Here is a 54,951-nt window from a genome sequence, read left to right as displayed (position 1 = left end):
GGCTCGGGCAGCGCGCCGTGTTCCAGCTGGTCCACGCAGATGTGCGAGGCGAGGTGGTTCACGCCGTAGAGGGGCTTGCCGAGCGCGTAGGCGTACGCCTTCGCCGCCGAGACGCCGACCAGCAGGGCGCCGGCGAGACCCGGACCGGCCGTGACCGCGATGCCGTCGAGGTCCTTCGGACTCACCCCCGCTTCCTTCAGCGCCCGGTCGATGGTCGGGACCATCGCCTCCAGGTGGGCCCGGGACGCCACCTCCGGGACGACACCGCCGAAGCGGGCGTGCTCGTCGACGCTGGAGGCGATCGCGTCCGCCAGCAGGGTCGTGCCGCGCACGACGCCGACGCCGGTCTCGTCGCAGGAGGTCTCGATCCCCAGAACCAGGGGTTCGTCAGCCATTGTTCCCGTTTTCCTGTGTCCCTTGTACCGGAGTCGGTACGGATGTCGATGGATCGGTCAGCCGCATCACCAGGGCGTCCACGTTCCCCGGCTGGTAGTAGCCGCGCCGGAAGCCGATGGCCTCGAAGCCGAAGCGTTCGTAGAGCTTCTGGGCGCGCACGTTGTCGATCCGGCACTCCAGCATGACCTCGGCGCACTCGAAGGCGGTGGCCGCGCGCAGGAGTTCCGTCAGCAGCCGGCCGCCGAGGCCGGTGCCCTGGTGGTCGCGGGCGACGGCGATGGTCTGGACGTCGCCGAGGTCACCGGCGGCGGCCAGGCCCGCGTACCCGACGATCCGCTCCTCGTCGCCCGTCGTGTCGACCGCGACGAGATAGCGCCGGGTCGCCTCGGGGCCGCGCGCGTGGGCGAGGTCCGACCAGAACATGCCCCGCGACCACGCGTCCTCGGGGAAGAGGTCCTTCTCCAGCTCCAGCACCGGCTCGATGTCCCACCAGCGCATCTCGCGCAGCACGGGCCGGCCGGGCGGGTTGACGGCATCGGTCACTTGGGGGTGACCACCTTGTAGTTCTTGGGCACCTGGGCGTCCGGCCGGCGCAGGTACAGCGGGCGCGGGGCGGAGAGCTCCTCGCCCGCGGCCAGCTTCTCGGCGGCCAGGCCCGCCAGCGCCGCCGCCGAGACGTGCTCGGGTCCGTGCGCGTGCCGGAAGGTGTCGGGGTACAGCAGCGCGCCCGCGCCGACGGCCGGCAGGGCGGCCACCTCGTCGGCGAGGTCGGCAGGCCGGTCCACGGCGGGGTCCGAGAGCCGGGTGCGGGGGTCGGCGTAGCGCGCCCAGTAGACCTCCTTGCGGCGGGCGTCGGTCGCCACCACGAAGGGGCCCTGCACATCGCAGGCGTAGGCGAGGCCGTCGAGCGTGCACAGACCGTGCACCGGGACGCCGAGCACGAGCCCGAAGGTGTCGGCGGTCATCAGGCCGACCCTCAGCCCCGTGTACGGGCCGGGGCCCACGCCGACGACGATCCCGGTGACGGCGTCGAGACCGAGGCCGGCCTCGTCGAGCAGCCTGTCGACGGCCGGCAGCAGCAGCTCGCCGTGCCGGCGCGCGTCCACCTGACTCGAGGAGGCGATGACGTCCGTGCCGTCGTGGAGCGCGACGGTGACGGCGGGGGTGGCGGTATCCAGAGCGAGCAAGAGCACGCAAACAGCCTACGGCTCCCGTGCCCCCGACACGGCCGTACCGGTCGGAGGCGTGACGACTGCTAACGTCGCCGCGAAACGTGACGTAAGGGACAGATGGGGTGGTCTCCGGTGCCAAGCAGCAGCTCGACCTTCGTGGCCGGACTGACCTCGGCGGCCCTCGCGGTGGTCGGCCTCCTGACCTTCCAGGCTTCGGCGAACGCGCCGGCCGACCCCGCCGAGCCCCTGCGCGGCAGCCTCCCCGCGAGGACGGCCGACGGCTCACCCGGCGGTCCGGCGCACCACACAGGGCTCCCGGCCGGCTCCGGCGCGGGCGAGCGGGTCGTCTACTCGCTCCGCGCGGACCGGGTGTGGCTCGTCGGCCGGCACGGCAGGGCGCTGCGCACGTTCCGGGTCGCCCCCGGCAGCGTGGACCCGCCCCCGGGCAGTTACGCCGTCACCTCCCGCTCGGACGCCGTCACGGGCACCGACGGCACTCCCATCGAGCACGTGGTGCGCTTCACCTCCGTGGACGACGTGCCGATCGGCTTCAGCGCGGCACTGGACGGCGAACTGCCCGAACCCGACCCGAAGGTGCGGACGGGCGGCATCCGCGAGACCGTCGCCGACGGCGCGGCCCTGTGGGACTTCGCGGCGATCGGCTGCGGGGTGGTGGTCGTCCCGTAGGGGAGCCCGGCCGCGACCCGCCCCCCGGGGCCGCCAGGCGTTCCGGTGGGCCTTGGGCGGCCGCCCGGCAGGTGTTCCGACAAGGCGTCGGCAAAATGTTGCGTTACCCGTCCCGTACGTGGTCACATGGTATCAACTTCGTACTTAGGTCTGCCTAACTACGTCCGCCCCCGAACCCCAGGAGGCGTCCATGTCGGTCACCGAGCCCAGGAACCGGCCGCCCCGGCCGCACCCGCTCGCCGGTGTGTCCATGCGCGATCTGCTGGCCTCCTGCGCGGCCGCCGAAGCCGTCTCGACACCTCCTCGGCTGCCCGACCCGTCGCTGAAGGACCGGCCGGCCCGGCATCCCAAGGCGGCCTGAGGGCCCGGCCGGCCACCGGCCCGCGCGCGGCCCGGCGCCCGCCCGCCACCGCCGGAGCACGGCGCCGCCCCGCGAAGACCCGAGCCCGGCGCCCGCCCATGGGGGCCGGGCGGCGGTGCACCCTCACGGCCGGCCGCGGCCCCGGCTCCCGCCACGGGCCGGGGGCGGCTCAGACCGACAGCGCGCCGAGGTCCGTCCCGGCCCACCGCGCCCCGAGGCCGGTCACCGTCACGTGCCGCACCTCGTCGGCGGTGTCGCCGACGGCCCGGTGGATACGCACCTGGAGCCGCTCGTCGGTCAGTTCCTCGACCTTGCCCTCGCCCCACTCCACGACGACCACCGACGCCGGCAGCGACACGTCGAGATCGAGGTCCTCCATCTCGTCGAGCCCGCCGCCCAGGCGGTACGCGTCCACGTGGACGAGCGGCGGACCGTCGCCCAGGGAGGGGTGCACGCGGGCGATCACGAACGTCGGGGAGGTCACGGCGCCCCGGACGCCGAGCCCCGCACCGAGGCCGCGGGTGAGCGTCGTCTTGCCCGCGCCGAGCTCCCCGCTCAGCATCACGAGGTCGCCCGCCCGCAGCAGGGCCGCCAGACGACGGCCCAGCTCGCCCATCCGCTCGGGCGAGTCGACGACGATCTCCGTACTGTTCCCCGCCGGTCCCGGCTCAGCCGGGCTGTGCGGTGCTGCTGGTGCTTCCATAGCCGTTCACGGTAGCCCCTGCGGGCACGGCACCCGCACGGGTCAGGAGGTCGGCGAGGCGGTCGGTGACGACTTCCGGGTGTTCCAGCATCACCAGGTGTCCGGCGTCCGGCACGAGCACCAGCTCCGCGTCCGGCAGCAGGTCGGCGATCGCCTCGCTGTGCTCGCTCGGCGTGACCAGGTCCCCGATGCCGGCCAGGACCAGCACCGGTATCCCGGTGAAGCAGGCGAGCGCCTCCGTCTTGTCGTGGTCGGTGAACGCCGGGTAGAACTCGGCGACCACGTCGATCGGCGTGCCCTCGATCATCCGCTCGGCGAACCGCGCCACCGCCGGATCCACGTCCCGCGACGCGAACGAGTACCGCTTGATGACCCCGGCGAAGAGATCCGCGGTGGCCCGGCGGCCCTTCTCCACCAGGGCCGCCTGCTGCCCGAGCGCCCTGAGGACCCCCGGCAGCACCCGGCGCACCGCGTTCACGCCCGCCACCGGCAGCCCGAAGTTGACCTCGCCTAGCCGGCCGGACGAGGTGCCGACGAAGGCGGTGGCGACGACCCGGTCCCGGATCAGCTCGGGGTGCAGGGCGGCCAGCGCCATCACGGTCATGCCGCCCATGGAGTGCCCGACGAGCACGATCGGCCCCTCCGGCACGGCCGCGTCGACGACGGCCTTCAGATCGCGCCCCAGCTGGTCGATGGTGACCGGCACGCCGTCCCGGGTCTGGGCGTTCCCGCGCCCGGAACGGCCGTGGCTGCGCTGGTCCCAGTGCACGGTCCGCACGACACCGCGCAGGGCCGCCCGCTGGAAGTGCCAGGAGTCCTGGTTGAGGCAGTAGCCGTGGCTGAAGACCACGGTGACGGGGAGCGGGGCCTTGCGCCCGAAGAGCCTGCGCCGCCGGTTCGCCGGCCCGCCCTGCGGCTCGACGTCGTCGACCTCGTAGTACAGCTCGGTGCCGTCGTCGGCGTAGGCCTTGCCGGGAGTACCGCGCAGCCCGCCGTACGGCCCCGTCGAGTCGAGGGCGAGCCGGGCCTTGGCCCGCATGCCCCGCCCCACGGTCATCCGCTCCAGGGCGACACCCGCCGCGGCACCCGCGGCGATCACGCCTATCGCGGTGCCGGCGATACCGGTCGCCCGGCGCCAGCCTCCCGCCGCCCCCGTGGCGGAGGCGGCGACGACCGCCGAAGCCGCGTTCGCCACGGTCCCGGCACCGCTCACCACCACCTCCGCGCCGCTCTCGCTCACGTACCGCTCCTCTTCCGGCCGATGTCCGTGCTCTTGTTGCGGAGTACCCGTCCGGTCACCCGTTCACCTGGACGGGCCGAATGACACGGCTCTCATGGACGGACACCGGTCTCGCCGGCGCGGGTCCCGCCGGCCGGGGTCTCACCCACATAGACGCGGGGAACGCGTGCTCCGATGCGCGTGACGATCTCGTATCCGATGGTTCCGGCCGCCAGGGCCCAGTCCTGCGCAGTCGGTTCACCGCGGTCGCCGGGGCCGAAGAGGACCGCCTCCGCCCCGGGCCCGGGCTCGTCACCGCCGAGGTCGACGACGAACTGGTCCATCGCGATGCGTCCGGCGGCCGTGCGCCACTTGCCGCCGACCAGCACCGGCCCGCTGCCGGAGGCGTGCCGGGGCACACCGTCGGCGTACCCCAGCGGGACGAGGCCGAGGGTGGTCGCGCCCGGGGTGACGTAGTGGTGCCCGTAGCTCACGCCATGGCCGCCCGGGACGTGCTTCACCAGGGCCAGCGAGGCCGTGAGGGTCATCACCGGACGCAGCCCGAAGTCGGCGGCGGCGCCCAGTTCGGGGCTGGGCGACAGGCCGTACATCGCGATGCCGGGGCGGACCAGGTCGAAGTGGGTGTCCGGGAGCGTCAGCGTGGCCGGGGAGTTGGCGATGTGCCGCACCTCGGGCCGCACGCCCCGCTGTTCGGCGTACGAGACCATGTCCCGGAAGCGGTCGAGCTGGAGCGCGGTGGAGGGGTGACCGGGCTCGTCGGCGCAGGCGAAGTGCGACCACAGTCCGGTGACGCGGACCAGCCCCTCGCTCTCGGCGCGCAGCGCCTCGGCCACCAGTTCGGGCCAGTCGGCGGGCTGGCAGCCGTTGCGTCCGAGGCCGGTGTCCGCCTTGAGCTGCACCCTGGCCGTCCGGCCCGCGGCCCGCGCGCCCTCGACGGCCTCGCGCAGGGCCCACAGCCCGCCGACGGAGACGTCGACACCGGCCTCGACGGCCTCGCGCCAGGGCCCGCCGGGCGTCCACAGCCAGCACATGATCCTGACGTGGTCCGGCAGGCCGGCCGAGGCGCGCAGCGCCAGCGCCTCCTCGGGCGTGGCGGTGCCCACCCAGGTGGCGCCGGCCTCGACGGCCGCGCGGGCGCAGGGGACGGCCCCGTGCCCGTACCCGTCGGCCTTGACCACGGCCATGAAGGCCGCGCCCGGCGCCTTGGCGCGCAGGGTGCGCACGTTGGCCCGCAGCGCGGCCAGGTCGATCTCGGCGTGGGCGCGCGCCGGGGCGGCGGGCGGCTTGGCAGTGTCACTCATCGCGCCCAGTGTCTCAGAGGGCTCCGACGGCCCCTAGGTACCGGGCCGGTGCCCCCACACGTAGACCCGGTCGCCGTTCCTCAGCACCCCCCACAGCCTGCGGGCGTCACCCAGGGTGAGGTTGACGCAGCCCATGGACCCGATCGTGGTGTGGATGCTGCCGTAGACGGCGTGGAAGGCCTGTCCGCCGTCGAAGAACTGGGCGTAGGGCATGGGATTGCCGTAGAGCGTGGACACGTGGTTCTTGTGCCGCCAGTAGACGGTGTGCCACCCGGTGCGGGTGGGATGGACGACCCGTCCGCTGCGCATCGACACGGGCCCGAAGACCACCTTCGTCCCCTTGCGCACCCAGGTCAGCTGGCGGTCCAGGTCGACGCAGGCGACCCGCCCGGTGCGCACCGGGCACTTCTTGCGGGGGTCGAGGTTCTTCCGCGCGGCGATGAGCTGCATCCGCGCCCAGGTGACGGGTCCCGCGAACCCGATGGCGGGTCTGATCCCCTGCTGCTGCTGGAAGGCCCGGATCGCCATGCAGTCCGCGGCGGACTGCCGCCCGTCCGTCCTCAGCTTCAGCCAGCGCTCGACCCCGCGCTGATAGGGCCCGGTCCGCGTGCTGCACAGGACGCGGGTCACGGCGTCGTCCAGCGGCACGTACTCGACGAGCGCGTACGTCCCCGGCAGCGCGTCGCGCGGTTCGAAGGCGTCCTCGGCGGCGGTGGGCCGGTACACCTTCGGCGCGAGCGCCTGGTCGGGCGTGTCGATCTGCCAGGGCTGCTCGGGCCCGAGCGGCACACCCGGCACGAGCTGCCCCTCGGCCCCGGCGGGCGACGGCACGACGGGCACAGGCCCGCTGCCTGCGGGCGCGGGAGCGGGCACGGTCCGGCCGGAAGGGGCCACGGGTGCGGCGGGCGCGGGCACGGACGCGGTGGTTGCGGACGCGGGCGCGGCCCGGGCGGGAGGGGGCACGGCGCGGGCGGATCCGCCCAGGGGGACGAGGGCGACGGCGGCGAGGACGAGGGCCACGGTTCGTGTGCTGAACATCCGGTCAGACAAACGCGGCCCTCCGGGAGCCCGGAGTTGCCGCGCGGCGCATTCACCCGACCGGACGCCCCCCGACACCCCGTCCGGAGCCCGCCCCCTCCCCCTGCCGGGGCCCACGCCCCCGCGCCCGACCACACCCACCGCCGGGACCCACCCCACCACCCCGTCACAGACCGCCCCCGCCCCGCCCGCGGCAGCCCCGTCCCGCCACCCCGTCCGAGGGCACGTCCCGCTGCGCGCCGCGGGCAGGCACCCGCCCGCGCAGCCCCGCCAGGAGCCCGCCCCGCCACCCGACAGGGACCCGCCCCGCTCAACCCCGCCAGGGGCCCGCCCACTACCCGTCCAGAGCCCCGCCCCCCTCACCCCCCGTCAGGGGCGCACCCCGTCACTCCCCGACCGAGCGCCAGGCCTGTTGGATCGCGCCCGCGACCTCGTGTGCTCCCACCGGGGCGCCGTCCGCTGCGAAGCGGCCTGCCAGGCCGTGCAGGTAGGCGCCCGCGCTCCCCGCGTCCAGCGCGTCGAGTCCCGCCGCGAGCAGCGACCCCGCGAGCCCCGACAGCACGTCGCCGCTCCCGGCCGTGGCGAGCCACGCGGTCCCGGTGGCGTTCACCCGCACCGCGCCCTCGCCTCCCGCGTCCGCGACCAGCGTCGTCGACCCCTTCAGCAGCACCGTGGCCCGGTAACGCGCCGCCAGTTCCCTTACGCAGCGCAGCCGGGCCCCCTCGACCTCCTCGCGCGCCACACCCAGCAGGGCCGCCGCCTCCCCCGCGTGAGGAGTCATCAGCGTCGGCGCCTTGCGCGCCCGCACCGCGTCGGCGTCCGCGAGCCGCAGCCCGTCGGCGTCGATCAGCACCGGCACGTCGGCGGTCAGCACCTCCGCCACCGTCTTCGCGTCGTCACCGGCGCCCGGTCCGACGACCCAGGCCTGCACCCGCCCGGCCTGCCGGGGGCCGCGGTCGGACACCAGCGTCCCGGGGAACCGCGCGATGACGGCGTCCCCCGCGGGGCCGACGTAACGCACCGCCCCGGCCCCGCCGCGCAGGGCCCCCGCGACGGCCAGCACCGCCGCCCCCGGATAGCGGGCGGACCCGGCGGCGATCCCGACGACACCCCGCCGGTACTTGTCGCTCGCGCCGCCCGGCACGGGCAACAGGGCGGCCACGTCCGCGTGCTGGAGCGCCGTCAGTTCGGGTCCGGCGGGCAGCACCTCCCCGAGCCCGATGTCGACGAGCCGCACCGACCCGGCGTACTCCCGCGCCGGATCGACGAGCAGCCCCGGCTTGTGCGTGCCGAAGGTGACGGTGAGGTCGGCGCGGACCGCGCTCCCGTGCACCTCGCCGGTGTCCGCGTCGACACCGCTGGGCAGGTCGACGGCGACGACGGCGGCCCGCGCGTCGGCGACGACGGCGGCCAGCGCGGCCGCGTCCGGCCTCAGCCCGCTCTTTCCGCCGATCCCGACGATGCCGTCGAGCACGAGGTCGGCGCCGCGCAGGACACCCTCCGCGCCCTCGGGCGCGACCGTGCGCCCGCCGGCCCGGCGCAGGGCCGCGAGCCCGCCGGCATGGGCCCGCCCGGGCGCGAGCAGCACCGCCGTGACCCCGGCCCCGCGCCGGGCGAGCCGGGCCCCGGCGTACAGGGCGTCACCTCCGTTGTCGCCGCTGCCGACCAGCAGCGCGACCCGCCGTCCGTAGACCCGCCCCAGCAGATCGGCGCAGGCGGCGGCCAGCCCGGCGGCGGCCCGCTGCATGAGGGCCCCTTCGGGGAGCCGGGCCATCAGTTCCCGCTCGGCGCGGCGGACGGTCTCGACACGGTACGCAGTACGCATACAGCCGAGTCTGCCCCGGACTCCCCCGTCCCCGCACGCGCGGACCGTCCCCGCAGGCGCGGCCGCTCACCCCTCGGCCACCACCACCGCCGAGGCCACCCCCGCGTCGTGACTCAGTGACACATGCCAGCCCGTGACGCCCAGTTCGGCCGCCCGCGCGGCGACACTGCCCCGCACCCGCAGCCGGGGCCGCCCGCTCTCCTCGACGTAGACCTCGGCGTCGGTCCACAGCAGCCCGGGCGGTGCCCCCAGCGCCTTGGCCAGGGCCTCCTTCGCGGCGAACCGTGCCGCCAGCGAGGCCGCGCCCCTGCGCTCCCCGCTCGGCAGCAGCAACTCGCTCTCCAGGAACAACCGCCGGGCCAGCCCGGGCGTCCTCTCCAACGACGCCGCGAACCGGTCGATCTCCGCCACGTCGATACCGACCCCGATGATGCTCATGCCGAGCACCCTAAGGCCGTGCTGTCACAGCCTGCTGCTAGCCTGCGGCGACTTGATCACGCAGGACATCACGCACAACATCCGCAGGACATCACACAGAACACCACGGGGAAGAACCCGCCGCGCGCCCTGGGGGGCCAGCCCGCGCGCCGCGGGCAGCGACGCCAGGGGGCGGAGGAATGACCAGCACCACCGACGGCACCACCAGCGGCGGATCCGGGAACACCTGGGGGCCGACGTTCGACCCGTACGACAACACACCCGAGCTGATCCCGCTGCGCGAGGCCGCGCGGGCCGGTGACTGGCCGGCCGTCCGGGCCTACTGCGAGGGTCTCGGCTCCGCCGCCCGGCTCACCACGGCCTCGAGCATGCTCGCGGACGTGCCCGGCGTGGAGAACTTCCTGGAGCGGGCGGCCGCCGAACGGCCCGCCGACCCGCTCGCGCGCACCCTGCTCGCCGAGCGGTACATCCACATCGGCTGGGACATCCGCAGCAGCGCCCGCGCCCAGCACGTCTCGCGGGACCAGTTCGTCCAGTTCCACGACTGGCTGCGCAGGGCCGAGCAGATCCTCATCGAGGTGTGCGCCGAGCACCCCTCGTACGCCCCCGCCTGGACGGCCCGGCTGAAGACCGTCCGCGGGCTCCAGCTCGGCCAGGCCGAGGCTCGCCGCCGCTACGACCGGCTCCGCGCGCACCACCCCCACCACTACCGCGCCCAGACCCAGCTGCTCCAGCAGCTGTGCCCCAAGTGGAGCGGTTCCTGGGAAGCGGCGCACGCCTTCGCCCGCGAGTGCGCGACCGCGGCCCCCGACGGCTCGGTCTCCGGCGCCCTGGTGGCCATCGTCCACATCGAGCACGCGCTGGACCTGGACGGCGGCCACAAGGCGGCCTACATGCGGAGCCCGTCCGTCCACCACGACCTGCGCAACGCCGCCCAGGTCTCGGTCCTGCACCCGGCCCACCGGCCCGACTGGGACTCGGTCGGCGCGCACAACGCGTTCGCGTTCGCCTTCTCGTTCGGCGGTCACCTCGCCGACGCGGCCGCGCACTTCGCCGCCCTCGGCGACCGGGCGACCGATGACCCGTGGGACTGCATGCCCGACAAGAAGGCCGCGTTCCTCAGGTACCGCAAGGCCGCGCTGGACACCCGAGGAGGAGGCATCCGATGACCACCGACCTGCACGAGCACGACCGCCGCGACGGCGCCGACGACAACGGACTCGGTGCCCTCTCCGGCCTCGTCTCGCACACCCTCACCGACCACGTCCCCACGCTCTACGCGCCCGCCTCGGGCAACGAGATCACCGCCGGTCTCTTCTTCCGGGTGGGCCGCGCCGACGAGACCCTGGCCACCGCGGGCGTCACCCACCTCGTCGAACACCTCGCACTGCACCGCCTGGGCCTGTCCGACCTGCACTACAACGGCGCCACGGCGAACGCCTACACCCTCTTCCACGTCACCGGCAGCGAGGAGGAGGTGGTCAGGTACCTCAACAGCGTGTGCGCGGGTCTGCGGGACCTGCCGATGGAGCGGCTGGAGACGGAGAAGGAGATCCTGCGCACCGAGGCGGCCGGCCGCGGCTCCGGCCCCCAGCACCGGATGCCGCTGTGGCGGTACGGCGCCCGCGGCTACGGCCTGTCCAGCTACACCGAGCTCGGCACCTGGAGCCTGACGCCCGACCAGGTGCGGCACTGGGCCGAGACCCGCTTCACCAGGGACAACGCGGTGCTGTGGATCACCAGCGACCATGTCCCCGACGGCCTGGACCTCACCCTCCCGCAGGGCTCCCGCCTGCCCGCGCCGGCCGCGACCAGCGCCCTGCCCGTCACGCCCGCGTACATCAGCGGTGACGACGGCCATGTCGTCCTCACGTCGGTGCTGCGCCGCTCCACCGCGGCCAGTGTCTTCGCGGACGTCCTCGGCCGGGCCCTCTTCCAGGACCTGCGCCAGGAGGGCGGCTACTCCTACACCGCGGAGGCCGACTACAGCCCGCGCGACGCCGGCTCCGCCACCCTCACCGCGTACGCCGACTCCCTCCCGCAGAAGCAGGACGCGGTCGTCGGCGGCTTCGTCGACACCCTCGCCCGGCTGCGGGCGGGCCGGATCGAGCAGTCCGAGCTGGACGCCGTCCGCAGCAAGCTCCTCAAGATGTACGACTCCCCCGATCTCGCCGCCGCCGCACTGCCCTCGTACGCGCTGAGCCTGCTCCTCGGGCACCGGATCCTCACCCCCGAGCAGCACCGGGACGAGCTGAACGCGGTGACGACGGACGACCTGCGCGAGGTGGCTCGGGAGGCGTGGGCCGGAGCGCTCCTCCAGGTGCCGGGCCGTGACGTCGACTGGGCGGGGCTCACCCTCGCCCCGCAGTACTCGGAGTCCGCCGTCACCGGCACCCGTCACCAGTCGCTGGAGGACGACGAGGTCACGCTGGTCATCGGCGCGGAGGGGGTGAGCCTGCTGACGCCGAGGGGCCCGGTCACCGTCCGCTACGACGCCTGCTCGGCGATGACCACCCGTCCCGACGGCGCCCGCGTCCTGACCGGCCACGACGGCTTCTCGGTCACCGTGGAACCCACCCTGTACCGGGGGGTGACGCCGGAGCGGATCGCGGCGGTGGACGCGGCCGTGCCGCCACAGGCCGTGGTGCCGATGCCGGCCCGCGACCCCGAGCGCGTCCCGCAGCCGCGCAGACGGGACCCCGCAGCGCGGTCCTCGCGCAGCGGCGGCTCCCTGTGGGCCTGGACCACCGCCCTGTGGCTGGTGGGCCTGCTCGCCGCGGTGTGGGGCCTGCTGTGCGCGGTCATCACCGCCGACGAGGCATCCGCCGCCGCTCCGGAGTGGGACGCGGTGACGGGCGTCTGGATCCTGGAACTCCCGCTGCTCTTCGCGACCTGGAAGATCTTCGCGGCCCGCAGACACCGCACCCGAGCCTGAACAACGCCCCGGGGGAGGGGCCGGGAACGCCCGGGGCGTTCCCGGCCCCTCCCCCGGGGGCGCGGGGAACTGCGCGCCCAGCCCCGAACACCCCCGCACCCGCCCACGCACAGCCCCCTCCTCCCCCTCAGGCGCCCCTGCAACCGCCCGCCGCAGGCCCCCTCACTCCACCGTCACCGACTTCGCCAGGTTCCGCGGCTGGTCCACCTCGTTGCCCCGCGCCGTCGCCAGCTCGCACGCGAACACCTGCAACGGCACCGTGGCGACGAGCGGCGACAGCAGCACCGGCGTGACCGGGATCCGTACGAGATGGTCGGCGTACGGCACCACCGCCTCGTCCCCCTCCTCCGCGATCACGATGGTCCGCGCCCCCCGGGCCCGGATCTCCTGGATGTTGGAGACGATCTTGTCGTGCAGGACGGACCGCCCCCGCGGCGAGGGCACCACCACCACGACCGGCAGGTCCTCCTCGATGAGCGCGATCGGCCCGTGCTTCAGCTCCCCCGCGGCGAAGCCCTCCGCGTGCATGTACGCGAGCTCCTTCAGCTTCAGGGCGCCCTCCAGCGCGACGGGGTACCCCACGTGCCGTCCCAGGAACAGCACGGTGTCCTTGCCGGCGAGGGAGCGGGCCAGCTCCCGCACCGGCTCCATGGTCTCCAGCACCCGCTCGACCGCGCCGGAGATCTGCGCGAGGTCCCGGATGACGGCCCGGATCTCGTCGCCCCACTTGGTGCCGCGCACCTGACCGAGGTACAGGGCGACGAGATAGCAGGCCACCAGCTGCGTCAGGAACGCCTTCGTCGAGGCGACGGCCACCTCCGGCCCGGCGTGGGTGTACAGCACCGCGTCCGACTCGCGCGGGATCGTCGACCCGTTGGTGTTGCAGATCGCCAGCACCTTGGACCCCTGCTCGCGCGCGTGCCGCAGCGCCATCAGGGTGTCCATCGTCTCCCCGGACTGCGAGATGGCGATGACCAGGGACCGGGCCCCGAGGATCGGGTCCCGGTAGCGGAACTCGCTGGCCAGCTCCACCTCGCACGGGATCCGCGTCCAGTGCTCGATGGCGTACTTGGCGATGAGGCCCGCGTGGAAGGCCGTACCGCACGCGACGATGACGACCTTGTCGACCTCCCGCAGCTCGGAGGCGGGGATGCGCACCTCGTCCAGGGTCAGCGCCCCCGAGACGTCGATACGGCCGAGCAGGGTGTCGGCGACCGCCTTGGGCTGCTCGGCGATCTCCTTGAGCATGAAGTAGTCGTAGCCCCCCTTCTCCGCGGCCGACGCGTCCCAGTCGACGTGGTACGACCGCACGTCGGCGGGAGAGCCGTCGAACCCGGTCACCGTCACGCCGTCCCGCCGCAGCTCGACGACCTGGTCCTGCCCGAGCTCGATCGCCGAGCGCGTGTGCGCGATGAACGCGGCGACGTCCGAGGCGAGGAACGCCTCACCCTCCCCGACACCGACCACGAGCGGCGAGTTGCGCCGGGCCCCGACCACCACGTCCGGCTCGTCCGCGTGCGCCGCGACCAGGGTGAACGCCCCCTCCAGCCGCCGGCACACCAGCCGCATGGCCTCGGCCAGGTCGGCCGTCGCCGAGAACTCCTCGGCGAGCAGATGGGCCACCACCTCGGTGTCGGTCTCGGAGAGGAGTTCGTGGCCCCGCTCGGCCAGTTCGGCCCGCAGCCCGGCGAAGTTCTCGATGATCCCGTTGTGCACGACCGCGACCCGGCCGGCGTTGTCGAGGTGCGGATGCGCGTTGGCATCCGTGGGCCCGCCGTGCGTGGCCCACCGCGTGTGCCCGATGGCCGTCGTCCCGGCCGGCAGCGGCCGGGCCCCGAGCTCCTTCTCCAGATTGACGAGCTTGCCCGCCTTCCTCGCGGCGGCGAGCCCGCCGTCCGCCAGCACGGCGACACCCGCCGAGTCGTAGCCCCGGTACTCCAGCCGCCTCAGCCCGGCCATCACGACCTCGAGCGCCGACTGCGACCCCACGTATCCCACGATTCCGCACATGCGCGGCAGCCTACGCACGAATCCCGCACCGAAAGAGCCTCCGCGTGCCCGATTTCGGAAATTCCCACGCCCGTACGAGCCCTTCGCCCGGCGTGACGGACCCCACCCGCCAAGCTGTTCAAACTCCGTTAACAATGGACTGTGATCTCTCCGGTCCCCCCGATGCCCCGGAGCGCCCACCGGCACAGGCCGGAGGCGACTCCCTACGTCGACCTCACCCGCTCCGAGTGGAGCGCGCTGCGCGAGAAGACCCCGCTGCCGCTGACCGCGGAGGAGGTCGAGAAGCTGCGCGGTCTCGGTGACGTCATCGACCTCGACGAGGTCCGCGACATCTACCTCCCGCTGTCCCGCCTGCTCAACCTGTACGTGGGCGCCACCGACGGACTGCGCGGCGCCCTGAACACCTTCCTCGGCGAGCAGGGCTCGCAGTCCGGCACCCCGTTCGTGATAGGCGTCGCGGGCTCGGTGGCGGTGGGCAAGTCGACGGTCGCCCGGCTCCTCCAGGCGCTGCTGTCCCGCTGGCCGGAACACCCCCGCGTGGAGCTGGTCACCACCGACGGCTTCCTGCTGCCCACCGCGGAGCTGGAGGCGCGCGGCCTGATGTCCCGCAAGGGCTTCCCCGAGTCCTACGACCGCCGTGCCCTGACCCGCTTCGTCGCGGACATCAAGGCGGGCAAGGGCGAGGTCACCGCGCCCGTCTACTCCCACCTGATCTACGACATCGTCCCGGACCGCAGGCTCACCGTCCGCCGGCCCGACATCCTCATCGTGGAGGGCCTGAACGTCCTCCAGCCCGCGCTGCCCGGCAAGGACGGCCGTACGCGCGTCGGTCTCGCCGACTACTTCGACTTCAGCGTGTACGTCGACGCGAGCGGCGACGACATCGAACGCTGGTACCTCAACCGGTTCCGGAAACTGCGTCAGACGGCCTTCCAGAACCCGGACTCGTACTTCAGGAAGTACACCCAGGTCTCCGAGGAGGAGGCCGTCGACTACGCCCGCACCCTCTGGCGCACCATCAACAAGCCGAACCTGGTGGAGAACATCGCCCCCACCCGCGGCCGGGCCACCCTCGTGGTGCGCAAGGGCCCGGACCACAAGGTGCAGCGCCTGAGTCTGCGCAAACTCTGACGGCTACCCTGCCTGCATGCTGCACCTGCGTCTGATCACCCCGCCGGACCGGACCGACGACGTGGTCCGTCTGATCGGGAACACCGTCGGCACCACCCACCTCGTCGTGCTGCCGGGGGCGGCCCGCAACCCGGCGGGCGATGTCGTGATGTGCGACGTGGCGCGCGAGGCGGGCGACGGACTCCTCAGCGCGCTCCAGGAGTTGGGCCTGGACCGCAACGGCTCCATCGCCGTGGAGAACATCGACCTCTCGCTCTCCCGGCGCGCCGACAAGGCGGAGGCCGAGGCGCCGGGCGAGGGCGCCGACGCGGTGCTGTGGGAGCACCTCACGGACGCCACCCACGAGGAGTCGACGCTCTCCGTCACGTACCTCGCGTTCATCACGCTCGCCACGATGATCGCGGCCTGCGGCGTGGTGCTCGACAACGCGGTCCTGATCGTGGGCGCGATGGCGGTGGGACCGGAGTTCGGCCCCCTGGCCGGCATCTCGACGTCGATCGTGCAGCGGGCCCCCCGCCTCGCCCTGCGCTCGCTGATCGCCCTGCTGGTCGGCTTCGCGGTGGCGATGGCGGCGACGGTGGGCTTCAGCCTCTTCATGGACGCGATCGACCTGTTCAGCAAGGCGCAACTGGAGGCCGACCGCCCGCAGACGGCCTTCGTCTACGCCCCCGACTGGTTCTCCTTCATCGTGGCCGTCCTGGCGGGCGCCGCCGGCACCCTCTCCCTGACCTCGGCGAAGTCCGGCGCCCTGGTGGGCGTGGCCATCTCGGTCACCACGGTCCCCGCGGCCGCCAACGCGGCCGTCGCCCTCAGCTACGGCGACATGAACCAGACCTGGGGCTCGACCACCCAGCTCCTGCTGAACCTGCTGGGCATCATCCTGGCCGGCACCCTGACCCTGCTGGCCCAGAAGTACTTCTGGACCAGAGGACGCCGGACTAGGGAGCCCGCATAGGGGCGCGGGGAACTGCGCGACAAGCCACGACGGACCCGCGGCCCGCGACGCACAGCACCCCCACCCCGAACCCGCCCCGGAGCAACCCCGAAGGGGCCCGCCGGCTAACCCAGCGCCGACTTCACGACATCCGCGAGCCGCCCGGCGACAGACCGCGCCTGCTCGATATCGGCCGCCTCGACCATCACCCGCACCAGCGGCTCGGTCCCGGAGGGCCGCAGCAGCACCCGCCCGGTGGACCCGAGCTCCCGCTCCGCCTCGGCCACGGCGGCGGCCAGCTCGGCCGAGTTCCCGACCCGCGAGCGGTCGACGTCGGGCACGTTGATCAGCACCTGCGGCAGCCGCTCCATCACGGAGGCCAGCTCCCGCAGCGACCGCCCGCTCTGCGCGACACGAGCCGCCAGCATCAGCCCGGTCAGCGTGCCGTCGCCGGTCGTCGCGTGGTCGAGGATGATGACGTGCCCGGACTGCTCGCCGCCGAGCGCGTAGCCGTGCTGCTTCATCTCCTCCAGCACGTACCGGTCGCCGACGGCGGCCTGCACGAGCTGGATGCCCTCCCGCTCCATGGCCAGCTTGAAGCCGAGGTTGGACATGACGGTCGCGACAACGGTGTCGGACCGCAGCACACCCCGCTCCCGCATGGACAGCGCGAGAACCGCGAGGATCTGGTCCCCGTCGATCTCCTCACCCGTGTGGTCGACGGCCAGGCAGCGGTCGGCGTCCCCGTCGTGCGCGATGCCGAAGTCGGCGCCGTGCTCGATGACCGCGGCCTTCAGCTTGTCCAGGTGCGTGGAACCGCACCCGTCGTTGATGTTGAGCCCGTCCGGCTCGGCCCCGATGGTCACGATCTCCGCGCCGGCCCGTGCGAAGGCCTCCGGGGAGACCCGGGCGGCGGCGCCGTGCGCCTCGTCGAGGACGATCCGCAGACCGTCCAGCCGGTTGGGCAGCACCGCGATGAGGTGCGCGACGTAGCGGTCGAAGCCCTCGTCGTACGACCGCACACGGCCGACGCCGCTGCCGGTCGGGCGGGCCCAGGGCGCGCCGGTGCGGTGCTCCTCGAAGACGGACTCGATCCGGTCCTCCAGCTCGTCGGCGAGCTTGTGACCGCCGCGGGCGAAGAACTTGATGCCGTTGTCGGGCATGGCGTTGTGGCTGGCGGAGAGCATCACGCCGAGGTCGGCGCCGAGCACGCCGGTCAGGTAGGCCACGGCGGGCGTGGGCAGCACGCCGACGGTCAGCACGTCGACCCCGGCGCTCGCCAGGCCGGCCACCACTGCGGCCTCCAGGAACTCTCCGGACGCACGCGGGTCCCGTCCGACCACGGCCACCGGGCGGTGACCCTCGAAGGTGCCCGCCTCGGCCAGCACGTGCGCCGCGGCGACGGACAGGCCGAGCGCCATCTCCGCCGTCAGATCCGCGTTGGCGACACCGCGCACGCCGTCCGTGCCGAAGAGTCGTCCCACTTGTCCTCCTGAGGAAGCGTCAGATTCAAAAGCGTGCGGGTGCGTCGGTCGATCGACCGGCCGACCGGTCGGCAGCGGCTCCGCATCCAGGCATTTGATGCCCTGAACATCCGATCACACAAGCCTTTGAGCACCTTGTGCCGTTATACGCCCACGGCTGCGAGAAAACGAACGCCCCGGCGACACTGTGGCGTGCCGCCGGGGCGTTCGGAGTACGTGCGGGCGGACCGCAGCGGTCCGACCCGGGATACGTACGAGCAGGCAGCGAAGCTTAACGCTTGCTGTACTGCGGGGCCTTGCGGGCCTTCTTGAGACCGGCCTTCTTGCGCTCGACCGCGCGGTCGTCACGCGTGAGGAAGCCGGCCTTCTTGAGGGCGCCACGGTTGTTGTCGACGTCGGCCTCGTTCAGCGCGCGGGCGACACCGAGACGGAGCGCACCGGCCTGACCGGAGACACCGCCACCCGCGATGCGGGCGATGACGTCGTAGCGGCCTTCGAGCTCGAGCACCTTGAAGGGCTCGTTGACTTCCTGCTGGTGCACCTTGTTCGGGAAGTAGTCCTCGAGGGTGCGACCGTTGATCTTCCACTTGCCGGTGCCCGGGACGATCCGGACGCGGGCGATGGCGTTCTTACGGCGACCCAGGCCGGCGGCCGGCTGGGCCTCGCCGAAGCGGGACGCGAGGGACTCCGAGGTGTACTCACCCTCGACGGGGACCTCGGACTCGGTGGTGTAGCTCTCGATGTCGACGAGCTCGGTCTCTTCGAGCGGCTGCTCGGCAGTGGTCTCGGCCACGGTTCTCCTCAGTTCTTTTCAGCTAGGGGTGTGGCCGGAATTACTGCGCGACCTGGGTGATCTCGAACGGCACGGGCTGCTGCGCCGCGTGCGGGTGCACGTCACCCTTGTAGACCTTCAGCTTCGAGAGCATCTGACGGCCCAGCGTGTTCTTGGGGAGCATGCCCTTGACGGCCTTCTCGACGGCCTTCTCGGGGTTGTTCGCGAGCAGGTCGTCGTAGCGCACGGAGCGCAGACCGCCCGGGTACCCGGAGTGGCGGTACGCCATCTTCTGGGTCCGCTTGTTGCCGGAGAGGTGCACCTTGTCGGCGTTGATGATGATGACGAAGTCACCGGTGTCGACGTGGGGCGCGTAGATCGGCTTGTGCTTGCCCCGGAGGAGGGACGCGGCAGTGGTGGCGAGACGGCCCAGGACAATGTCCTGAGCGTCGATGACGTGCCACTGGCGCGTCACATCGCCGGGCTTGGGGCTGTACGTACGCACGGTTCGTAGCCTTCGCTTCTTCAGTGAATTGGTCCTGACAAGGTCACCGAAGACGATCACGACAGCCGAGACCGCACTGCGGTGACGCAAACCGCGTGCTGGTCGCTGGTCATCGGCCCGGTGGACCGGTGTAAGGGCCCGTCCCGTGAGAAGAGCAAGCCAATACACAACGAAGATGCAGGATACCCGGGTCTCGGGGGTGGGGTCAAAACGGGGCCTGTCACCCGATCGCGCGAGGGCGGACCCGCCCTCGCCCGGGACCACGGCGGCCCCGCCCGGGGCGCACGGCGCGGCCCCCACCGCGCGCCCCGCCCGGAAACCCGCATCCGGAGTGGTCTGCGCCACACCCTCGGCACCGGCCTGCGGGAACGCCGCACCAACCACCCGGAGATGTCACCTTTGCCCTCACTCGCGCCCGAAACCCGGGGGGCTGCGGCGCAGGTCGGGGCGGAACAGCATCCCCCGCACCCCGTCTAAGATGCGCCCCATGAGCTATGGGCAGGGGGGACCTCAGTCCCAGTGGGATCCGTGGAAACCGAACTCCCAGCAGCCGTGGACCAGCGCCGATGACGGCCGGACTCCGGACTGGGCCGCGCTCGCGGAGGCGTCGGAGACGCGCAACAGGCGCCGTCGGCTGTTCTTCATAGGCGGCGGCGCGCTCGCCACCGTCGCCGTCGGCACCGCCGTGGCCATGGCGGTGGTCTCGGCGAACGGCAGTGACGGGGCGAACCGTCCGACCTCCTCGCTGCCCGCCTCCGGCGGCCTGCCGAGCACGTCCGCCGACCCCTCCTTCGCGCCGACCAGCGCCCCGCCTCCGCTGGACCCGAAGGAGTTCATCGCCTCCAAGGCCAAGGACACCGCGCCCAACGGGCCGGACCTGCTCTTCCCCGGCACCCAGCTGACCATGGGCTCGGCCGTGTACAAGAAGGGCCCCAAGGCCGACAGCACCACCTGCACCTCGGGCGTCCAGGGCACCCTGCCCCAGGTGCTCACCGCGAACGACTGCACCCGCCTCATGCGCATCACCTACACCAAGGACAACATCGCGGTGACGGTCGGTGTGGCGGTCTTCGACACCGAGGCACAGGCCCTCAAGGTCAAGAGCCAGGCCGACAACAAGAGCATCGTGAAGGCCCTCACCGGCGGCGGCGTCAAGCAGTTCTGCGCCGGCGCGATCTGCCGCTCCACGACCAACTCCTACGGCCGGTACGCCTACTTCACGATCACCGGCTTCACCGACGCCAAGGACGTGACGACGAAGGACACGGCGGTCTTCAAGGCCGGCGACGACCTCGCGGAGTTCACCTTCCAGCGGATCCGCCAGCGCGGCGAGGCCCAGGCGTCGGCGGCCGCGAACAACTGACCGCGGCCGCCGGGCCGTCCGCACCGCACGGTCGGCACCGCACGGTCACTACCGGACGGTCGTCGGCACGTCAGCAGCACCCGGCCCCGGGCAGCGTCCGCCGGTTGCGCGCCTCCTTGTTGCGCGCGGCGAGCAGCTCGTCGGCCGGGTAGCCGACCTCCTCCAGCGTCAGCCCGTGGGGCCGTACGACATGGACGGCCGAGTCCCGCACCCCCGCGGCCAGCACCTTCCCCGGCCACTCCGCACCCCGGTGGCCGTCGCCCACGAACAGCAGCGCCCCGATCAGGGAACGCACCATGTTGTGGCAGAAGGCGTCGGCCCGCACGGTCGCGGTGATCACACCGTCCTCGCCGCGGACCAGGCTCAGCTCCTGGAGCGTACGGATGGTCGTCGCCCCCTCGCGCCGCTTGCAGTAGGCGGCGAAGTCGTGCTCGCCGAGCAGCCGGCGGGCGGCCTCGTTCATGGCGTCGACGTCGAGGGGCCAGTCGTGCCAGAGGACGTGGCTGCGCAGCAGCGGGTCGACACCCCCCGGGTTGTCCGTGACCCGGTACGCGTACCGCCGCCAGACGGCCGAGAACCGCGCGTTGAAGCCGGCCGGAGCCTCGTCGAGGGACCAGATCCGCACGTCCTTGGCGAGCCGCCCGGCGAGCCGCTTGAGCAGCTTCTCGCGGTGCTCCGCCCAGAGCTCCCCGGGCAGATCGACGTGGGCCACCTGCCCCCGCGCGTGCACCCCGGCGTCGGTGCGCCCGGCCACCGTCAGCTCGTACGTGGTGTCCTTGGACCGGGTCACGGTCCGCAGCGCGTCCTCGATCTCGCCCTGCACGGTCCGCCGGCCGCCGGCCTGCTTGGCCCACCCGGAGAAGCCGCTCCCGTCGTACGAGAGATCCATCCGCACCCGTACGAACCCGGGCTGTACTTCGTCACTCACCCCTAGATCCTCTCAGGCCGGCGTCCCGCGCAGAACGCCGGGGAACAGCGCGGGACGACACCGTCGGAAAACGCGGAACGGGCCCGCCCCGAAGGGCGGACCCGTCCACTGCCAGGCAGAGCCTCAGGCGTCCTTGGACTCCTCGGCGGGAGCCTCGTCGGCCGCGGCCTCGTCGGCGGGCTTGGCGTCCTCGACGGCCTCGTCCTTCTTGAGGGCGTCTTCCTTGACCGCGCGCTTGGTGGCGGCCTCGGCCTCGCCGGTGGCCTGCTGCGCGACGGTCAGCGCCTCGACCAGCTCGATGACGGCCATGGGCGCGTTGTCGCCACGACGGTTACCGATCTTGGTGATGCGCGTGTAACCACCCGGGCGGTTCTCGTAGCGCGGGCCGATCTCGGTGAAGAGCGTGTGCACGACGCTCTTGTCCGTGATCACCTGGAGCACCTGACGGCGGTTGTGAAGGTCGCCCTTCTTCGCCTTGGTGACCAGACGCTCGGCGTACGGACGCAGCTTGCGCGCCTTCGCCTCGGTGGTGGTGATACGGCCGTGCTCGAAGAGCGACTTCGCGAGGTTCGCGAGGAGCAGCTTCTCGTGCGCGGCGCTGCCGCCCAGACGGGCACCCTTGGTGGGCTTCGGCATGGTGTCTCTCCTAGGTGTCTGCCCCGGCCGTACCAGGTACCGGGGTCAGTATCCGAGCAGACGGCTGTCTGTCGAAGATCCGGGCGCGATTCAGGCGCACCCGGAGTGTCCGCGCCCCCAGAGGGGCGCGGGGAACTGCGCGACCGGTCACGACGGATCCGCAGTCACGAACCGGCCGGTTCGCGGAGAGCTCAGTACTGCTCGGTCTCGACGAAGCCGGCGTCGGCGTCGTCGTCCGCGCCGAACGCGTCGGCCGCGGCGGTCGGGTCGAATCCGGGCGGGCTGTCCTTCAGGGCCAGGCCCATGCCGGCCAGCTTCGCCTTGACCTCGTCGATGGACTTCGCACCGAAGTTGCGGATGTCCAGGAGGTCGGCCTCCGAGCGGGCGACGAGCTCACCCACGGAGTGGATGCCCTCACGCTTGAGGCAGTTGTACGACCGGACGGTGAGCTCGAGCTCCTCGATCGGCAGCGCGAGGTCGGCGGCGAGGGCGGCGTCCGTGGGGGACGGGCCCATGTCGATGCCCTCGGCGTCGATGTTCAGCTCGCGGGCGAGACCGAACAGCTCGACCAGCGTCTTACCGGCGGAGGCCATGGCGTCACGGGGACGCATCGCCTGCTTGGTCTCGACGTCGACGATCAGCTTGTCGAAGTCGGTGCGCTGCTCGACACGCGTGGCCTCGACCTTGTACGTGACCTTGAGGACCGGCGAGTAGATCGAGTCGACCGGGACGCGCCCGATCTCCTGACCGACCTGCTTGTTCTGCACGGCGGAGACGTAACCGCGACCGCGCTCGACGGTCAGCTCCATCTCCAGCTTGCCCTTGCCGTTGAGCGTGGCGAGGACGAGGTCGGGGTTGTGCACCTCGACACCGGCCGGGGGCGCGATGTCGGCGGCGGTGACCAGACCCGGGCCCTGCTTGCGCAGGTACATCACGACCGGCTCGTCGTGCTCCGAGGAGACGACCAGCTGCTTGATGTTGAGGATCAGGTCGGTGACGTCCTCCTTGACGCCCGGCACGGTGGTGAACTCGTGCAGCACGCCGTCGATGCGGATGGACGTGACCGCCGCACCCGGGATCGAGGACAGGAGGGTACGGCGGAGGGAGTTGCCGAGGGTGTAACCGAAGCCCGGCTCCAGCGGCTCGATCACGAACCGGGAGCGGAACTCGTCGACGACCTCTTCGGTCAACGAGGGACGCTGAGCGATCAGCATGTGGCGATCAGATCCTTCTCTCGTGGACGCCCGCTATTTGACGCCCGACGGAACCGTGCGTACTCACCGCACGGGTACTGCAAGGGTACGGGCGGTACGGCCCTTTTACGGAGCCGTACCGCCCGAAAGCCTCAGAACCGGCACCCGGCCGTTCCCGGCCGAGATGAGCCGGCACCCGGCCGACGTGAGCCGTGCGTCAGACGCGGCGGCGCTTAGGCGGACGGCAGCCGTTGTGCGGGGTCGGGGTGACGTCCTGGATGGAGCCGACCTCGAGGCCCGTCGCCTGGAGCGAGCGGATGGCGGTCTCACGACCGGCGCCCGGGCCCTTGACGAAGACGTCGACCTTGCGCATGCCGTGCTCCTGGGCGCGACGGGCAGCCGACTCGGCGGCCATCTGCGCGGCGAACGGCGTGGACTTGCGCGAGCCCTTGAAACCGACGTGGCCGGCGGAGGCCCACGAGATCACGTTTCCGGCCGGGTCCGTGATGGACACGATCGTGTTGTTGAACGTGCTCTTGATGTGCGCCTGGCCGTGCGCGACGTTCTTCTTTTCCTTGCGGCGCACCTTCTTGGCAGCGCCCTGACGACCCTTGGGGGGCATCTACAAACTCCTACGGGGAGGTGGTCGGTCCTACAGCGAAGACCGCTGATGAAGCGTGGTCCGCTGAGGACTACTTCTTGCCCGGCTTCTTCTTGCCGGCGATGGCGCGACGCGGGCCCTTGCGGGTACGAGCGTTCGTGCTGGTGCGCTGACCGCGGACAGGCAGACCGCGACGGTGACGGAGACCCTGGTAGCAGCCGATCTCGACCTTGCGGCGGATGTCGGCCTGGATCTCGCGACGGAGGTCACCCTCGGTCTTGATGTTGGCGTCCACGTACTCGCGGATCGCGACGAGCTGCTCCTCGGAGAGGTCGCGAACGCGGGTGTTCGGGTCGACGCCGGTCGCTGCCAGCGTCTCCTGGGAGAGGGTCCGGCCGATGCCGAACACGTAGGTGAGGGCGACCTCCACACGCTTTTCGCGCGGGATGTCGACACCGGAAACGCGTGCCATTCAATGGCTCCAGTTGATCTTCGGAGGTCTTCCACAGATCCGGATCCCAGCCGCCGGCCTCCTCGCGAGAGGATTTGGTACGGATGGGTCCCCGGCCTCCGAGCCGGGGGTGTCAGGAGGGCGCACCCGCCTGGGATCTGCGTATGAACGAATACTGCTCGCGTCGCGCGAAGTCTCTGCGATGTCGATGCAGAGGGTGTGATCTCTGAGCGATCAGCCCTGGCGCTGCTTGTGGCGCGGGTTCTCGCAAATGACCATGACCCGACCGTGACGGCGGATCACCCTGCACTTGTCGCAGATCTTCTTGACGCTCGGCTTGACCTTCATGGGATGTGAGGTTCTCCGGGTCAGTTGCCGGCAGCCCCGCACGCGGAAGCGCGTACGGAGCCTGGGCAAGATCTACTTGTAGCGGTAGACGATCCGGCCACGCGTCAGGTCGTACGGAGACAGCTCCACCACGACCCGGTCGTCAGGGAGGATACGGATGTAGTGCATACGCATCTTGCCGCTGATGTGTGCCAGGACCTGGTGGCCGTTCTGGAGCTCGACCTTGAACATGGCGTTCGGAAGAGACTCGACGACAGTGCCCTCGATCTCGATGGCACCTTGCTTCTTGGCCACGCTTCGCCCTTCGAATCGACTACCTTGATCGACTCCCCCGCGTTTCCCTTGCGGGTGCATGCAGACATGCGGGTGCACGAGAGCCGACGAGTCAGTCTACGTCAGGCCCCGCCGAAAGACGAATCGAGAAGTCTGCCCCACGAAGGAGATCCCTAAGCCAAGGGCGGCCCGTCCGGCACTCGGGCACGAGGCCGTCCGGACCGGCAGCGGGGCCCCCGGGGGCGCGGCCCCCGGGGGCGGGACGGGAAGAGGCGGCGGAGGCGGGGAACCTCCGGTCGGCGGGGGGCGAGGAAGCCTCAGGCCAGCGGGTCGGGCGCCGCGACGACCCCGTGCTCCGCGAGCTTCGCCTTGCCCCCGTCGGGAGACGTCAGCACCAGCGGGCCCTCCTCAGTCAGCGCGACCGAGTGCTCCCAGTGGGAGGACCAGGTGCCGTCCGTCGTGATGACCGTCCAGTCGTCCTCGAGGACCTCGGTGCGCGGGGTCCCGAGGGAGACCATCGGCTCGATGGCGAGGCACAGGCCGGGCACCAGCTTCGGTCCCTTGCCGCGCCGGCGGTCGACGTAGTTCAGCAGGTGCGGGTCCATGTGCATCTCGGTGCCGATGCCGTGGCCGCCGTAATCCTCGATGATCCCGTAGCGGCCGCCGCCGGGCTTGGGCTGGCGGCGGATGTACGTCTCGATCGCCCGGGAGACGTCGACCAGGCGGTTGCCCTGCTTCATGGCGGCGATGCCGGCCCACATCGACTCCTCGGTCACCCGGGAGAGCTCGATCAGCTCCGGGGCGTGGCCCGAGCCGACGAAGGCCGTGTAGGCGGCGTCGCCGTGCCAGCCGTCCACGATCGCGCCGCAGTCGATGGAGATGACGTCGCCGTCCTTGAGGACGACCTCCTCGGAGGGGATGCCGTGCACCACCACGTCGTTCACCGAGGTGCAGATCGTCGCCGGGAAGCCGCCGTAGCCCAGGAAGTTCGACTTCGCGCCGTTCTCCGCGAGAACCTTGCGGGCCACGTCGTCGAGGTCCTTCGTCGTCGCCCCCGGTACCGCCGCTTCCCGGGTGGCCGCGTGGATGGCGGCGACGACCAGTCCCGCCTCACGCATCTTGGCGATCTGCTCGGGGCTCTTGATCTGCACCATGGGGGGCCTGCGCTCTCCGTCACTCAGGGGGACCGGTTACGTATGTACACAACAGTACGGCCGTGGAGTCCGACAGGACTCCACGGCCGTACTGGGAGCGACGACTACTGGTCGTCGCCCTCGCGCTTCAGGGCGGCCAGCGCGCGTGCGGTGACCTCTTCCACCGGGCCCATGGCCTCGATGGTCACGACCAGGCCCTGGGCCTTGTAGTAGTCGATGATCGGCTCGGTCTGCGTGTGGTAGACCTCGAGCCGCGTGCGGACGGTGTCCTCGGAGTCGTCGTCACGCTGGTACAGCTCGCCGCCGCAGACGTCGCAGACGCCCTCGACCGCGGCCTTCTTGTACGTCACGTGGAAGACGTGCGAGGAGTCGTTGCGGCAGATGCGCCGGCCGGCGATCCGCTTGACGACCTCCTCCTCCGGGGCCTCCAGGTCCAGTACCGCGTCCAGCTTGATGCCCTCGGTGGTGAGGAGCTCGTCGAGCGCCTCGGCCTGCGAGACGTTGCGCGGGAAACCGTCCAGCAGGAAGCCGCGCTCGGCGTCCGGCTGCTCCATGCGGTCCTTGGCCATGGCGATGGTGACCTCGTCGGGGACGAGGTTGCCGGCGTCCATGTAGGACTTCGCGAGCTTCCCGAGTTCCGTCTGCTGGCTGATGTTGGCGCGGAACAGGTCGCCCGTGGAGATGTGCGGAACGCGCAGCTTCTCGGCCAGCCGTGTGGCCTGCGTTCCCTTTCCGGCGCCCGGCGGCCCGACGAGGACGATACGCATCAGCGGAGGAACCCTTCGTAATTGCGCTGCTGGAGCTGGCTCTCGATTTGCTTCACCGTCTCGAGACCGACACCCACGATGATCAGGATGCTGGTACCACCGAACGGGAAGTTCTGGCTTGCCCCGAAGCCAACCAACGCCATCGTCGGTACAAGAGCGATCAGACCCAGATACAGCGAACCCGGCCAGGTGATCCGGTTGAGCACGTACGAGAGGTACTCAGCGGTCGGTCGGCCAGCCCGGATGCCCGGGATGAAGCCACCATACTTCTTCATGTTGTCGGCTACTTCCTCGGGGTTGAAGGAGATAGCCACGTAGAAGAACGCGAAGAAAACGATCAGCAGGAAGTACATGCTGATGTAGATCGGGTGGTCACCCTTGGTCAGGTTCGTCTCGATCCAGGTCTTCCAGCCGGAGGTCCCGCTGGAGAACTGGGCGACGAGAGCCGGGATGTAGAGCAGCGACGAGGCGAAGATGACCGGGATCACACCGGCCTGGTTCACCTTCAGCGGGATGTACGTCGAGGTACCGCCGTAGGACCGGCGGCCGATCATGCGCTTCGCGTACTGCACGGGGATACGGCGCTGGGCCTGCTCGACGAAGACCACGAGGCCGACCATGACGAGGCCGACGAGGATGACGGTGCCGAACTCGATCCAGCCGCCCGCGAGCGTGCCCTGCTTCTTGATGGCCCACAGGGCCGAGGGGAAGGTCGCGGCGATCGAGATGAACATCAGGATCGACATGCCGTTGCCGATACCGCGGTCGGTGATGAGCTCACCGAGCCACATGACCATGGCCGTACCGGCGGTCATGCAGATGACCATGGTGATGGTCGTGAAGATGGCCTGGTCCGGGACGATGCTCGACGCGACCGAGCAGCCGGAGAACAGGGCGCCGCTGCGGGCGGTGGCCACCAGGCCGGTGCCCTGGAGGATGGCGAGCGCCACCGTGAGGTACCGGGTGTACTGCGTGATCTTCGCGGTGCCGGCCTGGCCCTCCTTCTTGAGGGCTTCGAGACGCGGGATGACCACGGTCAGCAGCTGAAGGATGATGCTCGCCGTGATGTACGGCATGATGCCCAGCGCGAAGATGGTGATCTGCAGCAGCGCGCCGCCGCTGAACATGTTCACCAGACCGAAGAGGCCCTGGTTGCCGGACGCCTCGTCCACACACCGCTGAACGGACGTGTAGTCGACACCGGGGATCGGGATGTGCGTGCCGACCCGGTAGATGACGATGATGGCGAGCGTGAAGAGCAGCTTCTTGCGCAGGTCGGGCGTCCTGAACGCCCGGGCGAACGCGGTGAGCACGGTGCCTCCTGCGACCCCCGCGCATCTGCGTCAAGGGTGACGGTCTTGAGGGTCCAATAAGAACAACGACAACGACAACGACATGTGTAACGGTCGACTGCCGTTCAAGGTGCCCCATGGGAAGCATCTTGTGAAAGTAGGCAGTGGAGGTCACCTTACCGGCGAAGGTACCGCCCTAGGAACGACCGACCGGGGATACCCCATATGTGGGATATCCCCGGTCGGGATCGCTCAAGTCATCGAGGCGCCTGTGGTGTTCAGACGAGCTCGGTGACGGTACCGCCGGCGGCGGTGATCTTCTCCTTGGCGGAGCCGGAGACGGCGTCGACCGTCACCTGGAGCGCCACGGAGATCTCGCCCTGGCCGAGGACCTTGACGAGGCTGTTCTTGCGAACGGCACCCTTGGCGACGAGACCCTCGACGGTGACCTCGCCACCCTCCGGGTACAGCGCCGCCAGCTTGTCGAGGTTCACGACCTGGAACTCGGTCTTGAACGGGTTCTTGAAGCCCTTGAGCTTCGGGAGACGCATGTGGAGGGGCATCTGCCCACCCTCGAAGCGCTCCGGAACCTGGTAACGGGCCTTCGTGCCCTTGGTACCACGACCGGCCGTCTTACCCTTCGACGCCTCACCACGACCGACACGGGTCTTGGCGGTCTTGGCGCCCGGGGCGGGACGGAGGTTGTGGATCTTGAGCGGGTTGTTCTCCGCCATGATCAGTCGACCTCCTCAACCGTCACGAGGTGGCGGACGGTGTGCACCATTCCGCGGAACTCGGGGCGGTCCTCCTTGACGACCACGTCGTTCAGGCGCTTGAGCCCGAGCGAACGCAGGGTGTCACGGTGGTTCTGCTTGCTGCCGATGTACGACTTCGTCTGCGTGATCTTGAGGCGGGCCATTACGCACCAGCCCCGGCACGCGCACGGAGCAGAGCCGCGGGAGCGACGTCCTCGAGGGGCAGACCGCGGCGGGCCGCGATCTCCTCGGGACGCTGCAGGCCCTTGAGGGCCTCCACGGTCGCGTGCACGATGTTGATCGCGTTCGACGAACCGAGCGACTTCGACAGGATGTCGTGCACGCCGGCGCACTCGAGCACGGCACGCACCGGGCCACCGGCGATGACGCCGGTACCGGGGGAAGCAGGCTTGAGCAGGACGACGCCCGCGGCCTTCTCGCCCGTGATCGGGTGCGGGATGGTGCCCTGGATACGCGGGACCTTGAAGAAGTGCTTCTTGGCCTCCTCAACGCCCTTGGCGATGGCGGCCGGCACCTCCTTGGCCTTGCCGTAACCGACACCCACGGTGCCGTCACCGTCGCCCACCACGACCAGCGCGGTGAAGCTGAAGCGACGACCACCCTTCACAACCTTGGCGACACGGTTGATCGCGACAACGCGCTCAACGTACGCGGTCTTCTCGGCGGCAGCAGCGCCGCCGTCACGGCCCTTCCGGTCCCGCCGCTCGCCGCCACCGGCACCGCTTCCGCGGCGCTGGGGTCCAGCCATTGGATTACCTCTCTCTTTTTCCGCTAGCTACGCAGCGACCTAGGTCGCTAGCGCGACGGGCGACTCAGAACTTGAGTCCGGCTTCGCGGGCGGCGTCCGCCAGGGCGGCGATGCGCCCGGCGTACTGGTTACCACCACGGTCGAACACGACAGCCTCGACACCGGCGGCCTTGGCGCGCTCGGCGACCAGGGCGCCGACCGACTTGGCCTGCGCGGACTTGTCGCCCTCGCCGCCGCGGATCGACGTGTCCAGGGTCGACGCCGACGCCAGGGTGTGACCCTTGATGTCGTCGATGACCTGGGCCACGATGTGGCGGTTCGAGCGCGTCACGACGAGACGCGGACGCTCAGCCGTACCCGAGATGTGCTTACGGATCCGGATGTGGCGACGCTTGATCGCGGCACGCTTGTAAGCGTCGCCCTTGAGGATCTTCTGTCCGTATGCCATGGCTTACTTACCCGCCTTTCCGACCTTGCGGCGGATGACTTCGCCCTCGTACTTGACGCCCTTGGCCTTGTACGGGTCGGGCTTGCGCAGCTTGCGGATGTTGGCCGCAACCTCGCCGACCTTCTGCTTGTCGATGCCCTCGACCGAGAACCGGGTGGGGTTCTCGACCTTGAAGGAGATTCCCTCGGGGGCCTCGACGGTGATCGGGTGGCTGTAACCGAGCGCGAACTCGAGGTTCGAGCCCTTCGCGGTCACGCGGTAACCGACACCACTGATCTCGAGCTTCTTCACGTAACCCTGGGTCACGCCGGTGATCATGTTCGCCACCAGCGTGCGGGACAGGCCGTGCAGGGCCTTGCTCTGACGCTCGTCGTTGGGGCGGGTGACGTTCAGGACGCCGTCCTCACCCTTGGCGATCTCGATCGGCGCGACGACGGTGTGGGTCAGCGAGCCCTTGGGACCCTTGACCGAGACCGTCTGGCCGTCGATGGTGACGTCCACGCCGGCGGGAACCGTGATAGGGAGCTTGCCAATACGCGACATAGCTTTTTCCGTTCCCTTCCGCTACCAGACGTAGGCGAGGACTTCTCCGCCTACGCCCTTCTTGCCGGCCTGCTTGTCGGTGAGGAGACCGTGCGACGTGGAGATGATCGCCACGCCGAGGCCGCCCAGCACCTTGGGCAGGGAGGTGGACTTCGCGTAAACCCGGAGACCGGGCTTGGAGATCCGCTTGATGCCCGCAATGGAGCGCTCGCGGTTCGGGCCGAACTTGAGCTCGAGGGTGAGGTTCTTGCCGACCTCGGCGTCCTCGACCTTCCAGCCCGTGATGAAGCCCTCCTGCTGGAGGATCTCCGCGATGTGAGACTTGATCTTGGACGCCGGCATCGTCACGGAATCGTGGTACGCCGAGTTCGCGTTCCGCAGACGCGTCAACATGTCTGCGATCGGATCAGTCATGGTCATGAATTGGCCTGTGGCCTCTCTCGCCGGGGTTTCCTGGTGCGCCATCCCTCTCCCCGATCCGAGACGGGACGGGTGCGGCGCGGTGGACCTACGGCGTAGTAAGTCGTACGGGCGACTGTCAGGCGCCCAACCCTCCAAGCCTAAGCCATGGAGAGGGGGGCGCCTGACACGCCCATTGCTTACCGAGAGCCTCTGGAACCCCTAAAAAGGGGGTTTACCAGGAGCTCTTGGTCACGCCCGGCAGCTCGCCACGGTGAGCCATCTCACGAAGGCACACACGGCAGAGGCCGAACTTGCGGTACACGGAGTGGGGACGGCCGCAACGCTGGCAGCGGTTGTACGCGCGCACAGCGAACTTGGGCTTGCGAGCAGCCTTCGCGATCAGAGCCTTCTTCGCCATCTCGCTCACGCCTCCTTGAAGGGGAAGCCGAGGTGACGAAGGAGCGCACGGCCCTCAGCGTCGTTGGTCGCCGTGGTGACCACGGTGATGTCCATACCCCGGACACGGTCGATCTTGTCCTGGTCGATCTCGTGGAACATGACCTGCTCCGTGAGACCGAAGGTGTAGTTGCCACGTCCGTCGAACTGCTTGGGGGACAGACCGCGGAAGTCGCGGATGCGCGGGAGCGCGAGCGACAGGGTGCGGTCCAGGAACTCCCACATGCGGTCGCCACGGAGGGTGACGTGGGCACCGATCGGCTGGCCCTCACGCAGCTTGAACTGCGCGATGGACTTGCGGGCCTTGGTGACGGCCGGCTTCTGACCGGTGATCGTGGTGAGGTCGCGGATGGCGCCCTCGATCAGCTTGGAGTCGCGGGCGGCGTCGCCCACACCCATGTTGACCACGATCTTGACGAGGCCGGGGATCTGCATGACGTTCTCGTACGAGAACTCCTCACGCAGCTTGCCCGCGATCTCCTCGCGGTACTTCGTCTTGAGACGCGGAGTGGTGGTGGTAGCCATCAGATGTCCTCACCCGTCCGCTTGGCAACGCGGATCTTGTTGCCCTCGTCGTCGAAGCGGTAACCGACGCGCGTGACGACCTTGTTGCCGTCCTTCTCCACGACCAGCTGAACGTTGGACACGTGGATCGGGGCCTCGGTGGTCACGATGCCGCCGGCCTGGGAGCCGCTGGCGGTCGGACCGGCCTTCGTGTGCTTCTTGACCCGGTTGACACCCTCGACCAGGACGCGGTCCTCGCGGGGGAAGGCCGCGATGACCTTGCCCTGCTTGCCCTTGTCCTTACCGGTGATGACCTGGACCAGGTCGCCCTTCTTGATCTTCATGCTTACAGCACCTCCGGAGCCAGCGAGATGATCTTCATGAACTTCTTCTCGCGCAGCTCCCGGCCGACCGGGCCGAAGATGCGGGTGCCACGAGGGTCGCCGTCGTTCTTCAGAATGACGGCGGCGTTCTCGTCGAAGCGGATGTACGAGCCGTCCGGACGGCGGCGCTCCTTGACGGTGCGAACGATGACCGCCTTGATGACGTCACCCTTCTTCACGTTGCCGCCGGGGATCGCGTCCTTGACGGTGGCGACGATGACGTCACCGATGCCCGCGTAGCGGCGACCGGAGCCACCGAGCACACGGATGCAAAGGATCTCCTTCGCACCAGTGTTGTCGGCGACCCGAAGTCGCGACTCCTGCTGGATCACGTCTATCTCCTGTGTGTCTGCCGGTTCCCCGCAGGGGCCTCATACGAGGACCCCTGCGGAGCCTGGCGGAACTGTCCTGCGAGGGATGCCCCGCAGGAGGATTACTTGGCCTTCTCGAGGATCTCGACGACGCGCCAGCGCTTCGTCGCGGACAGCGGCCGGGTCTCCGCGAGGAGGACACGGTCGCCGACGCCCGCGGCGTTCTGCTCGTCGTGAGCCTTGAGCTTGTTCGTACGGCGGATGACCTTGCCGTACAGCGCGTGCTTCACACGGTCCTCGACGGCGACGACGACGGTCTTGTCCATCTTGTCGCTGACGACGAGACCCTCACGGGTCTTGCGGAAACCGCGCGCCTCGGGGGTGTTCTCAGTCACGTTGCTCTCGCTCATCAGGCGCTCTCCACCGTCTCGATGCCCAGCTCGCGCTCACGCATCAGGGTGTAGATCCGCGCGATGTCCTTACGGACGGCCTTGAGCCGACCGTGGTTCTCGAGCTGACCCGTCGCCGCCTGGAAGCGGAGGTTGAACAGCTCTTCCTTGGCTTCGCGGAGCTTGTTGAGCAGCTCCTCGTCACCCAGTTCGCGCAGCTCGGACGCCTTGGTACCGGCCGACATCACGCTTCACCTGCCTCGCGCTTGACGATCCGGCACTTCATCGGCAGCTTGTGGGCTGCGCGAGTGAGGGCCTCACGGGCGATCTTCTCGTTGGGGTAGGACAGCTCGAACATGACCCGGCCCGGGTGCACGTTCGCGATCCACCACTCGGGAGAACCCTTACCGGAACCCATGCGGGTCTCGGCGGGCTTCTTCGTGAGCGGGCGGTCCGGGTAGATGTTGATCCAGACCTTGCCGCCACGCTTGATGTGGCGGGTCATCGCGATACGGGCCGCCTCGATCTGGCGGTTGGTCACGTACGCCGGCGTGAGGGCCTGAATGCCGTACTCGCCGAACGCAACCGTCGTACCGCCCTTGGCCATACCACGGCGCTTCGGGTGGTGCTGCTTGCGGTGCTTGACCCTACGGGGGATCAGCATGTCGGTCAGGCCTCCGTTCCGGTGCTCTCAGCCGGAGCGGCAGCCGCCGGAGCCTCGGCCTTGGGGGCCTCGGCGGCGGGAGCCTGCTGCGGCTTGCGACCGCGACCGCCACGCTCGCCACCGCGGCCACCGCGGCCGGCCGGGCGGTCAGCGCCGCCACGAGCCGGACGGTTGCCTGCGCGGGCGGCGGCGTTCTCGGCGCGGACCTCGGCGATGTTCTTGACGTCGCCCTTGTAGATCCAGACCTTCACGCCGATGCGGCCGAAGGTCGTCTTGGCCTCGAAGAAGCCGTAGTCCACGTTCGCGCGGAGCGTGTGCAGGGGCACACGGCCCTCGCGGTAGAACTCCGAGCGGGACATCTCGGCGCCACCGAGGCGGCCACCGCACTGGATCTTGATGCCCTTGGCGCCCGCCTTCATCGCCGACTGCATGCTCTTGCGCATGGCACGACGGAAGGAGACGCGGGAGGAGAGCTGCTCGGCGACGGCCTGGGCCACCAGCTGAGCGTCGACCTCGGGGTTCTTGACCTCGAGGATGTTCAGCTGGACCTGCTTCTTGGTCAGCTTCTCCAGGTCGCCGCGGATACGGTCGGCCTCGGCGCCGCGGCGGCCGATGACGATGCCCGGACGCGCGGTGTGGATGTCGACGCGGACGCGGTCACGCGTACGCTCGATCTCCACCTTCGAGATGCCGGCGCGCTCCATGCCGGACGTCATCATCCGACGGATGGCGACGTCCTCGCCGACGTACTCCTTGTACGACTTGTCGGCGTACCACCGGGACTTGAAGTCCGTGGTGATGCCGAGCCGGAACCCGTGCGGGTTAACCTTCTGGCCCATTACCGGGTCCCTTCCTTGCTGCTGACGACCACGGTGATGTGGCTGGTCCGCTTGCGGATCCGGTAGGCGCGGCCCTGGGCGCGCGGACGGAACCGCTTCAGGGTCGGGCCCTCGTCGACGTACGCCTCGGAGATGAAGAGGCTGTCGGCGTCAGTGTGGTCGTAGTTGTGCGCGGCGTTGGCGATGGCGCTGTCAAGCACCTTGCCGACCGGCACGCTCGCGGCCTGCGGGGCGAAACGCAGGACCGCCTGAGCCTCCGTGGCGTCCATGCCACGGATAAGGTCCACCACCCGGCGGGCCTTCATGGGCGTGACGCGGATGTACCGCGCCTGGGCCCTGGCTTCCATGGTTGTCCTTCCAGTGTCTGTCATGGTCATTCCACCCCGCGTTAGCGGCGCTTCGACTTCCGGTCGTCCTTGACGTGACCCCGGAAGGTGCGCGTCGGCGAGAACTCGCCGAGCTTGTGGCCGACCATCGACTCGGTGACAAACACCGGAATGTGGGTCTTGCCGTTGTGCACCGCGATCGTGTGACCCAGCATGGCCGGGATGATCATCGAGCGACGGGACCAGGTCTTGATGACGTTCTTGGAACCGGCTTCGTTCTGGGCGTCCACCTTCTTCACGAGGTGTCCGTCGACGAAGGGCCCCTTCTTGAGACTGCGCGGCATCTAAACCCGCTCCTAGCGCTTCTTGTTCGTCTTGCGGCGGCGGACGATGTACTTGTTCGAAGCCTTCTTCGGCGAACGAGTACGACCCTCCTTCTGACCCCAGGGGCTGACCGGGTGGCGACCACCGGAGGTCTTGCCCTCACCACCACCGTGGGGGTGGTCAACCGGGTTCATCGCCACACCGCGAACGGTCGGGCGGACGCCCAGCCAGCGCTTGCGGCCGGCCTTGCCCCAGTTGATGTTGCTCTGCTCGGCGTTGCCGACCTCGCCGACCGTGGCGCGGCAGCGCTGGTCGACCAGGCGGATCTCACCGGACGGCATGCGGAGGTGGGCCATGGTGCCCTCCTTCGCGAGCAGCTGCACCGAGGCGCCGGCGGAGCGGGCGAACTTGGCGCCGCCACCGGGACGGATCTCGATCGCGTGGATCGTGGTACCGACCGGGATGTTGCGGAGCGCCAGGTTGTTGCCCGGCTTGATGTCGGCCCCGGGACCGTTCTCGACGCGGTCACCCTGCTGCAGGTTGCGCGGGGCGAGGATGTAGCGCTTCTCGCCGTCGGCGTAGTGCAGCAGCGCGATGCGCGCGGTGCGGTTGGGGTCGTACTCGATGTGCGCGACCTTCGCCGGCACGCCGTCCTTGTCGTGACGACGGAAGTCGATCACTCGGTAGGCGCGCTTGTGTCCGCCACCCTGGTGGCGAACGGTCACACGACCGGCGTTGTTACGGCCGCCCTTGCTGTGCAGCGGGCGGACCAGCGACTTCTCCGGCGTGGACCGCGTGACCTCGACGAAGTCGGCGACGCTGGAGCCACGACGGCCCGGCGTAGTCGGCTTGTACTTGCGGATTCCCATTATTCAGTCCTCGTCCGATATCGGACGATCCGGACCGCCCTCAGGCGGTCGGACCGCCGAAGATGTCGATACGGTCGCCCTCAGCAAGGGTCACGATCGCTCGCTTCGTGCCGGCGCGCTGACCGAAACCGGTCTTGGTGCGCTTGCGCTTGCCGATGCGGTTGATCGTGTTGACCCCGGTGACCTTGACCGAGAAGACCGCCTGGACGGCCTGCTTGATCTGGGTCTTGTTGGCGTTCGGGTCGACGATGAACGTGTACTTGTTCTCGTCGAGGAGCGCGTAGCTCTTCTCCGACACGACCGGCTTCAGCAGCACGTCACGGGGGTCCGTGTACGCCTTGCTGGGCGCGGTGACGACGGTGTTCTTGCCTTCGGTGGCGTGGCGCTTCGCCTTGGCGACGCGCGCGGCCTTGGCGACCTTGGCCGCCTTGGAGGCGATGCTCGGGTGACGCGTAGCCATCAGGCGTCACTCCCTTCGGTGTCGTTGGCCTTCGGGCCGGCGACGAAGGACTCGAGAGCGGCCTGGGTGAAGACCACGTCGTCCGAGACGATCACGTCGTACGTGTTCAGCTGGCCCGGCTCCAGGATGTGCACCTGGGGCAGGTTGCGGGCGGACAGCCACGCGGCCTCGTCGGCGCGGTCGACGACCAGGAGCAGGTTCTTGCGCTCCGAGATCTTGCCGAACAGCGTGCGAGCGGCCTTCGTGGAGGGAGCCTCGCCCTCGATCACGCCGGTGACGACGTGGATGCGGTTGTGGCGGGCCCGGTCGGTGAGGGCGTGACGCAGAGCGGCAGCCTTCATCTTCTTCGGGGTCCGCTGCGAGTAGTCGCGCGGCACGGGACCGTGCACGACGCCACCACCGGCGAACTGCGGCGCGCGGGTAGAGCCCTGGCGCGCACGGCCGGTGCCCTTCTGACGGTAAGGCTTCTTACCGCCACCACGAACCTCGCCGCGGGTCTTGGTCTTGTGCGTGCCCTGACGGGCAGCCGCGTTCTGCGCGACGACGACCTGGTGGATCAGCGGGATGCTGACCTTCTCCACGCCGAAGATCTCCGCGGGGAGCTCGACGCTTCCGGTCTTCTCGCCGGCAGGCGAAAGGATGTCAACAGTGCTCATCGGTTACCTCAGGCCCCCTTGGCCGCGGTGCGGACCAGGACGAGGCCGCCGTTCGGACCGGGGACGGCGCCCTTGATGAGCAGCAGACCCTTCTCCGCGTCAACGGCGTGGACGGTCAGGTTCTGGGTGGTGACACGCTCGTTGCCCATGCGACCCGCCATGCGGAGGCCCTTGAACACGCGGCCCGGGGTGGCGCAGCCACCGATGGAACCGGGAGAGCGGTGCTTGCGCTGGGTGCCGTGTCCGGCGCCGAGGCCCTTGAAGTTGTGACGCTTCATGACACCGGCGAAGCCCTTGCCCTTGCTCTTGCCGGTCACGTCGACCTTCACGCCGGCCTCGAAGACCTCGGCGGTGATTTCCTGACCGAGCGTGTACTCGGCGGCATCGGCCGTCCGGATCTCGACGAGGTGGCGACGGGGCGTGACGTCGGCCTTGGCGAAGTGGCCCTTGAGGGGCTTGTTCACCTTGCGCGGGTCGATCTCGCCGAAGGCGATCTGGACCGACTCGTAGCCGTCACTGTCGTTCGTACGGACCTGGGTCACGACGTTGGGGCCGGCCTTGACGACGGTGACCGGAACAACACGGTTGTTCTCGTCCCACACCTGCGTCATGCCGAGCTTCTCGCCCAGGATGCCCTTGATCTGCTTAGCCATTCTCAGATCACCAGCCCTCAGAGCTTGATCTCGATGTCGACACCGGCCGGGAGGTCGAGTCGCATCAGAGAGTCAACGGTCTTGGGGGTCGGGTCGAGGATGTCGATCAGGCGCTTGTGCGTGCGCATCTCGAAGTGCTCGCGCGAGTCCTTGTACTTGTGCGGCGACTTGATGACGCAGTACACGTTCTTCTCAGTGGGCAGCGGCACCGGGCCCGCGACCGACGCACCAGTGCGGGTCACCGTCTCGACGATCTTCTTCGCCGAGGAGTCGATGACCTCGTGGTCGTAGGCCTTGAGCCGGATGCGGATCTTCTGTCCCGCCATGGCTACTCAGTAGTCCTGTCTCTTCTAACGCTCTGGAACCAAGTGGTCCGTTTACTTCGATCCTCCGACCCACGCGGTCGGGTGTGTCGCGCTCTCACCGACACAGATGCCCCTTGTTCGAACATCCCTGCCGGGAAAACACGGCCCTTCCGGAACCGCAAGCCGGGGACGAAAGGTCCACCGGGTGCCTGGTCGGCGCCGCACTGAAGCTTCCCGAAAGATTCCCGTACGTCCGCCCCAGCGCTGCCATCAGGCAGTTAGGGCGACGAGTACTGTGGGACTCGCTTTCGGTCCTCCCGGCGGGAGGCGCACAGCATCAACACTCGACCGAGCAACTCCGACAGTCTGCCATATGGGGCACTGCCTCCGCCAATCGAGCCGGAGACAATACCCCGAGAGTGACGCAGGTCAAACGCGGCGCCCTTGGTGGCGCGCCGTTCGGGGCCCGGATGCGAGGCCGGTCACCGTGAACCCGTTCGGGAGCTGCGGGTGACAACGGGTGCATCCGACCGACGGCAGACGGAGACCGCGTGAACAGCCCACCTGGCAGACATGACGAGGACGCCCGCGTCATATCCGACTCCCTCACCCGGCCCGAGGTGTTCGGGGAGCTCTACCACCGCCCAGGCCGCACAGGCCCGACTGGCCGGCGCCCTGGCCGGTCTCTCCCGCGCCGAACGGGACGTCCTGCTGCTGGTCGCCCGGGCGGACCTCGGCCACCAGGAGGTCGCCGAGGCGCTGTCGGTCCCGGTGGGCACGGTGTGCTCCCGCCTCAGCCGGGCGGCTGCGGGCGGACGCCCCCTGCCCGACCACGCCCGGCTCGCCCCGGCCCACCGGCGGCTGCTGGACGAGATCGGGGAGCGCCCCCGGCGCGGACGGGCCGGCCGGCGGACTGGAGCTGAATCGACGGCACCGGCCGCGACACGGACCGGGAGCGCGACAGCATGCAGGTGCTGCTCGACCCGGAGCCCCTCGCCGCGGCGGCGGCGACCGCGGGCATGCGAAAGGGCCCGTACGACCGGAGTCGTACGGGCCCCCTCAGGTGCTCAGCTCAGGCTGGAGCTACCAGGTCGATCAGCAAGTACTACTTGGTGATCTTGGTGACCTGGCCGGCGCCCACCGTGCGGCCACCCTCACGGATGGCGAACTTCAGGCCCTCTTCCATGGCGATGGGCTGGATGAGCTGCACCGACATCTCGGTGTTGTCACCCGGCATGACCATCTCGGTGCCCTCGGGGAGGGTCACAACACCGGTCACGTCAGTCGTACGGAAGTAGAACTGCGGACGGTAGTTGTTGAAGAACGGCGTGTGGCGGCCACCCTCGTCCTTGGACAGGATGTAGGCCTGCGCCTCGAACTCGGTGTGCGGGGTGACCGAACCCGGCTTGATGATGACCTGGCCGCGCTCGACGTCCTCGCGCTTGATGCCGCGGAGCAGCAGACCGACGTTCTCACCGGCCTGGCCCTCGTCGAGCAGCTTGCGGAACATCTCGATACCGGTGACCGTGGTGGTGGTCTTCTCGGTCTTGATGCCGATGATGTCGACGGTCTCGTTGACCTTCAGGACACCACGCTCGATACGGCCGGTGACGACCGTACCGCGACCGGTGATCGTGAAGACGTCCTCGATGGGCATGAGGAACGGCTTGTCGACGTCGCGCTCCGGCTCCGGGATCGACTCGTCGACGGCCTGCATGAGGTCGAGAACCGACTGACCCCACTCGGCGTCGCCCTCGAGGGCCTTGAGCGCGGAGACCTTGACGACCGGCAGGTCGTCGCCCGGGAACTCGTACTCGGAGAGGAGCTCACGGACCTCGAGCTCGACGAGCTCCAGGATCTCCTCGTCGTCCACCATGTCGGCCTTGTTCAGGGCGACGACGATGTACGGAACGCCGACCTGGCGGGCCAGGAGCACGTGCTCCTTGGTCTGCGGCATCGGGCCGTCGGTGGCGGCGACCACGAGGATGGCGCCGTCCATCTGGGCAGCACCGGTGATCATGTTCTTGATGTAGTCCGCGTGACCCGGGCAGTCGACGTGCGCGTAGTGACGCGTCTCCGTCTGGTACTCGACGTGCGCGATGGAGATGGTGATACCGCGCTGGCGCTCTTCGGGAGCCTTGTCGATCTGGTCGAAGGCCGAGGCCTCGTTCAGGTCCGGGTACTTGTCGTGCAGCACCTTGGTAATGGCGGCCGTGAGGGTCGTCTTACCGTGGTCGATGTGACCGATGGTGCCGATGTTGACGTGCGGCTTAGTCCGCTCGAACTTCGCCTTCGCCACGGGGGTCCTCCTGGGAGTGGTTCTGGAACGCCTTGCTTCATCGGCGCCAGGTGATCTTTGCTGGAAAGCCCGGGTCCAGGGGGCAAACAACCGGGATGCGGCTGTTTGCCCCTTGAGGCTCCGGAGTCAAGCCTACGGCGTGTGAACGGAGTGCGTTACTCGCCCTTGGCCTTCGCGATGATCTCCTCGGCGACGTTCCGGGGAACCTCGGCGTAGGAGTCGAACTGCATCGAGTAGCTCGCGCGACCCGACGTCTTGCTGCGGAGGTCGCCGACGTAGCCGAACATCTCCGACAGCGGCACCAGGCCCTTGACGACACGGGCACCGGCCCGCTCCTCCATGGCCTGGATCTGACCACGGCGGGAGTTGATGTCGCCGATGACCTCGCCCATGTAGTCCTCGGGCGTGGTGACCTCGACGGCCATCATCGGCTCGAGCAGCACGGGGCTGGCCTTGCGGGCGGCCTCCTTGAAGGCCTGCGAGCCGGCGATCTTGAACGCGAGCTCGGAGGAGTCCACCTCGTGGTAGCCACCGTCGAGCAGGGTGACGCGCACGCCGGTCATCTCGTAACCGGCGAGGATGCCGAACTGCATGGCCTCCTGCGCACCGGCGTCCACCGAAGGGATGTACTCCTTCGGGATACGGCCACCGGTCACCTTGTTCACGAACTCGTAGGACGCGTCGCCGCCCTCGATCGGCTCGATCGCGATCTGCACCTTGGCGAACTGGCCGGTACCACCAGTCTGCTTCTTGTGCGTGTAGTCGACCCGGTCGACCGCCTTGCGGATGGTCTCGCGGTAGGCGACCTGCGGCTTGCCGACGTTGGCCTCGACCTTGAACTCACGGCGCATACGGTCGACCAGCACCTCGAGGTGCAGCTCGCCCATACCACCGATGATGGTCTGGCCGGTCTCCTCGTCCGAGTGGACCTGGAACGACGGGTCCTCCTCGGCCAGGCGCTGGATCGCGATGCCCAGCTTCTCCTGGTCGCCCTTCGACTTGGGCTCGATGGCGACCTGGATGACCGGAGCCGGGAAGTCCATGGACTCCAGGATCACGGGCTGCTTGTCGTCGCACAGCGTCTCGCCGGTCGTGGTCTGCTTCAGACCCATGACGGCGACGATGTCGCCGGCGCCGACCGCCTCGATCTCCTCACGCTTGTTCGCGTGCATGCGGTAGATCTTGCCGATGCGCTCCTTCTTGCCCTTGACGGAGTTCAGCACGGCGGTGCCGGACACCAGGCGGCCCGAGTAGACCCGGACGAAGGTGAGCTTGCCCAGGTGCGGGTCGCTCATGATCTTGAACGCGAGCGCGGACAGCGGCTCGTCGTCGGACGGCTTGCGCTTGACGACCAGCTCCGGGTCCTTCACGTCGTGGCCTTCGATGGCCTCGACGTCCAGGGGGGAGGGGAGGTAGCGCACGACCGCGTCGAGCAGGGGCTGGACGCCCTTGTTCTTGAACGCGGTACCGCAGAACACGGGGGTGACCGTGACACCGTCGGACTTGCCGGACGCGATGGTGATGCGACGGATCGCGGCGTACAGCTGCTCCACGGAAGGCTCCTGGCCCTCCAGGTACAGCTCCATGATCTCGTCGTCGTTCTCGGCGACGGTCTCGACGAGCTTGCCGCGGTACTCCTCGGCAGCCTCGGTGTGGGTGGCCGGGATGTCGACGACGTCGTACATCTCGCCCTTCTCCGCCTCGGCGGACCACACGAAGGCCTTCATCGTGACCAGGTCGACGACGCCCTTGAAGTCGGCCTCGGCACCGATCGGCAGCTGCATCACGATCGGCGTCGCGCCCAGGCGGCTGCTGATCATGTCGACGCAGCGGTGGAACTCGGCACCGGTCCGGTCGAGCTTGTTGACGAAGCAGATACGCGGCACGCCGTAGCGGTCCGCCTGACGCCACACGGTCTCGGACTGGGGCTCGACACCCGCGACGCCGTCGAACACCGTCACGGCACCGTCGAGCACGCGCAGCGAACGCTCCACCTCGACGGTGAAGTCGACGTGACCCGGGGTGTCGATGATGTTGATGGTGTGGTCGACGTCGGCGAGCGGCCAGTGACAGGTGGTGGCAGCAGAGGTGATCGTGATGCCACGCTCCTGCTCCTGCTCCATCCAGTCCATCGTGGCGGCGCCGTCGTGGACCTCACCGATCTTGTAGGAGACGCCGGTGTAGAACAGGATCCGCTCGGTGGTGGTCGTCTTGCCCGCGTCGATGTGGGCCATGATCCCGATGTTGCGGACCTTGGCCAGGTCAAGTGAAGTGGTAGCCATAAGGCTTTCGTCTTCTCTCGGTCTCGATGTGGGTAGCGACTACCAGCGGTAGTGCGCGAAGGCCTTGTTGGACTCGGCCATCTTGTGGGTGTCCTCGCGCTTCTTCACAGCGGCGCCGAGGCCGTTGGACGCGTCGAGAAGCTCGTTGAGGAGGCGCTCGGTCATGGTCTTCTCGCGACGGGCGCGGGAGTAACCGACGAGCCAGCGCAGCGCCAGGGTGCTCGCGCGACCCGGCTTGACCTCGATCGGGACCTGGTAGGTCGCGCCACCGACACGGCGGGACTTGACCTCGATGGTCGGCTTGATGTTCTCGAGAGCGCGCTTCAGCGTGATGACCGGGTCGTTGCCGGTCTTCTCGCGCAGGCCCTCCATGGCGCCGTAGACGATGCGCTCGGCGGTGGAGCGCTTGCCGTTCAGCAGCACCTTGTTGATGAGCGACGTGACAAGAGGAGAACCGTAGACCGGGTCGATGATGACCGGGCGCTTCGGGGCAGGGCCCTTACGAGGCATTGTTTACTTCTCCTTCTTGGCGCCGTAGCGGCTGCGGGCCTGCTTGCGGTTCTTGACACCCTGGGTGTCGAGCGAACCGCGGATGATCTTGTAGCGAACACCGGGCAGGTCCTTCACACGGCCACCACGCACGAGCACGATGGAGTGCTCCTGCAGGTTGTGTCCCTCACCCGGAATGTAAGCGGTGACCTCGATCCCGCTGGTCAGACGCACACGCGCGACCTTACGCAGGGCCGAGTTCGGCTTCTTCGGGGTGGTCGTGAACACACGCGTGCAGACGCCGCGACGCTGGGGCGAACCCTCGAGTGCGGGCGTCTTGTTCTTCTCGACCTTGTCCTGCCGGCCCTTACGGACCAGCTGCTGGATCGTAGGCACTACTTCTCCGGTTTCTGTGTGCCGAATGGTGAAGCTAACCTGGAACTTCGCCGACCCACGCGGTCGGGTGTGTCGGATCCGGCGGACTCCCGCCGCAAGGCGGGGAGAAGCGCGGATCACGGTGGCCGCTAGCTGGGCCCCGTGTGCGGTTGAAGACACGCACGAGGGCCAGGGCACACCCCAGGCACAAGGTCTGAGCGTACCTAGCGCATTCACTCCGGTCAAAACAGAAGCCCGGCCGCCGACACGCCGGAGGTTTACGGCCGCGTCCCCGGACCCCGCGACAGCGCGTCCGCGGCGTCCGCCGGGCCGGCCGGCCCGCCCACGGAACCCGCGTCCCTCACGTCCCCCGCGGGCACCGCGGGGGACGGCACCGCCGGGCCGCCGGACCGGGGCTCCTGCCGCCGCGCGGCGCCCGCCGCCGTGTCGTGGCCGACGAAGTACGTCGGACGGTTCTGCACCGCCGTGTAGATCCGGCCGACGTATTCACCGAGCAGGCCGACGCAGACCAGCTGGACCGCGCCGATGAACAGCACGCCGATGAACAGGGACGTCCAGCCGGGAACGGTGTGCTGGAAGGCGTGGGCGCTCAGCGTGTAGATCATCAGGCCCAGGCAGACCAGGAACGCGAAGCCGCCGAGCCAGGTGGCGATGCGCAGCGGCGCCGCCGAGAAGCCCGTGACGCTGTCGACGGCCAGGCGGATCATCCGGCCCAGCGGGTACTTGCTCTGGCCGGCCGGGCGGGGAGCCCGCTCGTAGGTGACCTCCCCGCTCGGGAAGCCCAGCCAGGGCACCAGCAGGCGGTAGACGCGCTGCTGGTCCGGAAGGGCCTTCAGGGCGTCCACGGCGGCCCGGCTCAGCAGCCGGAAGTCACCGGCCTGGGCCGGTACGGACGGGCCCGCCAGGCGCCGCACGAGCCGGTAGTACAGGCCCGCCGTCCACCGCTTGAACCCGGTGTCGCTCGCCCGGTCGGCCCGGATGCCGTAGACGATGTCGAGGCTCTCGGCACGGGCCAGCCGGAGCATCTCGGGAATCTTCTCCGGCGGGTCCTGGAGGTCGGCGTCGATGCTGACGACGTACGCGCCGTGCGCCCGGTCCAGGCCCGCGGTGAGGGCGGCCTGGTGCCCGGAGTTGCGGCGCAGCCCGATCACCCGCAGCTGCGGCCAGCCGAGGCGGAAGGCGGCCAGCAGCTCGGCCGTGCGGTCGGTGCTGCCGTCGTCGACAGCGACGACCTCGTAGCCGACCCTGAGGTCCGCGAGCACCGGCCGCAGCCTGCTGACCAGTGCGGGCAGGACCTCTTCCTCGTTGTACATCGGTATGACGACCGACAGGACGGTCGCCGCCGCCGCGGTGTCCGGCGCTTCGGTCACCGGTCCTCCCCCAAGCTGTGGCGCACATGTGCGACTCTGTTGCGATCTTATGACCGCACTCTTATGAGCAAACTTCACGATCATCCGGACAGCGGTACCGCCCTGAGACGTCCGGCGATCGGCCGAGGGGGGACCCCAGCCATGAGCACGGCTTCCAGCGACACGGAGACGGACCCCGCCGTGCCCGACGGGCCCGACGAGCGCGCCCGGAGACCGTACCGTCTCACCCTGCCGGACGGTGTACGACCGTACCTCGCCCCGCTGCTCCTGTACGGCGTCACGAAGCTCGTGGGCCTGACCGTCTTCGCCTGGCTCCTCGAATGGGCCGACGAGTACCAGAAGAAGAACCCGCGTTTCGGCGGCGGCGCCCACTGGTGGGACGTGCTGGCCACCTGGGACGGCTGGTGGTACCTCCAGGTCGCCGAGAAGGGCTACGACCCGCGTCCGCTGGAGCATCTCGCCCCGGGCGGGCTCTTCACCGTCAAGCAGAACTCGGTCGCCTTCTTCCCGCTGTACCCCGGTCTGATCCGGGGCGTCTCGGAGGTCACCGGGCTGGGGCTGTACGGCTCCGGGATCCTGGTCTCGGTGGTGGCCTCGTTCGTCGCGGCGGCGGGCATCTACGCCGTGGTCGCGGCCCTCGCCGGCGTGCGGGCCGGCACCATCGCGGCCGGACTGTGGGCGCTGGTGCCCGGTGCCGGCGTGGAATGGGCGCTCTACTCGGAGTCGCTGTTCGTCGCCATCGCCGCCTGGTGCTGCTACTGCGTGATGAAGCGGCGGTGGGTCGCGGCCGGGCTGCTCGCCTTCGTGGCCGGGCTCAACCGGCCGACGTCCGCGGCGCTCATCGGCGCGGTCGGACTGGCCGCGATCGTCACCCTGGCCCGGCGCGAGAGCAGGCGGGAGCAGGGGATCTCGGGGCCCCTGTACGCCATGTTCGCCGCGCCGCTGGGCCTGCTCACGTACGTCACCTGGGTCGGCCTCGGCATGGGCGACCTGACCGCGTACTTCACGCTCCAGCGCGAGGGGTGGGCGCACTACTTCGACTTCGGCTCGTACACCTTCGACGTGCTGGCCAACACCGCGGTCGGCCGCCACGACTACCTGTTCGCGTTCTCCGTCCCCGACCTGATCGGCGTCCAGCTGGTGCTGGCGCTGCCCTTCCTGATCGCGCTGATGCTGCGCAAGAAGCCGCCGCTGGTGTTGGTCGCGTACACGCTGGCCAGCGTGATCACCGTGCTGGGCACGCAGCAGATGTTCGGCAACACCGGGCGGTACCTGCTGCCGGTCTTCCCGCTGCTGCTCGCCCCGGCGGCGGCACTGAGCCGGCTCAAGTGGCCGAGCCTGGCGGTCTTCTTCGGCACGGCCGCCCTCGCCTCGGGCTGGTACGCCCACTACGTGATCTTCGAACTCGGCATCCCGTAACCACCCCGGCCCGGCCGCCGCTCCCTTGTGGGAACGCCGAAGGGCGGTCACCCCGTGTGCAACGGGGTGACCGCCCTTCAGTGGTTCAGACGTACGCCTTACTGGTTGTACGGACCGTAGTCGTAGTCCTCCAGCGGAACGGCCTGGCCGGAGCCCGTGCCGAACGGCGAGTAGTCGATGTCGTCGTAGCCGACGGCCGAGTACATCGCGGCCTTGGCCTCCTCGGTCGGCTCGACCCGGATGTTGCGGTAGCGGGACAGACCCGTACCGGCCGGGATGAGCTTACCGATGATGACGTTCTCCTTGAGGCCGATCAGGGAGTCGGACTTGGCGTTGATCGCCGCGTCCGTCAGCACCCTGGTCGTCTCCTGGAAGGACGCCGCCGACAGCCAGGACTCCGTGGCCAGCGAGGCCTTGGTGATACCCATGAGCTGCGGACGACCGGAGGCCGGGTGACCGCCCTCCTGCACCACACGACGGTTCTCGACCTCGAACTTCGAGCGCTCGACGAGCTCACCGGGCAGCAGCTCGGCGTCGCCGGACTCGATGATCGTCACCCGGCGCAGCATCTGCCGGATGATGATCTCGATGTGCTTGTCGTGGATCGACACACCCTGCGAGTTGTAGACCTTCTGGACCTCGCCGACCAGGTGGACCTGGACGGCACGCTGACCCAGGATGCGCAGCACGTCGTGCGGGTTGGTGGCACCCACGGTGAGCTTCTGGCCCACCTCGACGTGCTCGCCCTCGCTGACCAGGAGCCGGGCACGCTTCGAGATCGGGAACGCCGTCTCGTCGCTGCCGTCGTCCGGCGTGATGACGATCTTCTTGGTCTTCTCGGTCTCCTCGATCCGCACGCGGCCCTGGGCCTCGGAGATCGGGGCGACACCCTTCGGGGTACGGGCCTCGAAGAGCTCGACGACACGCGGCAGACCCTGGGTGATGTCGTCACCGGCCACACCACCGGTGTGGAAGGTACGCATCGTCAGCTGGGTACCGGGCTCACCGATGGACTGGGCGGCGATGATGCCGACCGCCTCACCGATGTCGACCAGCTTGCCGGTGGCCAGCGAGCGGCCGTAGCACATGGCACAGGTGCCGACCTGGGACTCACAGGTCAGGATCGAACGGGTCTTGACCTCCTCGACACCGTGGCGCACGAGCTGGTCGATGAGCACGTCGCCCAGGTCCACGTTGGCCGGCGCGATCACCTTGCCGTCGATGACGACGTCCTCGGCGAGCATGCGGGCGTAGACGCTGGTCTCGACGTCCTCGGCCTTGCGCAGCACGCCGGCCTCGTCGTGCGAGGCGATCCGCAGCTTCAGACCGCGCTCGGTGCCGCAGTCCTCCTCGCGGATGATGACGTCCTGCGAGACGTCCACCAGACGACGGGTCAGGTAACCCGAGTCGGCGGTACGCAGGGCGGTGTCGGCCAGACCCTTACGGGCACCGTGGGTGGAGATGAAGTACTCCAGCACGGACAGGCCCTCACGGAACGAGGCCTTGATCGGACGCGGGATGGTCTCGTTCTTCGCGTTCGACACCAGACCACGCATACCGGCGATCTGCCGCATCTGCATCATGTTTCCTCGGGCACCCGAGTCAACCATCATGAAGATGGGGTTCGTCTTGGGGAAGTTCGCGTTCATCGCCTCGGCGACCTCGTTGGTCGCCTTGGTCCAGATCGCGATGAGCTCCTGCGTGCGCTCTTCCTTGGTGATCAGACCGCGCTCGTACTGCTTCTGGACCTTCTCGTCCTGCGCCTCGTAGCCCGCGACGATGGCCTTCTTCGCCTCGGGGACGACGACGTCGGAGATGGCCACGGTGACACCGGAACGGGTGCCCCAGTAGAAACCGGCCGACTTCAGGTTGTCGAGCGTCGCCGCCACGATGACCTTGGGGTAGCGCTCCGCGAGGTCGTTGACGATCTCGCCGAGCTGCTTCTTGCCCACCGAGTAGTCGACGAACGGGTAGTCCTCGGGCAGCAGCTCGTTGAAGAGCGCGCGGCCCAGGGTCGTCCGCAGGCGGAAGGTGTCACCCTGCTGCCACTCCGGCTCGCCCTCTTCGCGGGCCGGCGGGGTCCAGCCGCGCGGCGGGATGGTGCCCACCGGGAAGCGGATGTCGATCGCCGACTGGAGCGCGAGCTCACCGGCGTCGAACGCCATGATCGCCTCGGCCGTGGAGCCGAACGCGCGGCCCTCGCCCTTGGTGTCACGCAGTTCACCGTCGGTGGTGAGGAAGAACAGACCGAGGACCATGTCCTGGGTCGGCATCGTCACCGGACGGCCGTCGGCGGGCTTGAGGATGTTGTTCGAGGACAGCATCAGGATGCGGGCCTCGGCCTGCGCCTCCGCGGAGAGCGGCAGGTGGACGGCCATCTGGTCACCGTCGAAGTCCGCGTTGAACGCGGTGCAGACGAGCGGGTGGATCTGGATGGCCTTGCCCTCGACCAGCTGCGGCTCGAAGGCCTGGATGCCGAGGCGGTGCAGGGTGGGAGCACGGTTCAGCAGAACCGGGTGCTCGGCGATGACCTCTTCGAGGACGTCGTACACGACCGTGCGGCCGCGCTCCACCATGCGCTTCGCGCTCTTGATGTTCTGCGCGTGGTTCAGGTCGACCAGGCGCTTCATCACGAACGGCTTGAAGAGCTCCAGCGCCATCGCCTTCGGCAGACCGCACTGGTGCAGCTTCAGCTGCGGACCGACGACGATCACGGAACGCGCGGAGTAGTCCACGCGCTTGCCGAGCAGGTTCTGACGGAAACGACCCTGCTTGCCCTTCAGCATGTCGCTGAGGGACTTCAGCGGGCGGTTGCCGGGACCGGTGACCGGACGGCCACGACGGCCGTTGTCGAACAGCGCGTCGACGGCCTCCTGGAGCATGCGCTTCTCGTTGTTCACGATGATCTCGGGCGCACCGAGGTCGAGAAGGCGCTTCAGGCGGTTGTTCCGGTTGATCACACGGCGGTACAGGTCGTTCAGGTCGGAGGTCGCGAAGCGGCCACCGTCCAGCTGCACCATCGGGCGGAGGTCCGGCGGGATGACCGGCACGCAGTCCAGCACCATGCCCTTGGGGCTGTTGCTGGTCTGGAGGAACGCGGAGACGACCTTGAGGCGCTTGAGCGCACGGGTCTTCTTCTGGCCCTTGCCGGTGCGGATGATCTCGCGGAGACGCTCGGCCTCCTCCTCGAGGTCGAAGGACTCCAGGCGCTTCTGAAGCGCCGCGGCACCCATCGAGCCGTCGAAGTACGTGCCGAAGCGGTCGCGCAGCTCGCGGTAGAGCAGCTCGTCGCCCTCGAGGTCCTGGACCTTGAGGTTCTTGAAGCGGGCCCACACCTCGTCGAGACGGTCAATCTCACGCTGGGCGCGGTCGCGCAGCTGCTTCATCTCGCGCTCGGCGCCTTCGCGCACCTTGCGGCGCACGTCGGCCTTGGCGCCCTCGGCCTCGAGCTCGGCCAGGTCGGTCTCGAGCTTCTTGGCGCGGGCCTCGAGGTCGGCGTCGCGACGGTTCTCGATCTGCTGACGCTCGACGGAGACGTGCGCCTCCAGCGAGGGCAGGTCACGGGTCCGGCGCTCGTCGTCGACGTACGTGATCATGTACGCCGCGAAGTAGATGACCTTCTCGAGGTCCTTGGGAGCCAGGTCGAGCAGGTAGCCCAGACGGCTCGGGACGCCCTTGAAGTACCAGATGTGCGTGACGGGGGCGGCGAGCTCGATGTGGCCCATCCGCTCACGGCGCACCTTGGCGCGGGTCACCTCGACGCCGCAGCGCTCACAGATGATGCCCTTGAAGCGGACGCGCTTGTACTTGCCGCAGTAGCACTCCCAGTCCCGGGTCGGACCGAAGATCTTCTCGCAGAAGAGTCCGTCCTTTTCGGGCTTGAGCGTGCGGTAGTTGATGGTCTCGGGCTTCTTGACCTCGCCGTGGCTCCACTGACGGATGTCGTCAGCGGTAGCCAGACCGATCCGGAGCTCGTCGAAGAAGTTGACGTCGAGCACTATGCGTCAATCCCTCTCAGGGTTGTAAGTCTTGGGGTCTGATACGGGGGTCCTGGGGCCGGCAGGGCTCAACGTGGTGAGCCCTGCCGAACTCCCGTCAGACCTCTTCGACGCTGCTCGGCTCACGCCGGGACAGGTCGATGCCGAGCTCCTCCGCAGCGCGGAAGACATCCTCGTCGGTGTCACGCATCTCGATGGACATACCGTCACTGGACAGCACCTCCACGTTCAGGCAGAGCGACTGCATCTCCTTGATGAGCACCTTGAAGGACTCGGGGATGCCGGGCTCGGGGATGTTCTCGCCCTTGACGATGGCCTCGTAGACCTTCACGCGGCCGGTGACGTCGTCGGACTTGATCGTCAGCAGCTCCTGGAGGGCGTACGCGGCGCCGTAAGCCTCCAGCGCCCACACCTCCATCTCACCGAAGCGCTGACCACCGAACTGCGCCTTACCACCCAGCGGCTGCTGGGTGATCATCGAGTACGGACCGGTCGAGCGGGCGTGGAGCTTGTCGTCGACCAGGTGGTGCAGCTTCAGGATGTACATGTAGCCGACCGAGATCGGGTCCGGGAACGGCTCACCGCTGCGGCCGTCGAACAGCCGCGCCTTACCGGTCGGGAGCACCATGCGCTCTCCGTCGCGGTTCGGGATGGTGTGGTTCAGCAGACCCGCGAGCTCGTCCTCACGCGCACCGTCGAAGACCGGGGTGGCCACGTTGGTGCCGGGGGCGACCTGGTCGGCGCCGATGACCTGGAGGCGCTGCGCCCACTCGTCGGCGAGACCGGAGACGTCCCAGCCGCGGCTGGCGAGCCAGCCGAGGTGGATCTCCAGCACCTGTCCCGGGTTCATTCGGGACGGCACACCCAGCGGGTTGAGGATGATGTCGACCGGGGTCCCGTCCTCGAGGAACGGCATGTCCTCGATGGGCAGGATCTTGGAGATGACACCCTTGTTGCCGTGGCGGCCGGCGAGCTTGTCACCGTCCGTGATCTTGCGCTTCTGTGCCACGTAGACGCGGACCAGCTGGTTCACGCCCGGCGGCAGCTCGTCGCCCTCTTCACGGTCGAAGACGCGGACGCCGATGACCTTGCCGATCTCGCCGTGCGGCACCTTCAGCGAGGTGTCACGGACCTCACGGGCCTTCTCACCGAAGATCGCGCGCAGCAGGCGCTCCTCCGGCGTCAGCTCGGTCTCGCCCTTGGGCGTGACCTTGCCGACGAGGATGTCACCGGCGACGACCTCGGCACCGATACGGATGATGCCGCGCTCGTCGAGGTCGGCGAGGACCTCCTCGGAGACGTTCGGGATGTCCCGGGTGATCTCCTCGGGGCCGAGCTTGGTGTCACGGGCGTCGACCTCGTGCTCCTCGATGTGGATCGAGGAGAGGACGTCGTCCTGCACGAGGCGCTGCGACAGGATGATCGCGTCCTCGTAGTTGTGACCCTCCCACGGCATGAACGCCACGAGCAGGTTCTTGCCCAGGGCCATCTCGCCGTTCTCGGTGGCGGGGCCGTCGGCGAGGACCTGACCGGTGATGATCCGGTCGCCCTCGTTGACGATGACCTTCTGGTTGACCGAGGTGCCCTGGTTGGACCGGGAGAACTTGGCCAGGCGGTACGTGATGTACGTGCCGTCGTCGTTGGTCGTGGTGATGTAGTCCGCGGAGACCTCCTGGACCACACCGTCCTTCTCGGCCTTGACCACGTCGCCGGCGTCGACGGCGGAGCGGTACTCCATGCCGGTGCCGACGAGCGGGGCCTCGCTCTTGATGAGCGGCACGGCCTGACGCATCATGTTCGCGCCCATGAGGGCACGGTTGGCGTCGTCGTGCTCGAGGAACGGGATCATGGCGGTCGCGACCGACACCATCTGGCGCGGCGAGACGTCCATGTAGTCGACGTCGTCACCGGGGACGTAGTCGACCTCGCCGCCACGACGGCGGACCAGGACGCGGTTCTCGGTGAAGCGCAGGTTGTCGTCGAGCGTGGCGTTGGCCTGCGCGATGACGAAGCGGTCCTCTTCGTCGGCCGTCAGGTAGTCGACGTCGTCGGTGACGACGCCGTCGACGACCTTGCGGTACGGCGTCTCCACGAAACCGAACGCGTTGACGCGGCCGTAGGAGGCGAGCGAACCGATCAGACCGATGTTGGGGCCTTCGGGCGTCTCGATCGGGCACATGCGTCCGTAGTGGGACGGGTGCACGTCACGGACCTCGAAGCCGGCCCGCTCACGGGAGAGACCACCCGGGCCGAGCGCGTTGAGACGACGCTTGTGCGTCAGACCCGACAGCGGGTTGTTCTGGTCCATGAACTGCGACAGCTGGCTGGTGCCGAAGAACTCCTTGATGGAGGCGACGACCGGCCGGATGTTGATCAGGGTCTGCGGCGTGATCGCCTCGACGTCCTGGGTCGTCATGCGCTCGCGCACGACGCGCTCCATACGCGCCAGACCCGTACGGACCTGGTTCTGGATGAGCTCGCCGACGCTGCGGATACGACGGTTGCCGAAGTGGTCGATGTCGTCGGTCTCGACCATGATCGAGCGACCGGACTCGCCGACCGTCTCGGTCTCCCCGGCGTGCAGCTTCACCAGGTACTTGATCGTCGCGATGACGTCCTCGACGGTCAGCCCGCCCGCGTTGAGCGGGGCCTCGCCGCCGAGCTTCTTGTTGACCTTGTAGCGGCCGACCTTGGCGAGGTCGTAGCGCTTGGGGTTGAAGTAGAGGTTCTCGAGCAGCGTCTGCGCGGCCTCACGCGTGGGCGGCTCGCCCGGACGCAGCTTGCGGTAGATGTCGAGCAGCGCGTCGTCCTGGCCCTGGGTGTGGTCCTTCTCCAGGGTGGCGCGCATGGACTCGTACTCGCCGAACTCCTCGAGGATCTGCTCGGTGGTCCAGCCGAGCGCCTTCAGGAGGACGGTGACGGACTGCTTGCGCTTGCGGTCGATGCGGACACCGACCATGTCGCGCTTGTCGATCTCCAGCTCCAGCCAGGCGCCCCGGGAGGGGATGACCTTGGCGGAGAAGATGTCCTTGTCGGACGTCTTGTCGATGGAGGAGTCGAAGTAGACACCCGGCGAACGGACCAGCTGCGACACCACGACACGCTCGGTGCCGTTGATGACGAAGGTGCCCTTGTTGGTCATGAGCGGGAAGTCGCCCATGAAGACCGTCTGGGACTTGATCTCGCCGGTCTCGTTGTTGGTGAACTCGGCCGTCACGAAGAGCGGGGCCGCGTACGTGAAGTCGCGGTCCTTGCACTCGTCGATGCTGTTCTTCGGCGGCTCGAAGCGGTGGTCGCGGAACGTCAGCGACATCGACCCGGAGAAGTCCTCGATCGGGGAGATCTCCTCGAAGATCTCCTCCAGACCGGACTTGGTGGGGACGTCCTGACCGGACTCCAGGGCGGCCTCGACGCGACCCTTCCAGGCTTCGTTGCCGAGCAGCCAGTCAAAGCTCTCGGTTTGCAGCGCGAGAAGGTTCGGAACCTCGAGGGGCTCCCGGATCTTTGCAAAGGAGATGCGCAGCGGGGCGGTGCTGGCGGCGTTGTTCGTATTCGCGATCGAGGCGTTGCGCGAGGCGGCCAAGAGGGGGTCCTTCCGAGGGCTCGGACTCACTACGCGCGTACCGGCCCCTCTCCTGCGCGCAGAGACAGAAATCCCAGGTGAGGGATTGTCTGGTCGTCCGGCTCAAGTGAGGGCATGCCCCTGGTGACGGGCAGGGAACAGCTAACAGGCAGCGCAAAGGGACAGTGTAGCCACTTGGCACACTGATGTCCAGTGCGGGTTTTTCGAGACCCTCGTAGTTCTCAACGCCCTCGTCTGCTAGCCCTCAACGCACGGTGATACTGCCCTCTCCGCCGCCGATCCATGCCTCGGATTCGGATCGTTGTGACGACGCGTCCTGAGAATTGCGCGCTGCGTGCGGTTCGTCAAGGCCCCCCTGCGCGACGAACGGCGCTCGGAGACACGATGAAGATCACCATACCCCCCGGTCACGCGGGTGCAGGGCAACCGTGGCCGCGCTTCCAGGAACGCCGAAGAGCGACCACCCAGATGGATGATCGCTCTTCGGTGCGTGAGCGTTACAGCCCCGGAGGGACTGATTCAGCCTGCGCGTCCGGTCGTCGCCGACCGGAGGGTGTTACTTGACCTCGACGGAGGCGCCGGCGGCCTTGAGGGACTCGGCAGCCTTCTCCGCGGCCTCCTTGGCGACCTTCTCGAGGACGGGCTTCGGGGCGCCGTCGACGAGGTCCTTGGCCTCCTTCAGACCCAGGGAGGTCAGCTCGCGCACGACCTTGATGACCTGGATCTTCTTCTCGCCGGCACCGGTGAGGACGACGTCGAACTCGTCCTGCTCCTCGACGGCCTCGGCGGCGGCGGCCGGACCGGCCGGACCGGCGACGGCGACCGCGGCGGCGGCGGTGACGTCGAACTTCTCCTCGAACGCCTTCACGAACTCGGAGAGCTGGATGAGGGTCATGCCCTCGAACTCGGCGAGCAGTTCGTCCTGGGTGAGAGCCATGACGGCTTTCCTTCCACTAATTCGGCTGGTGCCGATGTACATGTCTGGCGGGCGTACAGTCGGCCCGCTGCGACCACCTGCCTGCGGCGGGCTGCCTCAGGCGGCGGTCAATGCGCGAGCCGAGTTACTCGGCACCGCCCTGCTCGTCCTGCTTGGCGCGAAGGGCGTCCACGGTGCGGACGAG

At 69.3% G+C, this 54,951-nt stretch carries 61 protein-coding genes and 1 pseudogene (2 of these 62 only partly in view); 9 read left to right on the top strand and 53 right to left on the bottom strand.

Going from position 1 to position 54,951, the window contains the following annotated elements; genetic code table 11:
* The 3 genes in view from tsaD to tsaB are tightly spaced (at most 41 nt apart) and all read right to left on the bottom strand, a layout consistent with a single transcriptional unit that may run on beyond the window.
* Positions 1-395 carry the 5' portion of a tRNA (adenosine(37)-N6)-threonylcarbamoyltransferase complex transferase subunit TsaD gene (tsaD, locus tag Saso_RS22195; protein ID WP_189925203.1) on the bottom strand. Its footprint begins 703 nt before the window's first position, so 395 of the gene's 1,098 nt are visible here — the first part of the coding sequence; the start codon lies at positions 393-395; its stop codon lies beyond the left edge, outside the window.
* The gene (gene rimI, locus Saso_RS22190; protein WP_189925552.1) at positions 388-894 is read right to left on the bottom strand and encodes a ribosomal protein S18-alanine N-acetyltransferase; all 507 of its coding nucleotides are present in this window, start codon (positions 892-894) and stop codon (positions 388-390) included. Before rimI ends, tsaD begins: the two co-directional genes overlap by 8 nt.
* A 41-nt stretch (positions 895-935) precedes the next feature.
* Positions 936-1,589 carry a tRNA (adenosine(37)-N6)-threonylcarbamoyltransferase complex dimerization subunit type 1 TsaB gene (gene tsaB / locus Saso_RS22185; RefSeq protein WP_189925205.1) on the bottom strand — a complete coding sequence of 218 codons (654 nt, stop codon included), beginning with the start codon at positions 1,587-1,589 and terminating at the stop codon, positions 936-938.
* Positions 1,590-1,700: 111 nt separating this feature from the next.
* Between tsaB and Saso_RS22180 the strand changes: the two genes are divergently transcribed.
* Entirely contained in the window at positions 1,701-2,255 is a 555-nt protein-coding gene (locus Saso_RS22180) for a hypothetical protein (protein ID WP_229901423.1), read from the top strand.
* A 190-nt stretch (positions 2,256-2,445) separates the two neighbouring features.
* Entirely contained in the window at positions 2,446-2,616 is a 171-nt protein-coding gene (locus Saso_RS22175; RefSeq protein WP_189925209.1) for a hypothetical protein, read from the top strand.
* Positions 2,617-2,785: 169 nt separating this feature from the next.
* On the opposite strand, the gene tsaE is transcribed toward Saso_RS22175, so the two are convergent.
* The 6 genes from tsaE to Saso_RS22145 all read right to left on the bottom strand — a co-directional run bounded on the left by tsaE (position 2,786) and on the right by Saso_RS22145 (position 9,161).
* Positions 2,786-3,319 (bottom strand): tRNA (adenosine(37)-N6)-threonylcarbamoyltransferase complex ATPase subunit type 1 TsaE, encoded by a 534-nt coding sequence (tsaE, locus tag Saso_RS22170; RefSeq protein WP_189925210.1) that lies wholly within the window; start codon positions 3,317-3,319, stop codon positions 2,786-2,788.
* Positions 3,285-4,559, bottom strand: coding sequence for an alpha/beta fold hydrolase (locus tag Saso_RS22165; protein ID WP_372442465.1), 1,275 nt, complete (start codon positions 4,557-4,559; stop codon positions 3,285-3,287). Before Saso_RS22165 ends, tsaE begins: the two co-directional genes overlap by 35 nt.
* A 92-nt stretch (positions 4,560-4,651) precedes the next feature.
* Positions 4,652-5,860: an alanine racemase gene (gene alr / locus Saso_RS22160; protein ID WP_189925212.1), complete on the bottom strand. Its 1,209-nt coding sequence runs from the start codon at positions 5,858-5,860 to the stop codon at positions 4,652-4,654.
* Positions 5,861-5,893: 33 nt separating this feature from the next.
* Positions 5,894-6,898 carry a L,D-transpeptidase family protein gene (locus Saso_RS22155; protein WP_229901424.1) on the bottom strand — a complete coding sequence of 335 codons (1,005 nt, stop codon included), beginning with the start codon at positions 6,896-6,898 and terminating at the stop codon, positions 5,894-5,896.
* A 385-nt stretch (positions 6,899-7,283) separates the two neighbouring features.
* On the bottom strand, positions 7,284-8,723 hold the full coding sequence (locus tag Saso_RS22150; RefSeq protein ID WP_189925213.1) for an NAD(P)H-hydrate dehydratase: 1,440 nt from the start codon (positions 8,721-8,723) through the stop codon (positions 7,284-7,286).
* A 66-nt stretch (positions 8,724-8,789) separates the two neighbouring features.
* On the bottom strand, positions 8,790-9,161 hold the full coding sequence (locus Saso_RS22145; RefSeq protein WP_189925215.1) for a holo-ACP synthase: 372 nt from the start codon (positions 9,159-9,161) through the stop codon (positions 8,790-8,792).
* 179 nt (positions 9,162-9,340) lie between these two features.
* Here Saso_RS22145 and Saso_RS22140 point away from each other — a divergent pair, with 179 nt between their 5' ends.
* The gene (locus Saso_RS22140; RefSeq protein WP_189925217.1) at positions 9,341-10,330 is read left to right on the top strand and encodes a hypothetical protein; all 990 of its coding nucleotides are present in this window, start codon (positions 9,341-9,343) and stop codon (positions 10,328-10,330) included.
* The gene (locus Saso_RS22135; protein WP_189925219.1) at positions 10,327-12,096 is read left to right on the top strand and encodes a M16 family metallopeptidase; all 1,770 of its coding nucleotides are present in this window, start codon (positions 10,327-10,329) and stop codon (positions 12,094-12,096) included. The genes Saso_RS22140 and Saso_RS22135 overlap by 4 nt, the downstream gene beginning before the upstream one ends.
* Before the next feature lie 162 nt (positions 12,097-12,258).
* Here Saso_RS22135 and glmS read toward each other — a convergent pair whose 3' ends face one another.
* On the bottom strand, positions 12,259-14,106 hold the full coding sequence (gene glmS, locus Saso_RS22130) for a glutamine--fructose-6-phosphate transaminase (isomerizing) (RefSeq protein ID WP_189925221.1): 1,848 nt from the start codon (positions 14,104-14,106) through the stop codon (positions 12,259-12,261).
* A gap of 162 nt (positions 14,107-14,268) precedes the next feature.
* On the opposite strand from glmS, the gene coaA reads away from it, so the two are divergent.
* Both coaA and Saso_RS22120 read left to right on the top strand, forming a co-directional pair.
* Positions 14,269-15,237, top strand: coding sequence for a type I pantothenate kinase (gene coaA / locus Saso_RS22125; protein ID WP_189925223.1), 969 nt, complete (start codon positions 14,269-14,271; stop codon positions 15,235-15,237).
* A 16-nt stretch (positions 15,238-15,253) separates the two neighbouring features.
* Positions 15,254-16,192, top strand: a complete 939-nt coding sequence (locus Saso_RS22120; RefSeq protein WP_189925225.1) for a DUF389 domain-containing protein — start codon at positions 15,254-15,256, stop codon at positions 16,190-16,192.
* Positions 16,193-16,296: 104 nt separating this feature from the next.
* On the opposite strand, the gene glmM is transcribed toward Saso_RS22120, so the two are convergent.
* From glmM to rplM, 3 genes are all read right to left on the bottom strand, one after another.
* Positions 16,297-17,655, bottom strand: a complete 1,359-nt coding sequence (glmM, locus tag Saso_RS22115; protein ID WP_189925227.1) for a phosphoglucosamine mutase — start codon at positions 17,653-17,655, stop codon at positions 16,297-16,299.
* Between the two features lie 271 nt (positions 17,656-17,926).
* Positions 17,927-18,448, bottom strand: a complete 522-nt coding sequence (gene rpsI, locus Saso_RS22110; protein ID WP_189925228.1) for a 30S ribosomal protein S9 — start codon at positions 18,446-18,448, stop codon at positions 17,927-17,929.
* Positions 18,449-18,488: 40 nt separating this feature from the next.
* Positions 18,489-18,932 carry a 50S ribosomal protein L13 gene (gene rplM / locus Saso_RS22105; protein ID WP_020132189.1) on the bottom strand — a complete coding sequence of 148 codons (444 nt, stop codon included), beginning with the start codon at positions 18,930-18,932 and terminating at the stop codon, positions 18,489-18,491.
* Positions 18,933-19,419: 487 nt separating this feature from the next.
* Between rplM and Saso_RS22100 the strand changes: the two genes are divergently transcribed.
* Positions 19,420-20,295: a hypothetical protein gene (locus Saso_RS22100; protein ID WP_189925229.1), complete on the top strand. Its 876-nt coding sequence runs from the start codon at positions 19,420-19,422 to the stop codon at positions 20,293-20,295.
* A gap of 70 nt (positions 20,296-20,365) precedes the next feature.
* Here Saso_RS22100 and truA read toward each other — a convergent pair whose 3' ends face one another.
* The 31 genes from truA to rpsJ all read right to left on the bottom strand — a co-directional run bounded on the left by truA (position 20,366) and on the right by rpsJ (position 38,015).
* Positions 20,366-21,223 carry a tRNA pseudouridine(38-40) synthase TruA gene (gene truA / locus Saso_RS22095; protein WP_189925230.1) on the bottom strand — a complete coding sequence of 286 codons (858 nt, stop codon included), beginning with the start codon at positions 21,221-21,223 and terminating at the stop codon, positions 20,366-20,368.
* Positions 21,224-21,346: 123 nt separating this feature from the next.
* On the bottom strand, positions 21,347-21,859 hold the full coding sequence (gene rplQ / locus Saso_RS22090) for a 50S ribosomal protein L17 (protein WP_189925231.1): 513 nt from the start codon (positions 21,857-21,859) through the stop codon (positions 21,347-21,349).
* Between the two features lie 191 nt (positions 21,860-22,050).
* Positions 22,051-23,073, bottom strand: a complete 1,023-nt coding sequence (locus tag Saso_RS22085) for a DNA-directed RNA polymerase subunit alpha (RefSeq protein ID WP_062640332.1) — start codon at positions 23,071-23,073, stop codon at positions 22,051-22,053.
* A 196-nt stretch (positions 23,074-23,269) separates the two neighbouring features.
* Positions 23,270-23,674 carry a 30S ribosomal protein S11 gene (gene rpsK, locus Saso_RS22080; protein ID WP_010354218.1) on the bottom strand — a complete coding sequence of 135 codons (405 nt, stop codon included), beginning with the start codon at positions 23,672-23,674 and terminating at the stop codon, positions 23,270-23,272.
* 70 nt (positions 23,675-23,744) lie between these two features.
* A complete protein-coding gene (gene rpsM / locus Saso_RS22075; RefSeq protein WP_020132619.1) occupies positions 23,745-24,125 on the bottom strand; it encodes a 30S ribosomal protein S13 in 381 nt (126 codons plus the stop codon).
* Between the two features lie 213 nt (positions 24,126-24,338).
* Positions 24,339-24,452: a 50S ribosomal protein L36 gene (rpmJ, locus tag Saso_RS22070; protein ID WP_003998809.1), complete on the bottom strand. Its 114-nt coding sequence runs from the start codon at positions 24,450-24,452 to the stop codon at positions 24,339-24,341.
* A 72-nt stretch (positions 24,453-24,524) separates the two neighbouring features.
* A complete protein-coding gene (gene infA / locus Saso_RS22065) occupies positions 24,525-24,746 on the bottom strand; it encodes a translation initiation factor IF-1 (protein WP_003948620.1) in 222 nt (73 codons plus the stop codon).
* Positions 24,747-25,042: 296 nt separating this feature from the next.
* Positions 25,043-25,879, bottom strand: a complete 837-nt coding sequence (map, locus tag Saso_RS22060) for a type I methionyl aminopeptidase (protein ID WP_189925232.1) — start codon at positions 25,877-25,879, stop codon at positions 25,043-25,045.
* 104 nt (positions 25,880-25,983) lie between these two features.
* Complete coding sequence (locus Saso_RS22055) at positions 25,984-26,646, bottom strand: adenylate kinase (protein ID WP_189925233.1); 663 nt, start codon at positions 26,644-26,646, stop codon at positions 25,984-25,986.
* A complete protein-coding gene (gene secY, locus Saso_RS22050; protein ID WP_189925235.1) occupies positions 26,646-27,959 on the bottom strand; it encodes a preprotein translocase subunit SecY in 1,314 nt (437 codons plus the stop codon). Before secY ends, Saso_RS22055 begins: the two co-directional genes overlap by 1 nt.
* 257 nt (positions 27,960-28,216) lie before the next feature.
* On the bottom strand, positions 28,217-28,672 hold the full coding sequence (gene rplO / locus Saso_RS22045; RefSeq protein WP_003974249.1) for a 50S ribosomal protein L15: 456 nt from the start codon (positions 28,670-28,672) through the stop codon (positions 28,217-28,219).
* Between the two features lie 2 nt (positions 28,673-28,674).
* Positions 28,675-28,857 carry a 50S ribosomal protein L30 gene (gene rpmD / locus Saso_RS22040; RefSeq protein WP_005313525.1) on the bottom strand — a complete coding sequence of 61 codons (183 nt, stop codon included), beginning with the start codon at positions 28,855-28,857 and terminating at the stop codon, positions 28,675-28,677.
* Entirely contained in the window at positions 28,857-29,462 is a 606-nt protein-coding gene (gene rpsE / locus Saso_RS22035) for a 30S ribosomal protein S5 (protein WP_020132624.1), read from the bottom strand. The genes rpmD and rpsE overlap by 1 nt, the downstream gene beginning before the upstream one ends.
* 64 nt (positions 29,463-29,526) lie before the next feature.
* Positions 29,527-29,910, bottom strand: a complete 384-nt coding sequence (gene rplR / locus Saso_RS22030; RefSeq protein WP_189925237.1) for a 50S ribosomal protein L18 — start codon at positions 29,908-29,910, stop codon at positions 29,527-29,529.
* A 3-nt stretch (positions 29,911-29,913) separates the two neighbouring features.
* Positions 29,914-30,453, bottom strand: a complete 540-nt coding sequence (rplF, locus tag Saso_RS22025; protein ID WP_057602881.1) for a 50S ribosomal protein L6 — start codon at positions 30,451-30,453, stop codon at positions 29,914-29,916.
* Positions 30,454-30,474: 21 nt separating this feature from the next.
* The gene (rpsH, locus tag Saso_RS22020; protein WP_030788259.1) at positions 30,475-30,873 is read right to left on the bottom strand and encodes a 30S ribosomal protein S8; all 399 of its coding nucleotides are present in this window, start codon (positions 30,871-30,873) and stop codon (positions 30,475-30,477) included.
* 214 nt (positions 30,874-31,087) lie between these two features.
* Positions 31,088-31,273: a type Z 30S ribosomal protein S14 gene (locus tag Saso_RS22015; protein WP_030890724.1), complete on the bottom strand. Its 186-nt coding sequence runs from the start codon at positions 31,271-31,273 to the stop codon at positions 31,088-31,090.
* 5 nt (positions 31,274-31,278) lie between these two features.
* Complete coding sequence (gene rplE, locus Saso_RS22010) at positions 31,279-31,836, bottom strand: 50S ribosomal protein L5 (protein WP_030788262.1); 558 nt, start codon at positions 31,834-31,836, stop codon at positions 31,279-31,281.
* Positions 31,836-32,159 (bottom strand): 50S ribosomal protein L24, encoded by a 324-nt coding sequence (gene rplX / locus Saso_RS22005; RefSeq protein WP_033272457.1) that lies wholly within the window; start codon positions 32,157-32,159, stop codon positions 31,836-31,838. The genes rplE and rplX overlap by 1 nt, the downstream gene beginning before the upstream one ends.
* Positions 32,160-32,161: 2 nt before the next feature.
* Entirely contained in the window at positions 32,162-32,530 is a 369-nt protein-coding gene (rplN, locus tag Saso_RS22000; RefSeq protein ID WP_003992364.1) for a 50S ribosomal protein L14, read from the bottom strand.
* Positions 32,531-32,631: 101 nt separating this feature from the next.
* Positions 32,632-32,919, bottom strand: coding sequence for a 30S ribosomal protein S17 (gene rpsQ, locus Saso_RS21995; RefSeq protein ID WP_020132629.1), 288 nt, complete (start codon positions 32,917-32,919; stop codon positions 32,632-32,634).
* The gene (rpmC, locus tag Saso_RS21990) at positions 32,919-33,143 is read right to left on the bottom strand and encodes a 50S ribosomal protein L29 (protein WP_005481220.1); all 225 of its coding nucleotides are present in this window, start codon (positions 33,141-33,143) and stop codon (positions 32,919-32,921) included. Before rpmC ends, rpsQ begins: the two co-directional genes overlap by 1 nt.
* Positions 33,143-33,562, bottom strand: a complete 420-nt coding sequence (gene rplP, locus Saso_RS21985) for a 50S ribosomal protein L16 (protein ID WP_007443989.1) — start codon at positions 33,560-33,562, stop codon at positions 33,143-33,145. The genes rpmC and rplP overlap by 1 nt, the downstream gene beginning before the upstream one ends.
* Before the next feature lie 5 nt (positions 33,563-33,567).
* On the bottom strand, positions 33,568-34,401 hold the full coding sequence (rpsC, locus tag Saso_RS21980; protein ID WP_069770398.1) for a 30S ribosomal protein S3: 834 nt from the start codon (positions 34,399-34,401) through the stop codon (positions 33,568-33,570).
* Complete coding sequence (gene rplV, locus Saso_RS21975) at positions 34,401-34,748, bottom strand: 50S ribosomal protein L22 (RefSeq protein WP_003974262.1); 348 nt, start codon at positions 34,746-34,748, stop codon at positions 34,401-34,403. The genes rpsC and rplV overlap by 1 nt, the downstream gene beginning before the upstream one ends.
* A gap of 41 nt (positions 34,749-34,789) precedes the next feature.
* Entirely contained in the window at positions 34,790-35,071 is a 282-nt protein-coding gene (gene rpsS, locus Saso_RS21970; RefSeq protein ID WP_020132632.1) for a 30S ribosomal protein S19, read from the bottom strand.
* A 12-nt stretch (positions 35,072-35,083) separates the two neighbouring features.
* The gene (gene rplB / locus Saso_RS21965; protein ID WP_030039757.1) at positions 35,084-35,920 is read right to left on the bottom strand and encodes a 50S ribosomal protein L2; all 837 of its coding nucleotides are present in this window, start codon (positions 35,918-35,920) and stop codon (positions 35,084-35,086) included.
* A gap of 40 nt (positions 35,921-35,960) precedes the next feature.
* Positions 35,961-36,380 (bottom strand): 50S ribosomal protein L23, encoded by a 420-nt coding sequence (gene rplW, locus Saso_RS21960; RefSeq protein ID WP_189925239.1) that lies wholly within the window; start codon positions 36,378-36,380, stop codon positions 35,961-35,963.
* Entirely contained in the window at positions 36,380-37,036 is a 657-nt protein-coding gene (rplD, locus tag Saso_RS21955) for a 50S ribosomal protein L4 (protein ID WP_189925241.1), read from the bottom strand. Before rplD ends, rplW begins: the two co-directional genes overlap by 1 nt.
* Before the next feature lie 8 nt (positions 37,037-37,044).
* Positions 37,045-37,689, bottom strand: a complete 645-nt coding sequence (gene rplC / locus Saso_RS21950) for a 50S ribosomal protein L3 (RefSeq protein ID WP_069770402.1) — start codon at positions 37,687-37,689, stop codon at positions 37,045-37,047.
* 17 nt (positions 37,690-37,706) lie between these two features.
* On the bottom strand, positions 37,707-38,015 hold the full coding sequence (rpsJ, locus tag Saso_RS21945) for a 30S ribosomal protein S10 (RefSeq protein WP_003948644.1): 309 nt from the start codon (positions 38,013-38,015) through the stop codon (positions 37,707-37,709).
* A 642-nt stretch (positions 38,016-38,657) separates the two neighbouring features.
* Between rpsJ and Saso_RS38350 the strand changes: the two are divergent.
* Positions 38,658-38,804, top strand: a pseudogene (locus Saso_RS38350) (RNA polymerase sigma factor); the annotation flags it as partial.
* Between the two features lie 295 nt (positions 38,805-39,099).
* Here Saso_RS38350 and tuf read toward each other — a convergent pair.
* From tuf to Saso_RS21915, 5 genes are all read right to left on the bottom strand, one after another.
* Positions 39,100-40,293 carry an elongation factor Tu gene (gene tuf / locus Saso_RS21935; protein ID WP_189925244.1) on the bottom strand — a complete coding sequence of 398 codons (1,194 nt, stop codon included), beginning with the start codon at positions 40,291-40,293 and terminating at the stop codon, positions 39,100-39,102.
* A 155-nt stretch (positions 40,294-40,448) separates the two neighbouring features.
* Positions 40,449-42,575 carry an elongation factor G gene (fusA, locus tag Saso_RS21930; RefSeq protein WP_189925246.1) on the bottom strand — a complete coding sequence of 709 codons (2,127 nt, stop codon included), beginning with the start codon at positions 42,573-42,575 and terminating at the stop codon, positions 40,449-40,451.
* Between the two features lie 39 nt (positions 42,576-42,614).
* Positions 42,615-43,085 (bottom strand): 30S ribosomal protein S7, encoded by a 471-nt coding sequence (gene rpsG / locus Saso_RS21925; protein WP_020132641.1) that lies wholly within the window; start codon positions 43,083-43,085, stop codon positions 42,615-42,617.
* A gap of 3 nt (positions 43,086-43,088) precedes the next feature.
* On the bottom strand, positions 43,089-43,460 hold the full coding sequence (gene rpsL, locus Saso_RS21920) for a 30S ribosomal protein S12 (protein WP_003948652.1): 372 nt from the start codon (positions 43,458-43,460) through the stop codon (positions 43,089-43,091).
* 257 nt (positions 43,461-43,717) lie between these two features.
* A complete protein-coding gene (locus Saso_RS21915; RefSeq protein WP_189925248.1) occupies positions 43,718-44,830 on the bottom strand; it encodes a glycosyltransferase family 2 protein in 1,113 nt (370 codons plus the stop codon).
* Between the two features lie 141 nt (positions 44,831-44,971).
* Here Saso_RS21915 and Saso_RS21910 point away from each other — a divergent pair, with 141 nt between their 5' ends.
* A complete protein-coding gene (locus Saso_RS21910) occupies positions 44,972-46,249 on the top strand; it encodes a glycosyltransferase family protein (protein WP_189925250.1) in 1,278 nt (425 codons plus the stop codon).
* Between the two features lie 98 nt (positions 46,250-46,347).
* Here the strand turns inward: Saso_RS21910 and Saso_RS21905 are convergent, their stop codons facing one another.
* The 4 genes from Saso_RS21905 to rplJ all read right to left on the bottom strand — a co-directional run.
* Positions 46,348-50,247: a DNA-directed RNA polymerase subunit beta' gene (locus Saso_RS21905; protein WP_189925252.1), complete on the bottom strand. Its 3,900-nt coding sequence runs from the start codon at positions 50,245-50,247 to the stop codon at positions 46,348-46,350.
* Positions 50,248-50,344: 97 nt separating this feature from the next.
* Positions 50,345-53,830 (bottom strand): DNA-directed RNA polymerase subunit beta, encoded by a 3,486-nt coding sequence (gene rpoB / locus Saso_RS21900; RefSeq protein ID WP_203833537.1) that lies wholly within the window; start codon positions 53,828-53,830, stop codon positions 50,345-50,347.
* Between the two features lie 556 nt (positions 53,831-54,386).
* The gene (gene rplL, locus Saso_RS21895; protein ID WP_005481284.1) at positions 54,387-54,767 is read right to left on the bottom strand and encodes a 50S ribosomal protein L7/L12; all 381 of its coding nucleotides are present in this window, start codon (positions 54,765-54,767) and stop codon (positions 54,387-54,389) included.
* A 124-nt stretch (positions 54,768-54,891) separates the two neighbouring features.
* Positions 54,892-54,951: the final stretch of a 50S ribosomal protein L10 gene (rplJ, locus tag Saso_RS21890; protein WP_189925256.1), read on the bottom strand. It continues 471 nt past the right edge of the window; only the last 60 of its 531 coding nucleotides appear in the window; the start codon falls outside the window, past its right edge — the gene reads right to left on this strand; it ends in the stop codon at positions 54,892-54,894.

The organism is Streptomyces asoensis (genome assembly GCF_016860545.1).
GTDB classification, from domain to species: domain Bacteria; phylum Actinomycetota; class Actinomycetes; order Streptomycetales; family Streptomycetaceae; genus Streptomyces; species Streptomyces asoensis.
Note: the sequence above shows the minus strand (reverse complement) of the source record. Positions and strands in the feature narration are given on the sequence as shown.

Excerpts from the sequence above, each read along its gene's own strand:
- rplQ (WP_189925231.1), bottom strand. The coding sequence starts at position 21,859 with ATGCCGAAGCCCACCAAGGGTGCCCGTCTGGGCGGCAGCGCCGCGCAC.
- rplC (WP_069770402.1), bottom strand. The coding sequence starts at position 37,689 with ATGGCTAAGCAGATCAAGGGCATCCTGGGCGAGAAGCTCGGCATGACG.
- rpmC (WP_005481220.1), bottom strand. The coding sequence starts at position 33,143 with ATGTCGGCCGGTACCAAGGCGTCCGAGCTGCGCGAACTGGGTGACGAG.
- Saso_RS21910 (WP_189925250.1), top strand. The coding sequence starts at position 44,972 with ATGAGCACGGCTTCCAGCGACACGGAGACGGACCCCGCCGTGCCCGAC.
- rplV (WP_003974262.1), bottom strand. The coding sequence starts at position 34,748 with ATGGAAGCCAGGGCCCAGGCGCGGTACATCCGCGTCACGCCCATGAAG.
- Saso_RS22135 (WP_189925219.1), top strand. The coding sequence starts at position 10,327 with ATGACCACCGACCTGCACGAGCACGACCGCCGCGACGGCGCCGACGAC.
- map (WP_189925232.1), bottom strand. The coding sequence starts at position 25,879 with ATGGTGCAGATCAAGAGCCCCGAGCAGATCGCCAAGATGCGTGAGGCG.
- rpsE (WP_020132624.1), bottom strand. The coding sequence starts at position 29,462 with ATGGCTGGACCCCAGCGCCGCGGAAGCGGTGCCGGTGGCGGCGAGCGG.
- rpmJ (WP_003998809.1), bottom strand. The coding sequence starts at position 24,452 with ATGAAGGTCAAGCCGAGCGTCAAGAAGATCTGCGACAAGTGCAGGGTG.
- rpmD (WP_005313525.1), bottom strand. The coding sequence starts at position 28,857 with ATGGCCCGCCTCAAGATCACGCAGACGAAGTCGTACATCGGCAGCAAG.
- tsaE (WP_189925210.1), bottom strand. The coding sequence starts at position 3,319 with ATGGAAGCACCAGCAGCACCGCACAGCCCGGCTGAGCCGGGACCGGCG.
- rpsK (WP_010354218.1), bottom strand. The coding sequence starts at position 23,674 with ATGCCCCCCAAGGGTCGTCAGGGCGCTGCCAAGAAGGTGCGCCGCAAG.
- Saso_RS22150 (WP_189925213.1), bottom strand. The coding sequence starts at position 8,723 with ATGCGTACTGCGTACCGTGTCGAGACCGTCCGCCGCGCCGAGCGGGAA.
- rplO (WP_003974249.1), bottom strand. The coding sequence starts at position 28,672 with ATGGCGGAGAACAACCCGCTCAAGATCCACAACCTCCGTCCCGCCCCG.
- fusA (WP_189925246.1), bottom strand. The coding sequence starts at position 42,575 with ATGGCTACCACTTCACTTGACCTGGCCAAGGTCCGCAACATCGGGATC.
- rimI (WP_189925552.1), bottom strand. The coding sequence starts at position 894 with ATGCGCTGGTGGGACATCGAGCCGGTGCTGGAGCTGGAGAAGGACCTC.
- rpsC (WP_069770398.1), bottom strand. The coding sequence starts at position 34,401 with ATGGGCCAGAAGGTTAACCCGCACGGGTTCCGGCTCGGCATCACCACG.
- rpsQ (WP_020132629.1), bottom strand. The coding sequence starts at position 32,919 with ATGAGCGAGAGCAACGTGACTGAGAACACCCCCGAGGCGCGCGGTTTC.
- rplL (WP_005481284.1), bottom strand. The coding sequence starts at position 54,767 with ATGGCTCTCACCCAGGACGAACTGCTCGCCGAGTTCGAGGGCATGACC.
- rplB (WP_030039757.1), bottom strand. The coding sequence starts at position 35,920 with ATGGGAATCCGCAAGTACAAGCCGACTACGCCGGGCCGTCGTGGCTCC.
- rplX (WP_033272457.1), bottom strand. The coding sequence starts at position 32,159 with ATGAAGATCAAGAAGGGCGACCTGGTCCAGGTCATCACCGGTAAGGAC.
- alr (WP_189925212.1), bottom strand. The coding sequence starts at position 5,860 with ATGAGTGACACTGCCAAGCCGCCCGCCGCCCCGGCGCGCGCCCACGCC.
- coaA (WP_189925223.1), top strand. The coding sequence starts at position 14,269 with ATGCCCCGGAGCGCCCACCGGCACAGGCCGGAGGCGACTCCCTACGTC.
- Saso_RS22175 (WP_189925209.1), top strand. The coding sequence starts at position 2,446 with ATGTCGGTCACCGAGCCCAGGAACCGGCCGCCCCGGCCGCACCCGCTC.
- rplP (WP_007443989.1), bottom strand. The coding sequence starts at position 33,562 with ATGCTGATCCCCCGTAGGGTCAAGCACCGCAAGCAGCACCACCCGAAG.
- rpsJ (WP_003948644.1), bottom strand. The coding sequence starts at position 38,015 with ATGGCGGGACAGAAGATCCGCATCCGGCTCAAGGCCTACGACCACGAG.
- rplR (WP_189925237.1), bottom strand. The coding sequence starts at position 29,910 with ATGGCATACGGACAGAAGATCCTCAAGGGCGACGCTTACAAGCGTGCC.
- Saso_RS22055 (WP_189925233.1), bottom strand. The coding sequence starts at position 26,646 with ATGCGTATCGTCCTCGTCGGGCCGCCGGGCGCCGGAAAGGGAACGCAG.
- Saso_RS22120 (WP_189925225.1), top strand. The coding sequence starts at position 15,254 with ATGCTGCACCTGCGTCTGATCACCCCGCCGGACCGGACCGACGACGTG.
- Saso_RS22085 (WP_062640332.1), bottom strand. The coding sequence starts at position 23,073 with ATGCTGATCGCTCAGCGTCCCTCGTTGACCGAAGAGGTCGTCGACGAG.
- Saso_RS22145 (WP_189925215.1), bottom strand. The coding sequence starts at position 9,161 with ATGAGCATCATCGGGGTCGGTATCGACGTGGCGGAGATCGACCGGTTC.
- rplE (WP_030788262.1), bottom strand. The coding sequence starts at position 31,836 with ATGGCTACCACCACCACTCCGCGTCTCAAGACGAAGTACCGCGAGGAG.
- rplW (WP_189925239.1), bottom strand. The coding sequence starts at position 36,380 with ATGGCTACGCGTCACCCGAGCATCGCCTCCAAGGCGGCCAAGGTCGCC.
- Saso_RS22155 (WP_229901424.1), bottom strand. The coding sequence starts at position 6,898 with ATGTTCAGCACACGAACCGTGGCCCTCGTCCTCGCCGCCGTCGCCCTC.
- rplD (WP_189925241.1), bottom strand. The coding sequence starts at position 37,036 with ATGAGCACTGTTGACATCCTTTCGCCTGCCGGCGAGAAGACCGGAAGC.
- rpsG (WP_020132641.1), bottom strand. The coding sequence starts at position 43,085 with ATGCCTCGTAAGGGCCCTGCCCCGAAGCGCCCGGTCATCATCGACCCG.
- rplF (WP_057602881.1), bottom strand. The coding sequence starts at position 30,453 with ATGTCGCGTATTGGCAAGCTCCCTATCACGGTTCCCGCCGGCGTGGAC.
- glmS (WP_189925221.1), bottom strand. The coding sequence starts at position 14,106 with ATGTGCGGAATCGTGGGATACGTGGGGTCGCAGTCGGCGCTCGAGGTC.
- Saso_RS22100 (WP_189925229.1), top strand. The coding sequence starts at position 19,420 with ATGAGCTATGGGCAGGGGGGACCTCAGTCCCAGTGGGATCCGTGGAAA.
- Saso_RS22140 (WP_189925217.1), top strand. The coding sequence starts at position 9,341 with ATGACCAGCACCACCGACGGCACCACCAGCGGCGGATCCGGGAACACC.
- rpsS (WP_020132632.1), bottom strand. The coding sequence starts at position 35,071 with ATGCCGCGCAGTCTCAAGAAGGGGCCCTTCGTCGACGGACACCTCGTG.
- Saso_RS22015 (WP_030890724.1), bottom strand. The coding sequence starts at position 31,273 with ATGGCGAAGAAGGCTCTGATCGCGAAGGCTGCTCGCAAGCCCAAGTTC.
- rpsM (WP_020132619.1), bottom strand. The coding sequence starts at position 24,125 with ATGGCACGCGTTTCCGGTGTCGACATCCCGCGCGAAAAGCGTGTGGAG.
- rpsH (WP_030788259.1), bottom strand. The coding sequence starts at position 30,873 with ATGACCATGACTGATCCGATCGCAGACATGTTGACGCGTCTGCGGAAC.